Origin of the sequence: Mastigocoleus testarum BC008, assembly GCF_001456025.1 — a bacterium.
Lineage (GTDB): Bacteria > Cyanobacteriota > Cyanobacteriia > Cyanobacteriales > Nostocaceae > Mastigocoleus > Mastigocoleus testarum.
In genome coordinates this window covers 1-57,671 of record NZ_LMTZ01000111.1, presented here as the reverse complement: position 1 = coordinate 57,671, position 57,671 = coordinate 1, and the positions used below count along the sequence as shown (strand labels likewise).

38 protein-coding genes, 1 tRNA gene and 5 pseudogenes are annotated in these 57,671 nt (G+C 37.0%); 20 read left to right on the top strand and 24 right to left on the bottom strand.

Annotation, left to right across the window (positions count from 1 at the left end; translation table 11 throughout):
• Positions 1–294 precede the first annotated feature (294 nt).
• Positions 295–2,346: an NACHT domain-containing protein gene (locus tag BC008_RS27690; protein ID WP_058184073.1), complete on the bottom strand. Its 2,052-nt coding sequence runs from the start codon at positions 2,344–2,346 to the stop codon at positions 295–297.
• Positions 2,347–2,447: 101 nt separating this feature from the next.
• Positions 2,448–4,550 carry an NACHT domain-containing protein gene (locus BC008_RS52205; RefSeq protein WP_058184072.1) on the bottom strand — a complete coding sequence of 701 codons (2,103 nt, stop codon included), beginning with the start codon at positions 4,548–4,550 and terminating at the stop codon, positions 2,448–2,450.
• A gap of 502 nt (positions 4,551–5,052) precedes the next feature.
• Between BC008_RS52205 and smc the strand changes: the two genes are divergently transcribed.
• Together smc and BC008_RS27675 are read left to right on the top strand one after the other, a co-directional pair.
• A complete protein-coding gene (gene smc / locus BC008_RS27680; protein WP_027846198.1) occupies positions 5,053–8,775 on the top strand; it encodes a chromosome segregation protein SMC in 3,723 nt (1,240 codons plus the stop codon).
• A 58-nt stretch (positions 8,776–8,833) separates the two neighbouring features.
• Positions 8,834–9,856 (top strand): PRC-barrel domain-containing protein, encoded by a 1,023-nt coding sequence (locus tag BC008_RS27675; protein WP_027846197.1) that lies wholly within the window; start codon positions 8,834–8,836, stop codon positions 9,854–9,856.
• Positions 9,857–10,047: 191 nt separating this feature from the next.
• Here the strand turns inward: BC008_RS27675 and BC008_RS27670 are convergent, their stop codons facing one another.
• Positions 10,048–11,838, bottom strand: a complete 1,791-nt coding sequence (locus BC008_RS27670) for a tetratricopeptide repeat protein (RefSeq protein WP_058184071.1) — start codon at positions 11,836–11,838, stop codon at positions 10,048–10,050.
• Positions 11,839–12,261: 423 nt separating this feature from the next.
• Here BC008_RS27670 and BC008_RS27665 point away from each other — a divergent pair, with 423 nt between their 5' ends.
• The gene (locus BC008_RS27665; RefSeq protein ID WP_027846712.1) at positions 12,262–12,795 is read left to right on the top strand and encodes a DUF3172 domain-containing protein; all 534 of its coding nucleotides are present in this window, start codon (positions 12,262–12,264) and stop codon (positions 12,793–12,795) included.
• Positions 12,796–13,042: 247 nt separating this feature from the next.
• Here the strand turns inward: BC008_RS27665 and BC008_RS51570 are convergent, their stop codons facing one another.
• Together BC008_RS51570 and BC008_RS27655 are read right to left on the bottom strand one after the other, a co-directional pair.
• Positions 13,043–14,287, bottom strand: a complete 1,245-nt coding sequence (locus tag BC008_RS51570) for an AMIN domain-containing protein (protein WP_058184070.1) — start codon at positions 14,285–14,287, stop codon at positions 13,043–13,045.
• Positions 14,288–14,876: 589 nt separating this feature from the next.
• On the bottom strand, positions 14,877–19,295 hold the full coding sequence (locus tag BC008_RS27655; RefSeq protein WP_235595945.1) for a WD40 domain-containing protein: 4,419 nt from the start codon (positions 19,293–19,295) through the stop codon (positions 14,877–14,879).
• 748 nt (positions 19,296–20,043) lie between these two features.
• Between BC008_RS27655 and BC008_RS27650 the strand changes: the two genes are divergently transcribed.
• Complete coding sequence (locus BC008_RS27650) at positions 20,044–20,421, top strand: tetratricopeptide repeat protein (RefSeq protein WP_201026187.1); 378 nt, start codon at positions 20,044–20,046, stop codon at positions 20,419–20,421.
• A 190-nt stretch (positions 20,422–20,611) separates the two neighbouring features.
• On the top strand, positions 20,612–21,394 hold the full coding sequence (locus BC008_RS27645) for a GUN4 domain-containing protein (protein WP_027846400.1): 783 nt from the start codon (positions 20,612–20,614) through the stop codon (positions 21,392–21,394).
• A gap of 205 nt (positions 21,395–21,599) precedes the next feature.
• Here the strand turns inward: BC008_RS27645 and trhO are convergent, their stop codons facing one another.
• Positions 21,600–22,466 (bottom strand): oxygen-dependent tRNA uridine(34) hydroxylase TrhO, encoded by an 867-nt coding sequence (trhO, locus tag BC008_RS27640; RefSeq protein WP_027846399.1) that lies wholly within the window; start codon positions 22,464–22,466, stop codon positions 21,600–21,602.
• Between the two features lie 298 nt (positions 22,467–22,764).
• Between trhO and BC008_RS27635 the strand changes: the two genes are divergently transcribed.
• Positions 22,765–22,837, top strand: a tRNA-Ala gene (locus tag BC008_RS27635).
• A gap of 174 nt (positions 22,838–23,011) precedes the next feature.
• Here the strand turns inward: BC008_RS27635 and BC008_RS27630 are convergent.
• The 4 genes from BC008_RS27630 to BC008_RS27615 form a co-directional block, all read right to left on the bottom strand.
• On the bottom strand, positions 23,012–23,752 hold the full coding sequence (locus BC008_RS27630) for a rhomboid family intramembrane serine protease (protein WP_058184068.1): 741 nt from the start codon (positions 23,750–23,752) through the stop codon (positions 23,012–23,014).
• Between the two features lie 236 nt (positions 23,753–23,988).
• Entirely contained in the window at positions 23,989–24,699 is a 711-nt protein-coding gene (locus tag BC008_RS27625) for a rhomboid family intramembrane serine protease (protein WP_027845733.1), read from the bottom strand.
• 260 nt (positions 24,700–24,959) lie between these two features.
• Entirely contained in the window at positions 24,960–25,517 is a 558-nt protein-coding gene (locus tag BC008_RS27620; protein WP_058184067.1) for a hypothetical protein, read from the bottom strand.
• Between the two features lie 298 nt (positions 25,518–25,815).
• On the bottom strand, positions 25,816–26,880 hold the full coding sequence (locus tag BC008_RS27615) for a glycosyltransferase family 2 protein (protein ID WP_027845734.1): 1,065 nt from the start codon (positions 26,878–26,880) through the stop codon (positions 25,816–25,818).
• Positions 26,881–27,742: 862 nt separating this feature from the next.
• Between BC008_RS27615 and BC008_RS27610 the strand changes: the two genes are divergently transcribed.
• From BC008_RS27610 to BC008_RS27590, 5 genes are all read left to right on the top strand, one after another.
• The gene (locus BC008_RS27610) at positions 27,743–28,111 is read left to right on the top strand and encodes a pentapeptide repeat-containing protein (protein ID WP_027845735.1); all 369 of its coding nucleotides are present in this window, start codon (positions 27,743–27,745) and stop codon (positions 28,109–28,111) included.
• A gap of 508 nt (positions 28,112–28,619) precedes the next feature.
• Complete coding sequence (locus BC008_RS27605) at positions 28,620–29,639, top strand: sirohydrochlorin chelatase (protein ID WP_027845736.1); 1,020 nt, start codon at positions 28,620–28,622, stop codon at positions 29,637–29,639.
• Between the two features lie 136 nt (positions 29,640–29,775).
• Entirely contained in the window at positions 29,776–30,009 is a 234-nt protein-coding gene (gene sipA, locus BC008_RS27600; protein WP_027845737.1) for a regulatory protein SipA, read from the top strand.
• Positions 30,010–30,070: 61 nt separating this feature from the next.
• Positions 30,071–30,625, top strand: coding sequence for a peroxiredoxin (locus BC008_RS27595; protein ID WP_027845738.1), 555 nt, complete (start codon positions 30,071–30,073; stop codon positions 30,623–30,625).
• 166 nt (positions 30,626–30,791) lie between these two features.
• Positions 30,792–32,345, top strand: a complete 1,554-nt coding sequence (locus BC008_RS27590) for a sodium-dependent transporter (protein ID WP_201026186.1) — start codon at positions 30,792–30,794, stop codon at positions 32,343–32,345.
• 106 nt (positions 32,346–32,451) lie between these two features.
• Here the strand turns inward: BC008_RS27590 and BC008_RS27585 are convergent, their stop codons facing one another.
• Entirely contained in the window at positions 32,452–32,781 is a 330-nt protein-coding gene (locus BC008_RS27585) for a hypothetical protein (protein WP_027845740.1), read from the bottom strand.
• A 64-nt stretch (positions 32,782–32,845) separates the two neighbouring features.
• On the bottom strand, positions 32,846–34,597 hold the full coding sequence (ltrA, locus tag BC008_RS27580; protein ID WP_058184065.1) for a group II intron reverse transcriptase/maturase: 1,752 nt from the start codon (positions 34,595–34,597) through the stop codon (positions 32,846–32,848).
• Positions 34,598–35,610: 1,013 nt separating this feature from the next.
• Here ltrA and BC008_RS27575 point away from each other — a divergent pair.
• Both BC008_RS27575 and BC008_RS27570 read left to right on the top strand, forming a co-directional pair.
• The gene (locus tag BC008_RS27575; protein ID WP_036269365.1) at positions 35,611–35,871 is read left to right on the top strand and encodes a hypothetical protein; all 261 of its coding nucleotides are present in this window, start codon (positions 35,611–35,613) and stop codon (positions 35,869–35,871) included.
• 960 nt (positions 35,872–36,831) lie between these two features.
• Positions 36,832–38,485: pseudogene (locus BC008_RS27570) on the top strand (IS1634 family transposase).
• Positions 38,486–38,681: 196 nt separating this feature from the next.
• On the opposite strand, the gene BC008_RS27565 reads toward BC008_RS27570, so the two are convergent.
• The 6 genes and pseudogenes from BC008_RS27565 to BC008_RS27540 all read right to left on the bottom strand — a co-directional run bounded on the left by BC008_RS27565 (position 38,682) and on the right by BC008_RS27540 (position 46,537).
• Positions 38,682–39,746 (bottom strand): WD40 repeat domain-containing protein, encoded by a 1,065-nt coding sequence (locus BC008_RS27565; protein ID WP_058184064.1) that lies wholly within the window; start codon positions 39,744–39,746, stop codon positions 38,682–38,684.
• Between the two features lie 456 nt (positions 39,747–40,202).
• Positions 40,203–41,180: pseudogene (locus BC008_RS47660) on the bottom strand (IS701 family transposase).
• A gap of 344 nt (positions 41,181–41,524) precedes the next feature.
• Complete coding sequence (locus BC008_RS27550; protein WP_027846138.1) at positions 41,525–42,046, bottom strand: ferric reductase-like transmembrane domain-containing protein; 522 nt, start codon at positions 42,044–42,046, stop codon at positions 41,525–41,527.
• Between the two features lie 922 nt (positions 42,047–42,968).
• Positions 42,969–45,128, bottom strand: coding sequence for an aminodeoxychorismate synthase component I (gene pabB / locus BC008_RS27545; protein WP_058184063.1), 2,160 nt, complete (start codon positions 45,126–45,128; stop codon positions 42,969–42,971).
• Positions 45,129–45,482: 354 nt separating this feature from the next.
• A pseudogene (locus BC008_RS48670) lies at positions 45,483–45,587 on the bottom strand (ISAzo13-like element transposase-related protein); the annotation flags it as partial.
• A 254-nt stretch (positions 45,588–45,841) separates the two neighbouring features.
• Positions 45,842–46,537, bottom strand: a complete 696-nt coding sequence (locus BC008_RS27540) for a hypothetical protein (RefSeq protein WP_058184062.1) — start codon at positions 46,535–46,537, stop codon at positions 45,842–45,844.
• 163 nt (positions 46,538–46,700) lie between these two features.
• On the opposite strand from BC008_RS27540, the gene BC008_RS48665 reads away from it, so the two are divergent.
• Positions 46,701–46,841, top strand: coding sequence for a hypothetical protein (locus tag BC008_RS48665; RefSeq protein ID WP_153009673.1), 141 nt, complete (start codon positions 46,701–46,703; stop codon positions 46,839–46,841).
• A gap of 250 nt (positions 46,842–47,091) precedes the next feature.
• On the top strand, positions 47,092–47,214 hold the full coding sequence (locus tag BC008_RS52200) for a hypothetical protein (RefSeq protein WP_268768251.1): 123 nt from the start codon (positions 47,092–47,094) through the stop codon (positions 47,212–47,214).
• A gap of 404 nt (positions 47,215–47,618) precedes the next feature.
• Here the strand turns inward: BC008_RS52200 and BC008_RS27530 are convergent, their stop codons facing one another.
• Complete coding sequence (locus BC008_RS27530; RefSeq protein WP_058184061.1) at positions 47,619–48,026, bottom strand: hypothetical protein; 408 nt, start codon at positions 48,024–48,026, stop codon at positions 47,619–47,621.
• Between the two features lie 1,242 nt (positions 48,027–49,268).
• Here BC008_RS27530 and BC008_RS27525 point away from each other — a divergent pair.
• Positions 49,269–50,414: a hypothetical protein gene (locus tag BC008_RS27525; RefSeq protein WP_058184060.1), complete on the top strand. Its 1,146-nt coding sequence runs from the start codon at positions 49,269–49,271 to the stop codon at positions 50,412–50,414.
• A 160-nt stretch (positions 50,415–50,574) separates the two neighbouring features.
• On the opposite strand, the pseudogene BC008_RS51560 reads toward BC008_RS27525, so the two are convergent.
• From BC008_RS51560 to BC008_RS49735, 3 genes and pseudogenes are all read right to left on the bottom strand, one after another.
• Positions 50,575–50,727, bottom strand: a pseudogene (locus BC008_RS51560) (IS5/IS1182 family transposase); the annotation flags it as partial.
• Between the two features lie 90 nt (positions 50,728–50,817).
• On the bottom strand, positions 50,818–51,084 hold the full coding sequence (locus tag BC008_RS27520) for a hypothetical protein (RefSeq protein WP_153009672.1): 267 nt from the start codon (positions 51,082–51,084) through the stop codon (positions 50,818–50,820).
• Positions 51,085–51,098: 14 nt separating this feature from the next.
• Positions 51,099–51,266, bottom strand: coding sequence for a transposase (locus BC008_RS49735; protein WP_161938166.1), 168 nt, complete (start codon positions 51,264–51,266; stop codon positions 51,099–51,101).
• A gap of 98 nt (positions 51,267–51,364) precedes the next feature.
• Between BC008_RS49735 and BC008_RS52810 the strand changes: the two genes are divergently transcribed.
• From BC008_RS52810 to BC008_RS27500, 4 genes are all read left to right on the top strand, one after another.
• Complete coding sequence (locus BC008_RS52810) at positions 51,365–51,676, top strand: IS5 family transposase (protein WP_058184059.1); 312 nt, start codon at positions 51,365–51,367, stop codon at positions 51,674–51,676.
• A gap of 302 nt (positions 51,677–51,978) precedes the next feature.
• Positions 51,979–53,019: a M29 family metallopeptidase gene (locus BC008_RS27510; protein ID WP_036268516.1), complete on the top strand. Its 1,041-nt coding sequence runs from the start codon at positions 51,979–51,981 to the stop codon at positions 53,017–53,019.
• Positions 53,020–53,102: 83 nt separating this feature from the next.
• Positions 53,103–54,284 carry an aminotransferase class V-fold PLP-dependent enzyme gene (locus tag BC008_RS27505; RefSeq protein WP_036268514.1) on the top strand — a complete coding sequence of 394 codons (1,182 nt, stop codon included), beginning with the start codon at positions 53,103–53,105 and terminating at the stop codon, positions 54,282–54,284.
• A 116-nt stretch (positions 54,285–54,400) separates the two neighbouring features.
• Positions 54,401–55,210, top strand: coding sequence for a class I SAM-dependent methyltransferase (locus BC008_RS27500; protein ID WP_027846493.1), 810 nt, complete (start codon positions 54,401–54,403; stop codon positions 55,208–55,210).
• 471 nt (positions 55,211–55,681) lie between these two features.
• Here BC008_RS27500 and BC008_RS27495 read toward each other — a convergent pair whose 3' ends face one another.
• The gene (locus BC008_RS27495; RefSeq protein WP_072207774.1) at positions 55,682–56,650 is read right to left on the bottom strand and encodes a transposase; all 969 of its coding nucleotides are present in this window, start codon (positions 56,648–56,650) and stop codon (positions 55,682–55,684) included.
• A gap of 501 nt (positions 56,651–57,151) precedes the next feature.
• Positions 57,152–57,589, bottom strand: a pseudogene (locus BC008_RS27490) (DUF4277 domain-containing protein); the annotation flags it as partial.
• Between the last annotated feature and the right edge of the window lie 82 nt (positions 57,590–57,671).

The window sequence follows — 57,671 nt, the reverse complement described above, 5'->3', positions numbered from 1 at the left end:
GAACTGATTACGACAAAAAGAAGACTACTACAAAAGTAGATACAAGTATTTCAGTAATTCTTGCAAAGCGTTGTTTAACTTCATCCTCTTATTTTCTCTCACGATCACCTTCGGTTCTTATTGATTCATACGTTATAACTAAGATTATTAAATTAAGCATAATCACTTCAAAAGTAGTTGTATAAGTATATTTTTAAAGCAACTTCTGACTTGAATATTAGTTTACCTAGCTCTATTGGTGAGTCTGCAATATTTTTTAGTTTTTCTAAAACTCCAATATTTGATCTATTTTATTTATGACTCCATCTGAGCAAAATGTTTTTGGAGTAAAGTGTGAATAAACGTAAATCGACCCCCCACTTTGTTGATTAATTTGCGATCGCTAGCATAGGTGAGAAAGTATGCGTAGTTCCAGGGGATTGAGCGGTTTGTCCAGAGGATAATGCGGAGAGAAATATGTTGTACAACGGTAATTCCAGTAAGAGCTACAACAAAAATAATTACTCCTAAAAACTCTCGAATAATAATACTTGTTACGTACAAGTTTTGACCATGTATATGTACTGCTGCTATAGCCAAAAATGAAATTACAATAGGTAAAACTATAAAAATCAAAACTATAATATTTTTGGCAGATTCTTGAATACCTTGATTTGGATTTTTTCTATCCTCCAATTCTGTTCCTTTATTAAACACAAAAATTAGCCCAAAAGTTAGTATAGGAATCAGTCCAGGAATTAGTGTAATAATCAGTCCAGAAATCAGTAAAAAAATCAACCAACTTTTCAAATCAAAACTTATTTTAAAAGCTTCTTTTGCATCATTTGGGACTGGATATAGACAGATAAAACCATAAATCAGAGCAAAAACCACTCCATAAAACAACCCAACAATCAAACCGGAATTCCGGTAAAAACTCATTGCAATAACCAGTCCAGAAATTAGCCCAGGAATCAGTGAAATAATTAGCAAATACTGTATTTTTTCAAAAGTATTGTCTAAATAACTAGGCTCAATTTTCTCCAGATAAAATTCCTGGAGATTATGCTTTTCCATTTTCTTCGCTAACCATATCAACCATCGTTTAGTATTTTCAGGTTTATATCCCTTACGATTGTGGTGTTCTTCTAGCTTCCTTTCAATATAATTATCAAATAATTCTTTGCGAATCTTGAGTTGATATTCTTTCCGTTCCTTTTCAGAATTAAAACGTTTAAGTTGATTTTCTAAACCATCTGGATAAGCAGTGGGAATTAAACTTAAAAACAAAGGTATCTTTGCTAATTCACCCAAACCATGTGGATCATTTTGAAGATTTTTCCATAATTTAGGAACACCAACCAGTCGCAAATATTCTTTAATCTGTCCTTCACTCAAAGCTTGTAAATAAACTGCACCCTGCAAATTTAATATCTTTTCCCCTTGCTCATATTCTTCTCGACGACAGCAGACTACTAAGGGTAATAAATTGGAGTTTTTTTGCAAAAAATCATTAATTTTATCGATACATTTTTCCTGTCTGGTTGAACCCAATTCATCCAAACCATCTAACAAAGGTAATAATTTATTTTCAGATAACCACTGACCACTGATTTTTTCTGAAACGTTGTAGCGAAATTTTAAATCATCAATCAACCATTCCTCGATCGATTGTTTGTCATCCCTCCAGTTTGTAAGTTCAAATAATACTGGGATTGGATAATCTGGATTTTGTTGAGCGCGTTCAAGTAAGTCTCTGGCTAACTCCAGTAATAAAGTAGTTTTACCAGCACCAGGTTCACCTAAAATCAGTAACCGACCTGCAATATCTGACTTATCAAAAGCTTCGATAATTGGTTTACCTGACTCCAACTGACTTTCCCCATTATTTTTTACTAATGGTTTTCTTCCTACTTGGTGTGGTTGTATATAGGTTCCCACCCGAATAATTTCTTGATTTTGTAGTGAGTTGTTTAACCTTGATTCCACATCACGCTTCATTGCTTTTAATAATTCTCGTCTCCAATCCTTCGGAGTTTTGAGAACTTTTATCTTATTTTGATGGGTAAGATAACTTAGTTTCCATACTTGGTAAATTCTCCATCCCAATTGGGATATGTGCCAAAAAAACAATAATAAAACTATGACACCGAAAGGTCCAGCAGTAACTTGAAATGAAGAACTTTTACTGAATAAATCTTTCCAACCACTGACAAGTAAACTTAAAGTTGTAATCTCAAATGTCAGTGATAAAGTTAAAAATTTTCTACCCCGAAAATATGGGATCGCAGGTAAATGATTAATTAAGTAGCCACCTAAAGCAACGAATAAACCAGCTACAACTAGTCTCAAAATAGGGTTCAGCATGATGTGTTGGAGAAAATTCCAATCCTTATCAGAGTATGATTGCTCCCCTACAACTTCAAATCATACTCAGTAAATTCCAGACCTTACCAAATCCTATTTTTCTACTCCATCTGAGCAAAATGTTCTTGGAGCAAAGCATGAATAAATGTAAAGCGTCCACCGACTTTGTTGATTAATTTGCGATCGCTAGCGTAGGTGAGAAAGTGTGCGTAATTCCAAGGTATTGAGCGATTTTTCCAGAGGATGAGGCGAAGAGAAAAGTGTTTAATTACAGGAAGTCCGGCAAAAAATATGCCGATAGCAAGTGCTAATAAAAACCCTGGAGTGAAAACAGTTTCTAAACTTAATTTATCACCTTCCATCAGTCTTATAATTGACAAAAATGAAATTAAAATAGGTGAAACTATAAAAGTAAATTTTACAGTATTTTTTGCAGATTCTTTAATCCCTTGATTGAGGTATTTTCTATAGTTTAAATATTTCCCTTTAAATCCATAAATCAGTCCAAAAATCAGCCCATTAATCAGTCCAAAAGTCAGTCCAAAATCCAGCCCATTAATCAGCCCATTAATCAGCCCAAAAATCAGTCCAAAAATCAGTCCAACTTTAAAATTAGGTTTTAATTTTAAAGTTTCAGTAACATTAATTTCTCTTTCAAATAGAGTAATTAGCCCAAAAGTCAGTCCAAAATCCAGCCCATTAATCAGCCCAAAAATCAGTCCAAAAACCAGCCCATTAATCAGCGAATATTGTATTTTTCTAACTTCATTACTTAAATAACTCGGCTGCATTTTCTCGATATAAAATTCCTTGAGATTATGCTCCTCCATTTTCTGTGCTAACCATATTAACCATTGCTTGGTATCCTCAATTTTATATCCCTTCTCATCGTGGTGTGCTTCTAGCTTTCTTTTTATATAAGCATCAAACAAATTTTCGCGGACATTTTTTTGATATTTTTTTCGTTCATCTTCAGAATTAAAATAGTTAACTGTATTATTTAAACCATCTGGATAAGCAATAGGAATTAAACTTAAAAATAAAGGTATTTTCGCTAATTGACCTAAACCATCTGAATCGTTTTGAATGTTTTTCCACAATTTAGGAAAACCCACCCGTCGCAAATATTTTTTAATTTGTTTTTTATTTAAAGCTTGTAAATAAACTGCACCCTGCAAATTATTTAAAATCGCCCCACCTTGCTCATATTCTTCTCTACGACAGCAAATAACTAGAGGTAATAAACTGGATTGACTTTGCAAAAAATAATTAATCTTATCAATACATTGCTTTTGTCTGGTTAAACCCAACTCATCCAAACCATCCAGCAAAGGTAATAATTTATTTTCAGATAACCACTGACTACTGATTTCTGCTGAGACGTTGTAGCGAAATTTCAAATCAGCAATCAACCATTGCCCGATTCCTTGTTTGTCATCCCTCCAGTTGGTAAGTTCAAATAATACTGGAATTGGATAATCTGGATTTTGTTGAGCGCGTTTAAGTAAGTCTCTGGCTAATTCCAGTAATAAAGTAGTTTTACCAGCACCAGGTTCACCTAAAATCAGTAACCGACCTGCAATATCTGACTTATCAAAAGCTTCGATAATTGGTTTACCTGCATCTAACTCACTTCTTCCACCATTAAAAACTTGTAAAAATCGCCTTGCTTGTAACCATCGTGAATCAGATGTATTACTGCTGCTATTTGTTGTTAAAGGTTGTCTTCCTATTGCTTCTGGTTGTTCCTCCCTTCCCACCCGAATAATTTCTTGATTGTGGAGTGAGTCATTTAACCTAGTTTCCACATAATGCTTCATTGTTTTTAACAATTCTCGCCGCCAATCTTCCGGGGCTTTTAATATTTTTGTACTATTTGATGTACTATTTTGATTAGTGAGCTTACCTTGTTTCCTTGCCTGGTAAATTCTCCATCCCAGTTGAGATACATGCCAAAAAAATAACAGTGAAACTATGACACCAACAGTTTTAGCAGCGACTTGAAATGATAAAGTACTTTTACTGAAAAAATCTTTCCAGTCAGTAACAATTAAACTTAAAATTGTAACTTCAAATGTGAGCCATAAAGTTAAAACTTTATTACCTCGAAAATCTGGAATTTGGGGTAATTGATTAATTAAATAGCCGCCCAAAGCAGCTAATAACACAGTCAACACCAGTGTCACAAAAGGATTAGTCAGCATGTTGTGTTGGAGAAAATCCCAATTATCAGAGTACTAACACTCTCCTAAAACTTCAAATGATGCTCGTTACATTCCAGATTTAACCGAAGCCTCGTTTTGTCCAAACTCCCACCTGGAAATAAATCCAGCCTAATAGCTCTTAGCGCCTAGCGCAGCGTAACGGATCCGCAGGTAGCGCAGCTATAGTTATTGCGTGGCGTTAGTCATAGTACGTTCAAACGCACTACAAACCTTACCCAGTCTGATTTATCAGACTTTTGCTATGAGCCTGGGATTTTAATCCAAGGCGGATACTTGTAATTTAAAACTCACCAACCCTCAATCTAAACCCTTTTAACTCATTACCAATTACCAATTACCAATTACCCATTACCAATTACCCATTACCAATTACCAATTACCCATTACTTTCCCAATTTTCCTCTTTGTGCAACTTTAACTATTAACAATTCGACTTTAATTGGTACACTATTTACTTCAGTACCCCTATTGACCAGCGCCTATGGTTCACGTGAAGCGCGTGGAACTTACCAATTTTAAATCCTTCGGTGGCAGCACTCAAGTGCCATTGTTGGGGGGATTTACTGTGATTTCTGGACCTAACGGTTCTGGTAAATCAAATATTCTGGATGCGTTGCTATTTTGTTTGGGACTTGCTAGTTCCAAGGGGATGCGAGCAGACAGGCTTCCAGATCTAGTAAACACCAACCAAATTAAAAAAGGAAACCGTTCTACAATCGAAACTAACGTTACGGTAACGTTAGATCTTTCTGACTACACTCAAGATGAAGATGATGACGCACCAATTGAATCTCAGGTTGTAGTTGAAGAAGACCCCTCAGAGGAAGAAAATGAAGCTGAGTTAGATCCAGAAGAGTTATTAGAACTCAAAAAAAAGCAAGAACAAACCGAAGAAGAAAAACATCGCAAGGAAAAAATCCGTGCAATATCCGGTGGGGAGTGGAGTGTCACCCGGAGACTAAGGGTAACACCTCAAGGTACTTATTCTTCAAGTTATTTGATTAATGGTATTTCCTCAAATCTTACCGAGTTACATGAGGAGTTGGATCGACTGCGAATTTATCCTGAAGGATATAATGTTGTACTTCAGGGGGATGTCACCAGTATTATTTCCATGAAAGCCCGAGAGCGGCGAGAAATTATTGATGAATTAGCTGGTGTAGCGACGTTTGATCGCAAAATTAATAAGGCGAAGGATACTTTAGAGGAAGTTAAGGAAAAAGAAGATAGTTGTAGAATTATTGAAACTGAATTAACGGCACAGTGCGAACGTTTAGCTCAAGATAAAGCCAAAGCTGAAAAATATCAAAAACTGCGAGCGGAATTTCTCGAAAAGCAAAAGTGGGAAGGGGTTTTATCCTGGCGATCGCTGCAAGCACAACAGGAAAATTTAATCACTAAAATTCAAGAGGGTGATAAGAGTAATACGGAACTTACCCAGCAACTTGAGAGGGTAAATACCGAGATTGATGACAAAAATAAGGAATTAGAACAGTTAACCGCACATTTAAATGCATTGGGAGGCGAACAGCTTTTAAATGCACAGTCTACTTTGGCAAATCAGGAAGCCGAACGCAAACAGGTTCAACGTCAGCAAACGGAGTTACAATCTGCCATTGAAAACACTGCAAACCGTATTAAACGTACCCAGCAGGACATTCAAGAACAACAACATACCTTAGAAGAATTAGCCCAACAATACCAGGTGGAGACGTTGCACGCGACGTCTCTACATGAGCAAAGGGATACAGCGCGACAGGAATTAGAAGATTCTCGGGAAGCTGCAACGGAAATTGCTTCAGCTTCGGAAGCATGGGTGCAACAACAAACTAACTACAATCGTCAAATTGAGACTTTGTTGCAAAGTTTAGAACCCCAACGTACCGAACAAGCACAATTAAGGGAACGTAACAACCAACTACAGCAACAAATTCAAGAACAAACTCAATTAGTTGCAACTCTCGAACCACAATTAACAGAGAAACAAGAACAGCTTGTTCAACTAGAAACAGAATTTAATACTTCTAATGAACCGATCCAAGATTTAGCACAAAACTTGGCAGCGACGGAACAAGAGTTAGATATTCAACAGCAAACCCAAAAACGTCTGTTACAGGAACAACGGGAAAAGCAACGCCAATTGGATAAATTAGAAGCCCAAGCTCAAGCACAGCAGGAAGCCCAGGGAACCCATGCGAGTAAACTAATTCTTAAGTCGGGATTGAGTGGTGTTTGTGGCTTAGTAGCCCAATTAGGAAGGGTCGATCCCCAGTATCAGCTAGCCCTAGAAATTTGTGCAGGGGCGAGGTTGGGACATATTGTGGTGGAAGATGATATTGTTGCTTCTACAGGAATTGAATTATTAAAACAAAAACGGGCTGGTCGAGCGACCTTTTTACCATTAAATAAAATTAGAGCGCCGCGAATTTCCCAGTCAGATAAACTGAATTATGCCAATGGTTTTATTGATTATGCAGTAAATTTAATCGAATGCGATCGCCGTTACGATGATGTGTTTGCTTATGTTTTTGGTAACACTGTAGTATTTTCTACTTTAAATCAAGCACGTAATTACTTAGGACAATTTCGCATAGTTACTCTCAGCGGCGAACTACTAGAAACCAGTGGAGCAATGACCGGTGGTAGTGTCAGTCAACGTTCTACCTTAAAGTTTGGAACTGCAGATGGAACCGACAATGTAGAGACGTTGCATGCAACGTCTCTACGAGATCGACTAGAAGAAATTGAACGGGTTTTGGGACGTTGTACCGAAGCGATCGCAACTCTTTCCCAAAGAACCAAGGAACTTTCCCTAGAATTAACAGAAGCACGTCAAGGAAAAAGAGAACAAAAACTACGTTTAGAACAGTTACAAAAAGAAGTTAAAAATTTAGCATCCCGTTTAGAAGAAGCGCGATCGCAACTTACTCAAAATACTGAACGCTTATCAACAGCCCAATCTCGTCTGGAAATATTAGATCGGGAATTACCCAGCCAAGAGGAAGAATTACAACAGCTGCGCCAAGCCTTAGCTGAGTTAGAATCTTCCCAAACCCCCAACGAATGGCAACAAATCCAAGCTACAATCAAAAGTAAAGAGCAAGAACTACAACAAAAAGAAACAAACTTACGAAAAGTAGAAGAAACCTTAAAAAACTTAGAAAATCAACAACAACGTTTGCAAGAAAAAACCCAAGAAGCACAACAACGTCTCAAACAATACGAACGGGAAGAAGTAAATAAAAAAGAAAACTTAGAAAAACTTCGAGTTCAAGACACAGAATTGACCAATGCGATCGCTCAAACCAGAGCTATATTAAGCGAATTAGAAAAAAACCTGGGAGAAGAAAAACAAAAACGCGATAGTGTCGAACAAGAAGTACGCTCCCTGTTGTTACGCCAACAACAAGTAGAATGGGAACTGCAAAAACTTCAAGAATCTCAACATTCCCGGCGAGAAACTTTAGAACAAGTAAAAGCTCAATTAGAAGTAGTTAGTGCTGAATTACCTTCTCCCCTTCCAGAAGTTCCCGATAAGGTTGACTTGGAAGCTTTGAAGAAAGAATTAAAATCACTTTCCCGGCGGATGCAAGCAATGGAACCAGTAAATATGCTGGCATTAGAAGAATACGAACGCACTCAAAAACGCTTGCAAGAATTAACCGAAAAACTGGAAACACTAGAAGGAGAACGCACAGAACTACTCTTGCGGATTGAAAACTTTACTACATTACGTCAACGCGCCTTTAAAGAAGCATTTGATGCGGTGAACGAAAATTTTCAATCAATCTTCGCCGAACTTTCCGACGGTGACGGTTACCTCCAACTCGATAATCCCGAAGATCCATTTGGTAGCGGATTAAACCTAGTAGCCCATCCCAAAGGTAAACCAGTCCAACGTCTTGCTTCCATGTCCGGAGGAGAAAAATCACTAACAGCGTTAAGTTTTATTTTTGCCCTGCAAAGGTATCGCCCCTCACCGTTTTATGCTTTTGATGAAGTAGATATGTTTCTAGATGGAGCAAATGTTGAACGATTAGCTAAAATGATTAAGCAACAAGCGCAACAAGCACAATTTATAGTTGTGAGTTTGCGTCGTCCGATGATAGAATCAGCCGAACGCACAATCGGCGTGACACAAGCACGGGGGGCTTATACTCAAGTTTTGGGTATTAAGTTACAATCCTCCAGCACAACTGCTTGAGTTTTAGTTAATAATAGTGTATAGATAAACCGGATTCGAGATCGGGACTCGGTATATAATGACCTCTGAAAAAGTTATTAGGCGCTCCGATATTTTAAACACCCAGGTAATTACTGGTGATAACGGTAAGCGATTGGGAATTGTTAATCAACTTTGGGTGGATATAGATCGCAGGGAAGTTGTGGCTCTCGGCTTGCGAGATAGCCTGATTTCCGTTTCTAGCATCCCCCGCTATATGTATTTAAGTAGTATCGATCAGATCGGCGACGTTATCCTAGTTGAAAATGAAGATGTAATTGAAGATGTCGAAGTTGACATTTACAGCAACCTAATTAACTGGGAGGTCATCACAGAAACAGGTGAAGTTCTCGGTAGGGTAAGGGGTTTTAAATTCAACGGCGAAACAGGTCAAATTCATACTATTGTCATTGCTAACTTAGGATTACCACAAATTCCCGAACAACTTCTTAGCACTTATGAGCTACCAATGGAAGAAGTTGTCAGTGTAGGACCCAATAGGCTGATCGTATTCGAAAGTGCAGAAGAACGTTTAACTCAGCTCACGGTCGGTTTGTTAGAGCGTATGGGGATCGGTAAAGCTCCCTGGGAAAAAGAAGACGAAGCTTGGAACGCTCAGCCAAAAACAGTTGCACCATCCAATCAGCTTCCTTCTGGGGTACCTTTAGAACCACCCAGACAAAAAATTCGTCGTCCTGAACCTGTAGCAGAAGAAGTTTGGGATGAAGACGATTACGAAGAAGTTCCCAGACGTAGGGAAATGCAAGCTCGACCATTGGAACCCGAACCTTACGAATCAGAACCCTACGAAGCACAAACAGTAGAATACGAAGAAGAGGAAGATAACTGGAGCGAAGCCACTGGCAAAGATAGGTATCAACAAACACCTCCTCCCCGTAAACCCAAACCCAGCAGAACTCCTGATTATGCTAGCGAGTACGCTACTTACGATGACGATGTAAATAGTGATGCTTGGGGTGATGACGAACCGCCAAAACCAATTAATATTCCGAAAAAAGTTAAAGAAAAACAACCAGAATATGAAGAAGAAGGTGGATATTAGTTGTTGATATTCGTTGATATGCCTCAATAAATATTAAGTTTAAGGCTTGTTAGTAATAATTCCCGATTATGTAGAGACGTAGCATTGCTACGTCTTTGCTTTTGGTTATTAGTAAGGCTTTAGCTCCATTTTTGCTCTGTAGCATACCTTAGCGCGTGTATACAGGGATATAGCGCGACTACAAACAAATCCTAAAAATTTAAAATATCTAAAGATTCTTCTATTTCTAAATCGAGAATTTTTTCCCGCGCTTGTTTGTGTTCTGTTAATTTTCCTTGTTGTTGGTATATTTCTGCTGCTTTTTGAAAGTCTGTAATTGCAGCTTCCTTATCTTCTAACTCATAAAAAATATCGCCGCGTTTGTTATAAGTAGCAGCGTTATCGGGATTAATTTGAATTGCTTCGGTATAGTCTGCGATTGCAGCTTTCTTGTCCCCGAAATCGTAATACGCATCGCCACGTTTCACATAAATTTCAGGGTCGGGATCGAGTTCAATAATGCGGGTGTAGTCTAAAATCGCTCCCCTGTAATCTCCTAGATCGTAACGATTGTTCCCACGATTTTTGTAAGCATCTACATCTTCAGGATTAATTCCTTGAATTATTTCTTTTGCTTGGGAAATTTCCAGGTGATTTTCCGGATTATTAGGAACTTGAGTTAAATTTTCGTAACTATAATTGCGATCAGGATTAATATCGATCGCATGCACATAATCTTCAATTGCACCTTGCTTATCTCCTAAATTGTAACGAGCATCAGCTCGATTTATATAAGCATTAGCATCGAAAGGATTAAGTCTAATTACCTCACTGTAATCAGCGATCGCACCTTCATAATCGCCTAATTGATAGCGAGCATCACCCAAATAATTGTAAGCTTTAACGTAATTGGGATGATTTGTAATTACCCAAGTACAATCTTCAATTGCACCTTGGTAATTACCCAACTGATACTTTGCAAAACCACGTTTATAATAAATTTCGGTTTCATTGGGCTTGATTTGCAGAGCTTGAGTATAATTTTCCATCGCTCGCTCGTACTCAGTCTTTTCCAAAAAGCGATCGCCCAACTTGACATAAAAACTATATAATTCCGTCCCAGACCTTAATCGAGACTCAATCGATAAACCACCAGAATGACTGGATACTAATTTCCGTTGACCAATGTGATCGCCGTAAATCCGATGGTTTATAGCTTTATTTCTAAGCTCTTGATATTTTAATTCTTGATGTTCAAGCTCCTTATTTTTAAGTTCTTGATTTCTAAGTTCTTGATTTCTAGGTTCTTGATTTCTAGGTTCTTGATTTCTAAGTTCTTGACTTCTAGGTTCTTGACTTTTAACTTCTTGGCTTCTTGTTTCCGATACAGTCTCAATTCTCGCCGATTGGATCTCTTCCAGATAACACCGCAATCCACTACCATGGAATAATTGATCGATTCCAAAAGAAATTTTACCCGTTTTTAACTTAATCATCTTAGTTGGGAGAAAACCCGCCAAAATCAAGTTAAACTTTGACTGTGCCTCATTCACCTGTTCTTGAATTAGAACGCAAACTACAACAGCATTTTTTCTTACTTCTTCTACACTCAGCGACCATCTAACCTTATCAAAAGTACCAGAGCGAGATTTTACTTCAATGCCAATAGTAGGGTCAGAAAGCAAGGTAAAATCAACATTACCATCCCCTCCAAAACGCTTAGCATAATCAATTTCCGTAATTAAATCCGCTAAACGTTCTTTGACAACTTCTTCACCTAACTTTCCCTTTAAATTACTGATAAAAACATCACGGACAGTACCAGCGCGCTTGTACTTTTCCGCCATTTCCCAACAAAAATCTCGTAATATTCTTAACCTCTCTCCAGAGATTATTGTTAGTTCGCTATATTCGCCTTCTTTTTGACAATGCAACAGACAACCAGATTTTAATCTTTTGATGAAATCAGACTGTAGCGATCGCAGTACCGTAGTCCAGTCCATGTAAAATTCTGCGATTCTGGGGATGGGGGTATTGTAGGGAAATTTTTATATGTTGTAAAGCTTTTTTTACTGGATTTAATGGAAGATTTTTCTCTCTATAAATATACTAATCATTGGTTTGGGATGGATCTTAATTTGACTAATCTCACTACGAGTAGCCTCTGATTTGTTAGCCTATAGGTACAACACAAATATAGCGCTATGCGCAAGTAAAAAGTTAAAAGTAAAAAGTCAAAATTATGACCTACGCGGATCCGCTAACAAAAGCTCATAAATCATACGTTTTGCCAGATTTACCAATATCCTAAACTTGTTACGTAGTGCTGTAACACTTAAAGACAACTGTAAAGCAAATTAATTACACTAATAACAAACGTACTGCACAAACTGTGCTATCTATGTTTTACATTTAATTAAGCAACAATGAGAAGAAAATCGCCCACTAGAACAGCTACTAAGTCTCCTGCTCTTGGTACTTCTACCTTTAACTTAACCTCGATCGCTATTTTAGGAGGGGTACTTATTTTAGGTATAGGTATAGGTATTGCTTTTAGCTCAACAGCGACACTGACACCTTCCAATGTAGCTACCCGCGAATTTATTGATATTAAAGCGCCGAACCCTGAAATTTGTGTCCAATATGGAGCTAGTGCCATGGTGATGGATGCTAAGCTATTTTTAACCCTCAACCCATTCAGTGTTTATGTATCCCAGTCTAGTATGCGTCCGGGTTGTGTATTACGAACTAATAACTGGCAAGTTTTAGAACAAAAAGGACTCATAACATCCCAACAAGTAAGAGATTGTAAGAATCGTCTGAATACCTTTGCATTTACAGGTGAATTGGGTAGTAAAGATGTAAATATTAGTTGTGTTTATCAAAACAGTGGCGCACAAAACTTCTTTTTGAACGAACCAGGAGCAGTTGCACCACCAGTCGAAACAGAAAGATTTTAGATTTTAACATTGTCTATCCTGATGCTATGTCTGGCAAATGTCCCGCTAAATATGAATCGTAAGACGTAGCATCCTAAATATTTCCTATTGCTACGTCTGTACAGAAATCAGGAGTTAGAAATGTAATTATTAGTCAGAGTTAACTCAATAATCAAATAATACTGACAATTATTATTTACGTGTGATTATCATTACAAAATACGTGGGGTGTGTTAACGACAGCGTAACGCACCATTGATAAGATTTTCTAAGGCAGAGTATTTGGAAAAGGCTGACCAAATTCAATAATCTCTGGATTATTGGAAGTATTGGAAGTATTTGAGTTATTTAAATTATTTGAGTTATTTAAATTATTTGAATTATTGAAGTTGTTTGAATTATTGAAATTATTTGAATTATTGAAGTTGTTTGAGTTATTGGAATTATTTGAATTATTAAGTATGGTCGGAGTTGGAAAATCTGGTACCGTGACATTTGGCACTGTCATATTTGGTACTGCCACATTTGGTTGATTATTAAGATTTCTTCTTGCTGGCTGAGTTTGAAATCTTGGTGGTGGTAAAACAGAGTCGTTGGGAAATTTCGGAGAAAATGGACTATTGGGAGAAGTCGTTGGAACAGATATGGGGGACTGTTGCTGATTATAATTCCTGTTATTGTCAAACTGACCATTGACTCGTGGTAGGCTTCGTAAGCCAGGTTGAGGAATACTTGGATTGATAGGTGGGAGACCACTAGGAAAATTTGCTCCAGGAAGATTATCACCACTAGGTAGGTTGATTGGTGGTAGCTGTTGTCGGTTGTAATTATCGTTATTGTAAGACCTACTGTTAACTGGTCCTCCTGGTAAAGAATCTAAAGGAGGTAGGAGAATATTCTGATAATTTTGTTGTGGTAACCGATCAGTTATATCTGAAGAGAAATTGCGGCGAGGTTGTGATTCTCTAGTATAAGGTAAAGGAGGAGATTGACGACGGTTGTAATAACTATTGGGTAAGGGTAACGGATAGCGACCTTGACCTCGTCCAATAGAATTATAGTTGCTTGCAATCGAAGGACTAAATACCCAACCAAGAGAATTTCGGCGAGATATCGGCTGTAATCGCATTTGACTAGAATCGAAAAAAGTTCCCGGAGCTAAATCCATCACAATGCGAGTTACGTTTTCGTCAAACTGGGAAACCCGGATACCTCGGATATTCCCATAAAATGTCCGTTGGGTGGGAACATAACCTAACTTTGTATCCGGTAAATCCACCACAATACGGGGAGGTTGGGGAAGATAGAAATAACGTGGTTGAGAAGACCCTGAAAGCATAACTTCTAATTGTTGAGCTTCCGGATAAAATCTCCAATTTTCTAATCTTGCGATCGGTTCAGCTAAACTTCTACCAGCACTCAAAGAAAGTGCTGCGTAAAAACTGAATAAACCAAATTTTAGTACCTGCTTGCACCCAGAAACTAGTTTTTGAGTTGCGATTTGCTTGAACACGACCTTCATCTCCAGTTTTTATGGCTAATTGTTAACGAGCAAGCACTTACAAACAATTGTCTTCACTGTAATGACTGAAAAAGCTTAAATGATTTTTCTAAACGACTTGTGTCATTGGTTGAAATTTAATATAGCTCGATTGGTTTGTAAATAGCACAAGCAGCAATTTGTTGTAAATTGTGAGAAAAAATTGATTTTATTTTTATAATTGTATTTAAATAAATTTATTTATTTTTTATGTTGAGTTCATTTGAAGTTTATCTTATTTTCATGTTCGTGATTTATATATATAAACTGTTATAAACTGATATCTCGTTTTCTATTGATACTAGTCTTAGGCTTTTGGCCATAGCACATAAGTGTGGGTGAAAGCCTATTTTTCTGGGAAATAATTGTTAAAAATTAATAGATAAGTAAGATGATTTTTGTCTGCAAGTATGTTGTCTGTTAGTTGATGATTTATAACTGGTAATTGGTAATTGGTAACTGGTAATTGGTAATTTGTGGGCGCGTTGCATATCATCGATAATTTTCAAGGATATTTGCTAGTTTTAGCGTTCACAGTTGGGGTAATAAGTTTCTCAGAAGTTTACTTTTTCTCGATTGCACCTAATGCTTTGAGCGTGGTAATTTCTGCTGATGTTAAACCTTGAACATCTGTAATATTCATACCTTCATAAGGTTGTTCACTTTTCAGAGTTTTGAGACACTCACCTGTTTTGACATCCCAAAGCTTTATAGTCTCATCATCACTAGCACTGGCAAGGATTTTCCCATCTAAACTGAAGGCAATAGAACCTACCCAATTGGTGTGATCTTGCAAAGTGTGGAGACATTCACCTCTGCTCATATCCCACAGTCTTACTGTTTGGTCTGAACTGCCACTAGCAAGTATCCTCCCATCTGGACTAAAGGCAATGGAACGTACCCAATCGTTGTGCTCTTTTAGAGTGTAGAAGCATTCACCAGCGCTGATATTCCACAGCCGTACTGTTTGGTCTGCACTAGCACTGGCAAGAGTCATCTTATCTGGGCTAAAAGTAACAGAATTTACAAAATCGGTGTGTCCCTGCAAAGTGTAAAGGCATTTGCCACTGCTAATATCCCATAACCGTACTGTTTTGTCTCCACTACCGCTTGCAAGGGTCATTCCATCTGGACTAAAAGCGACGGAACGCACCCAACCGGTGTGCCCCTCAAAATTGTGGATAAATTCACCAGTGCTGGTATTCCACAGCCTCACCGTTCGGTCTTCACTGCCACTGGCAAGTATCATTCCATCTGGGCTAAAAGTAACGGAACGTAGCCAACCAGTATGCCCCTCAAAGGTGTACAGACATTCGTCACTGTTAATATCCCACAGTCTTACTGTTTGGTCTGAACTGCCACTGGCAAGGGTCATTCCATCTGGACTAAAAGCGACGGAACGTACCCAACCGGTATGCCCCTGCAAATTTTTGAGATATTCGCCACTCTTGAGATCCCACAGTCGCACTGTTTGATCTGAACTACCACTGGCAAGGGTCATGCCATTTGGACTAAAAGCGACGGAACGTAACAAATTATTTTGCCCCCTCAAGGTGTAAAGGCATTCGCCACTACTGATATCCCACAGCCGCAAAGTTTTATCTCCACTAGCACTAACAAGGGTCGTGCCATCTGGGCTAAAAGCAACGGAACGCACCCAACCGGTATGACCTTGCAAGGTGTAGAGACATTTACCAGTGCTAATATCCCACAGTCGTACTGTTTGGTCTGAACTGCCACTGGTGAGAGTCATCCCATCTGGACTAAAAGCGACTGAACGTACCAAATTGGTATGCCCCTGCAAAATGTGGATGCATTCGCCACTACTGATATCCCACAGCCGCAAAGTTTTATCTCCACTAGCACTAACAAGGATGGTTCCATCTGGACTAAAGGCGACGGAACGTACCCAACCAGTGTGACCTTGCAGGGTGTAGAGACATTTACCACTGCTAATATCCCACAGTCTTACTGTTTGGTCTGAACTACCGCTAGCGAGGGTCATCCCATCTGGACTAAAGGCGACTGAACGTACCCAACCAGTGTGTCCGCTAAAGATTTGCAGGCATTGACTACTGCTAATATCCCATAGCCGTACTGTTTGGTCTGAACTACTGCTAACGAGGGTCATCCCATCTGGACTAAAGGCGACTGAACGTACCCAACCAGTGTGACCTTGCAGGGTGTAGAGACATTTACCACTGCTAATATCCCATAATCGCACCGTTTGATCTGAACTGCCACTGGCAAGAATTGTCCCATTTGGACTAAAAGCGACAGAATCTACACAATTGGTGTGTCCTTTGCAGGTCAAAATTTCTTTACCACTGGCAGTTTCCCACAAGTTAACTACACAATCACTATCACCCGTCGCAAAAACTTTGCCGTCAGGACTAAATGCCACTGATAATACGGTACTTAAAGCTTTACTAAAGAAAGAATTTTTAATTTCTGCGCTTTCAAAATTAACATTTCGCAAATTTGCGTTACTAAAATTTGCTCCCTTAATCACCACACCGCTCAAATCTCTGCCCTGCAAAGCCTCTTTATTAACCTTAACTGCTAAAGTTGCCGCATTTCCTCCGAGATAACCCACTTCATCGGAGATTTTACCTCTTGTTGCTTTTATTATCTCAATTAAACCCTGATTGTCCCCTACCATTGGCACTAACAAATCCATCACTGCTTTTGTTAATGGTCTTTTCCCAAATGTTTCCAGCAATTTCTCCAAACACTCACTGACAAATCCCCGTAAGGGTGTAACAGAAACAATATTCCCTGTTGCATCAACATTGCGGCGAAAATAGGATGACCAAGTATAATCATTAGGCTGATGATTATTTAAATATTCTTGTGTCTGAGCTAATCCAGTAAAATCATCAGCCAATACCCCCAACTCAGATGCAAACTTATACGCTACAAAAAACTCTAACAATGAGCGGTGAGCTGGAGTATAATCCCCATGAGCATTGCGAATCAACATGGTTTGTCCCATCATATCGTAATGCCAATGGTCTAAATCCTTTTCTTCTTCAACTATTGCACCAAACAACCTCCGAATCCGAGTGGGAAATTGGCGATAATTTAGGCTCATTTTGTCATTTGAGAGCATTTCCCAGGATAATTCACACAGGAAATACAGTTTATCTGCAAGGGAAGTAAAAGTACGTTCTGCTTTGATGTCCCTTTCCATTTTTCGCCTGACTGCGTACAAATATACCCGTGATATATCTATAGGTTTTCCAGCTTCGATATCTGGTAATGCTTCTAAAATTAATTCGCTCATTACCGGACGACGCGATAAATCTAATAATTGGGGGCTCCCCATCACAAGCTCTACTGTTGTATCTTGGGCTTGATGGGATAATACTTGGCGAATTTGCGCGTTGTTGAACTTCTCCAGTTCCAATATTTCAAATTGGGGTGTTTCTCCAGTTAAATTGGCAACGGAAGCTTGCAGTTCTGCATTTAATAAAGCACGTCCTTCCTTTGCTTCTGGGAAATGTTCCGTACGACAAGTTAAGATTACTTTGGCTCCAGGAACAACAACCTTAGCTAATTCCCAAAAATTATTAATCATTTCCTGACGGTTTATCCGCGCCGCCATTTCATCAAAACCATCAAATATCAGTAACAGTTTTCCCATACGGTTGAGTTGCTCGAAAGCCGAATAACCGGGTATAGGGATTTCATGCTGACGAAAAAAAAACTCGGAAAATAGCGATTCCACACTTACTGCTTTCGCATAATCTCGTAGAGAAATAACCAAAGGTAACCGGGGAAGTTGAACACCACTTTGCTGTGCATCCCGATATCGCTGCAATGCGACCCAAGCATAATGTAAGGCAAACCAAGTTTTACCCGTACCAAACTCACCTAATATTGAAATATGTTCTTTTGCTGGGTCATCTAACCAACGGTTAATATAACCATCAATCCAACCATCTTCTTCTGTATAGTGACTAACTCCAATACAACGCTTGCTAACTGGACCTAGTTCTTCTTTACTACAAGCCAAAGGTACATACCTTTTGTCAATACCCCGTCGTTTTACCTCTGCTTCTAACCAACTTAGATAACCCCTAAAGTCAGCGTCGATCGCTACAAGTTGGTCGAAGGTATAGCATTCTAAATGGCAATTTTCTTTCTTTTGAACTTCACAGCGTGCCATCTTACTAATACGCCTGTCAGTTACCAACCAACCTTCATCAGTACGTTTTTCTTTTACTTTTGAACTTAAAAGCCTTACATCTTTAAGTCCTATTTCTCCTATTATCCCACGCACCAAAATTCGGTCATATCGGTTACGTCTTATTGGGATATTGATAATCCACTCAAAATAACTATCTTGCCAAACTTCATATCCCTCGAACTGATAACCCAAGGTTTTAAACCAACCCATCATCTGTTGAGCTAAGGGATTTGAAACCGAAGGTACTTGAAGAGTCGAAATTTGAGCTTTGGGTAGAATAGTCTTGTTTTGTGGTGGAAGTCCTAGTTTTTCTCTTACCTTATTCAGATTTACTTCTAGAGTTACATTTTTATCTTTGAGGTTAATCAGCTTGAATTTCCAGCAGGCTTTACCTGCTACTTTACCATTATGATTTCTAGGACGTTGATCTTGTAATAGTTCTAACTCTTCTAAATATCTAATAGAATTTCTTATTTGTTCAATGATATATTTTTCAATTTCTTTTTCACTTTTACCTTCAACCTTAGCTTCAGTATCGGTTATTAATTTCTGATTATTTCTTTTTAAAATACCTAATAGGGCTTTTAATGTTGTACCTGATTCTGATGTATTACCTTTTTTGTCTAAAGTAAATCCAGTGACATACAACTGGTTACTACAAATCCATTCAACTTCAATTTCTTTCTCTATGTAATAAAAATTATTTTGATTTGAGGCAAGTTTCAGTAGAGCTTCGACAAGATTTTCAGCATATTTTTTAGCCAACATTCCTTTGCTAATGTTAGTCACCCTTCTTTACTTTTACCTCCGTTAATGTTGCTCACAAACTAACTACATAAAAAAAGTTAAGTTGTCATAGAGATTATGAAGTCTGTAATTGTATTTGCTGCAGAAAAGCAGAACTCTCAAAATTTTTTATGGGCAAATTTACGTACGAGATATTAAAAATTAAGCTGCACCAGAAAGTGAAGCTGTCACATGTGCGTCATAGATATCTAAACGCAAATATTATACCTGTTTGAGGTCATTTCAGATCTTTTTTGGTTTAACAAGAAGGGAAGAGTCAACAGGGAACAGGGAGGAACGACATGTTTCTTTTTAAGAGTGAAAAAACATTGGGTCCCGCGTCCCCCAAAACATTTAATCTCTTACTTTATTCGCTTTCGTGGAATTTAAATTAAATTAAGTTTTGCGTAATAAAAGTTTACATTTTGTTGAAAATCCAGTATTAGAAGTTTTCCTAAAGGCTAAAAGTCTTGTCACATCCAAGTTGTGGTTATGATTCTGAACGCTGTTTTCCTAAGCAAACTAGTACTGATTCAGTATGTTAATAAATTTTCTCTAAAGTTTATGGAACAAGGATTTGCCAGCACCTTTAGGCAAAATGAGTAGTGACCTTACTTAAGTACTTGCATCGGAAAGTCATAAGCTTGATATTTAAATACTGACCAGGCATAAGCTTGATATTTAAATGAAAATGTTGATTTTACTGAAGGTGAAATTTTATTCACAAAAAAATAACACTGACAAAGAAGCAATGAAAAAAAAGCACAGAAAAGCAGAAATGTTTTTTCAAAGAGGTTTTAAACAATATGGTGCTGGTAATCTTGAGAGTAGCATAGCGTTTTACGACAAAGTGCTTGAAATTAGACCTGATAAACATCAAGCTTGGTACAGTCGGGGTGTTGCTCTTACTGCATTAGGAAAATTAGAACAAGCCCTGACATCTTACGATAAAGCACTTGAAATTAAACCTGACTACCACAAAGCTTGGCATAGTCGGGGTGTAGTGCTGTATAGATTGGGAAGATTAGAAGAATTAATTGCATCCTACGAAAAAGCGCTGGACATCTCTGAAAAACAAATAAATCGTAGTAAAAAGTTAATAAAAAGACTTGAAATTAAACCTGAATAAAACAAAGTTTTATTTTACAGACTGATATTCAGGAAAATTTAGGAAGGGTGATTACTACCATATAGCGATGCATAAACATCAGGGGATTTTTGGAATACAGCGTTTACACAAGTTTTAACTTTACTCATTGAAGTTCTCTGGTGTGAATGGAAATAATTTTGTAAATTCAAAGTAGCAAAGAAAATAAGTGATGATATCAGGTTTAACAGAATCTCCTAAATCTAAAGAGATTAATCTCAACTACAAAAGGTTAATTTCTTATTTGATTGAGGGGTATATAGTTGGTGCCGAATTACAAACTGCAAAAATTATGTTATCTGTCTGTGGAAAATTAGCTTTTCCTCAAGATAGTTGGTATTTGGAGGAGAAGGATTTCTTAGGATTCCCTTTACAGCACATATATATATTGAACTTTATTTGGTCTAAATATATTGGGTATAGTGGATTCGATAGACAATATTTAATTTGGAGAGAAACTGGAGATGATTCCCTTAGTGCAGGACTAGAATTTGGTTGGGTAACTGTGAAAAAAAGGTCTTTTAGTGACGATTTTAAATACTATTCAACCATTAATTATGAATCAAAGGGGATATTTTCACGCAAATTGTGCTTACCTCGGGCTTGGTTGATATTGTGTAACAAGAGACATGTTGAATATTTTGCAACACAAAACCGGCTTAATGACCTGTGGCGTGTTTATAATTCCTTCAAACGAATAGCTGGTATATTTGAGGAACTTATGAAATATGATATTGATAATAGTGACCAAGACAAAGAAGATGGTTACTGTTGGAGTTATCAATGGAGTATTTTCTCTGAACTAATGAAACGCATGGAACTGTATAAATCTAATATGAATGCTCTAATGTTTTTAAGAAAAGAAAACTTTGACTATGCTAAAGGATTGATTAAGGATGTGGAAAAACTAGACAAAAAATCAAGATTAAAATTACAAGAACCATTCCTTCCATAAAGTACTTATAGGGAACGGTTTTTATATACCTATAAAGCAAAATCTCACGACTAGGGCGTGTTTTCAAAAAGTTAGTTTTTTGGGCGCTCAATGTGGCTACACCGCATCATTACTTGTGACAGTAGCATAAGTCCTGAGTTTCTTATTTGTTGATTTTATTACCTTTATTTTGCATTGACCCTAATTTTCCTATTGATTAAATTAATCAACGTTGACGCTTTTTCTCTTGCAAACGCATTCTTTTTTCTTCAGTCAAATCATCAAAACATTGGGGACAGGAAATTCCTTCCTCGTACTTTGGTGAAGATTTCTCTGTTTCCGAAATTGGATAACCGCAACCAGCACACATCTCATAATTACCAGCTTCTAAACCGTGACGGACTGTGACTCTTTGATCGAAAACAAAACACTCGCCCGACCATAAACTTTCTTTTGCTGGTACTTCTTCTAAGTATTTGAGAATTCCACCCTTGAGGTGATACACTTCCTCGAATCCATGGGAAAGCATAAAAGATGTAGCTTTTTCGCAGCGAATTCCACCGGTACAAAATAGGGCTACTTTCTTCTGTTTGCTTGGATCGAGATTTTCGAGCACATATTCAGGAAACTCTCGGAACGATTCAGTGTGGGGATTTTGCGCGCCTTGAAAAGTCCCAATTCCAACCTCATAATCATTGCGGGTATCGATTAATGTGACTTCAGGATCGGAGATTATATCATTCCAATTTTGGGGATTAACGTAAGTTCCAACTTGTTCGCTTGGGTCAACATCTGATAAACCGATAGTGACAATTTCTTTTTTCAAACGTACTTTCATACGCTTAAAAGGTAAACTTTCAGTATAGGACTCTTTATGTTCTAGATCCTGTAAGCGTGGATCGGAACGCAAAAACGATAGTACTGAATCAATACTCTCGCGATCGCCAGCAATCGTACCATTAATACCTTCTTCTGCGAGTAAAATCGTCCCCTTCACTCCCCGATCTTGACAGTAAGATTGCAAAGATTCCTGTTTTTCAGTAAGGTCTGGTAATTTGACAAATTTATACAGTGCAGCAACTACTAAAGTCATAATTTCTTAACTTTTTAAACAGTTGAATTTCAAGTTGATTATATGTAGGGAAGATTATTTTGTGTGCTTTAAAATTCTACATTTTCCCAAACTTTATTATTGGCGGAAAACTTAAATAAGTTTAAAATATTTGCTGTAAACTGCTGTAAAATTTCAACCTGTAGGTCGAAATCGCCACATTTATCATTTACAATAATTTTAGTAAAGTTAAAATACTGAAGCTAAAATACTTAAGTATAAAGTAAATATTTTTTAACCGTCTTTTGACTTTTGACTTTTTACTTTTGAATTATATCTTGGGGGTATAGCTCAGTTGGTAGAGCGCCTGCTTTGCAAGCAGGATGTCAGCGGTTCGAGTCCGCTTATCTCCATATAAAAGTAAATAGAGACGGATTAGCTTAGTACTCACAGAGAAATAATTATCTCCTCTGGAACAGTAAATGTTAATCCACCTCCGGTGTTTATTTAGTTTGTATAACGGACTTATTTCATCTTAAGGGATAGTAATTTATGTTCAGTTAATAGGTTTAACCAATTAAAAATTTCTAATAGTCACGGTTAAATAAACCAAGCAAAGGTGCCAAAATCAATCCAAATACAAAACCACCGATGTGAGCCCAGTAAGCAACCCCACCCGTTTCTACGCCCATACCTGCAACTGCTTGTAGACTAGCAATACCAGATATTACGTTTTGGATAACGAAGAACCCTATAAGTACATATGCAGGTACCCTGATTGTAGTGATAAAAATACCCAGAAATACAAAAGTATTAACAACTGCTCGGGGAAAGCGAATTACATAAGCACCTAATACACCTGCGATCGCACCGCTTGCTCCCAAAGAAGGAATCATCGAACCTGGAGAAATAATATATTGACACAAAGCTGCCAAAGCTCCACAGGCTAAGTAAAAAATGATGTATTTGAAATGACCCAAACGGTCTTCAATATTGTTACCAAAGACCCAAAGATACACCATATTTGAAATTAGATGCCACCAACCGCCATGCAAAAATTGAGAAGTAAACAGAGTAGCCCATTCCGGTAGTCCTTGGTTAGCCGCAAGTATCACAGGACATTGAAAAGCAGATCGGGTAAATGGAACTAAAACACCAAAGCTTTCGCTTAATTGTCGCGGTACTAGTGCGTAGGCTTGAAAAAATTGGCAAAGCTGAGCATCGGGTAATGTAAATTCGTGGAGAAATACGACAATATTGATGGCAATAAACCCATAAGTAACATATGGGGTAATTCTGGTTGGATTTTCGTCTGATAGAGGAAACACAGGTGGGTTTTTCCTAATTACTAATTAACTGCAATATAGCTTGTGGAACTAGCGAATGCGAAGGATAAATCTTTCACCTGAGTTGTTTATTTTGGGGATTGGGGAAAGTGTGGGGAGTGTAGGGAATTTGGGGATTAGGTATTTAGAATAACATAATGAGGAATAACTTCTGACTTCTTACTTATTACTCATTACCCATTACCAATTACCCATTACCCATTACCAATTACCCATTACTAATATTGCTCTTCAGCTTTGTCACTGAATAAACCCAAAATTGGACCTACAATTGCTCCAAAGACAAAACCACCCGCATGAGCCCAGTAAGCAATACCACCACCCTCCATACCAATATTTGTTGGAGCTTCTAAGCTCGCAAACCCATAAAAAGCCTGTTCTAAAAACCAAAATCCCAAAAAGAAAAAAGCAGGTACCCGAAATGTCGGGAAAAATATACCTAAAGGAACCAAAGTTAAAACTTCTGCTTTGGGAAAACGAAGAATATACGCACCCATAACTCCGGCGATCGCACCGCTAGCGCCCAAAGAAGGAATTAGAGAAGTCTGGGAGAAATACCATTGGGCTAGACCAGCTAACACTCCACAAGTCAAATAAAAAATTAAATATTTTATATGACCCAATTTATCTTCAATATTATTACCAAAAATCCACAGAAACAACATGTTTCCACCTAGGTGTAATAAACCACCATGTAAAAACTGAGAAGTAAATAGAGTTGCCCATTCTGGTATGGGTTGATTCACCTGCACCCCGGCAAAACTTAAGCTCAACTCTCGCGGTACTATAGCAAACAAATGGAAAAATCCATTTAAAGCTGGTGCAGGTAAACTACTTTCATAGAGAAAAACTAAGACATTAAAAGTAATTAACCCAAAAGTTACATAGGGTGTAATACTAGTTGGATTATTATCTCGAATCGGTACCACGGGTTTTTGTTCGTATCAATATATATAACCACGATAGCGAGATTGTCTCAGTTTTACTTCTAGCTTATGGATAAACTTAATAGTATCTATTAGTATCTTAAAGTGGAAGATAAATTACATCGTTCTACTATACAGATAATTTGTAACTGGTAAATGTAAACCGTAAGGGCGTGGCATTAGCCATAAACTGTTTTTAACTGGTAACCGATAACTGTTAACTGTTAACTGGTAACTGTTGACTGTTAACTGTAAATAATTCCTTAACGGCGATCGCGTTCAAGTTCGTATATCACCTTTTCAGTTAACCAGTTAACCGAACGTCCAGGATTGGTGATATTTGCACCTGCAATTAATCTATTAGCGGTTCGGCGATCATTGTATAAAAGCTTCAGAAGTCTTTTGCGCAATGGTGGACTAGCTCGATCAATCCAAGAACCATAGTTTGATGAATTAATATTGGCGTTTAAAGACTTATTCCCTTTATTAATTCGCCAGATCAAACCAGCGCTTCCAGCACCCACTAACCCGATTGTCAGTATTCTGCTCAAATTACCAAGACTATTTGGATTTCCACTATTAGTTTGAGTTATAATCTGACTCACGTCACTATCGAAACTCTGACTGGTAAAAGATTCTGTTAATGAGTTATTGGTTTGCAGTGGATTAACACTAAGAAAAGAAACAGAAAGTAATGTAGTTGCTAAAAGTGTAGTAACGAAGTTAGATAAGTTAGAACTTCGACCAGAACTTCGACCAGAACTTCGACTGGGACTCAGACTAGAACTTGGACTAGAATTGCGATGAATAGTTTCAAGCATAAAATTAATAACTCCTTATAATTAAATAGTTACAAGTAAACTTTTATAATCAGTAATGACCGTTGAAAAACGACTGCTCAGCGAACCGTTCCATTGGTTATTCTTAGTGTGACAATCAAATATGACAAAAAAGTGTCAACCTAATCCAAAGCATAGTAATTGCATGATAGATAATGCATTTTTGCCTGTTATTGAATAAATGAAAATATTAGTGTTACTAAAAGCAAAAACCCCAGCATTAGATGCATAGGGAATTTCATGAGCAAAATTATTCTTAAAAGCGGAATTATTCGGTAGATCAAATTTTCTCGCAACTATCGTAATTATTTATCCCGACATTAAATCCATCAGATGGGAAACTGATTTTTGGGGTCTTTGGACAAGGGAAATCTAAGTATTTTTGTGTTTTCTGGGGACGAAGTAGTGAAACTATAGTTCGCCTAATACGCAAAATTATTTCAGTATTACGAAAGCCCAAATGAGAATACAATTTTCCAAGTAAACCTTCTTCAATTGGTTGAAAATCTGGTTTTAACTGATAAACCCAGTTTGCTATTTCACAAGCCTCATCTAAATGAGTACGGGCAATTGAATGGGCGATAATCCAAAGAATTTCACAAGCTGCATCAATTCTTCGAGGTGTTAATTCTCCCCTAATCAACAGTTGATTGATAATATTTTTATAAATTAATAGATGCTGTAAATCAGTCCCTAAACCTTTTAAACTTGTAGCAAATAGTAACCGTTTTTTACTATGATGGCGACGACAAAGCGTTGGTTCGTAGACTATAGCTATCTTGGGTTTTGCTAGAGCAACTTCTAACATCAAGCAACGATCATCTCTCGATGCAAACCCAGCAGATGCAAATGAAGTTCGGTGGGGAATATTTTCAATTAACTCTCTTTTGAAAATAAACGCAGAGTAATGAGAGCTATCTCCTTCACCTAATTGCTGAGCAATAAAATCATCGCAGTCAATCCAGTTTTGACTTCTAATTAATTCTTCACGTTCATTATAAATTTCGTAACCGCCAACCACTAAATCAGCTTGGGTTTTTTCAGCTATTTCGAATTGTTTATCATTCGCATCTGGATATAGCCAATCATCAGAGTCTAAAAAACGAATATATTTCCCTTTTGCGATGTGAAACGCTCTATTTACAGCCCAAGGTTTTCCCCAGTTACTAATTTGTCTTAAGGTTACGAGATCGGGTTGCTGTTGCAACCATTCCCATGTCCCATCTGTACTAGCATCATCAATAACAATGATTTCGACTTTACATTTACTCTGGCGACAAGACTCTATTGCCTTCGGAAGAGACCAGAGGCGATTATATGCACAAATAATTACACTAACATCCATATGATGCTTTAAATAATAGTACTTAAAAACCGAGCTGTATTACTTGATATCTGAATCTAAAATTTATTATTAACGTTACACATTTAATATCGGGAATACGAGTAGCAGATAAAATTTCATGAAAAAATAAAATTTATTAAAATAAATACTTATCTATTGAAGAAACTACATTTATTTTAAAAACATAAAACATCAATGGATAATTGGTAAATTTATATTACTATTAGCTTTAAATTAAAAATATATAGTAAAGCATAATACATTTATATCTACCTAAGGTCATATTTATCTGAGAACAAAAATCAACCAATCGTTGTGTATAAAATATGCATACGATCAAATTACTTATTTATTAGATTCTATCAATCTATAAAAACACGTCATAATTTATTGTAAATCAACGAGTTTAAAAAAAATATAATTTACTCGAGATTCAAAAACATAGTAGATAACTTTATTGTTACTTTAACGTAAATAGAAATAGAGCAAGTTTTTTTTTTATAAAGCACTTTATTTATAATTTAATGTTATGGTTTTCTACAATTTACAAAAAACATTGACAAAAATTGTAGAGACGTTGCATGCAACGTCTCTACTACAGGATTTATCTATTCACAAATCAAATATGATTACTATAGTCCTATAGATGGTAAATTTTATAACTGAATATCAAAGCTAAATATTGCAACAAATAATTAAACACCATAGGTCATAAAATTGTTATGCATAAGTTTGTGATTTAGACCCAATCTTGAGACGCATAAAATATTTCTTAATCTTGATGCTTACAAGAAGAAGTGAAAATAATCACAATAGAATATTTTGATAGTTGCTAAGTAAATAATTAGAGAAATAGTCGGGTATGGATATCGAAGAGTTGAAACGACGTTATGCAGCAGGAGAGAGAGATTTTTCAACAGTAAATCTGAGCAGAGCCAAATTGATCGGGCTGGATTTGGTAGGAATTAACCTATGTGCAGCAAATTTGATGGGAGCAAATTTAGCTAAAGCAAGAATGTGGGGAGCAAATTTGAGTGGTGCTAACTTAGCAAAAGCTAACTTGACCCGTGCGAATTTGAGTGGAGCCGATCTAAAAGATGCTAATTTACGGGGTGCAAAACTAAGGTACACAAAGCTATATGGGGCTGCTTTAGATAGAGCATGTTACGATAGCACCACAAAATTTACTCAAGGATTTAACCCTGAGGGTAACAACATGCATAGATTCTGAAGTTTGTACATAAAGTTCATAAAATTATTAGCCTCAGAAATCATAAACTGCAAATTAAAAGATAAACTTAAATTTCGCTATATTTTTGGGGAAATGAGTCAGATTCCGATAAGATAACAGTGTACGCATAGATACGCATAGGTATTAACAGATAAGGTAAAATCTGGCTGTAAATCTGTGCTATACCGCAATTTTATGCGGATTATAGCGATTTTTATTGCATTGAAGGCACAACATAAAATATACATGCTCGGCCTACCGGGTAACCAACGGGTTCAAGAAAATTAGTTCAAAAAAGTGACAGGAAACATTTGTCTCATTGCAACGAGAATCGCAATCAAAGTTATAAAATTAGAGTTCCATTGTTAGCTTGATTCAAATCTAATTGCAAAGATTACCTGGAGGCTAACAGATAAATAATGCTTCACCTTTGTAAGCCAGAATGCCTGTCTGTTAATTGCTCTATCTATTTCCTGCGTTTCATTGGAAAGGAGCTATCAATAATATAATGTCCGATATCCATATTCATAATTTAACTGGCTTGGAGCAATCAAATATTCAAGTTCTAAATTTCCCTTGCCTACCAATCCAACGTCCAGTACTAATGGTTGGTCATGGAACTAGAGACGAGCAAGGGAAACAAGCTTTATTAGATTTTGCTACAACGTATCAAAGTTTAGATCTTTCTCGTCCAGTTATACCTTGTTTTTTGGAACTGACTGCTCCGACAATTCAAGAAGGTATAGATGAGTGCATTAAACAAGGCTACACGGATATTTCCGTACTACCTATACTGTTATTTGCTGCCCGCCATAATAAGTTTGATGTGACCAACGAGTTAGATAGAGCTCGAGCAAAATATCCTCAGCTAAAACTTCACTATGGGAGACATTTTGGTATTACCTCAGGGATTCTTGAACTCTGGAAAGAGCGTTTAGCAGTACTCGATCTCCCCGAACATAACCCACAACAAATTGCTCGTGAAGACACTGTTTTGCTATTTGTTGGTAGAGGTTCAAGCGATCCTGACGCTAATGGTGATGTGTGTAAACTTGCACGTGTAATCTGGGAAGGTAGCGGCTATACAACTGTAGAAACTTGCTTTATCGGTATTACTCACCCCAGGCTAGAAGAGGGTTTTCTGAGAGCAAGATTTTATCAACCCAAACGGATTATTGTTTTACCATACTTCTTATTTACTGGTGCACTAGTAAAAAAAATCTTCCGTATTGCAGCACAACAACAACAAGAGTATCCAGAAATATCCATAACGTGTCTACCGGAGATGGGCTTAAACTCTCAACTTTTATCTGTACTGCGGGAACGAGAAATTGAAACCCAAGTTGGACAAGTAAACATGAACTGCGAGATTTGTAAGTTTAGATTGACAGCATTATCTTATGGCGATGGTGAACTCCATCATCATCACGGACACAACCATTCTCATTCTCATTCCCATTCCCATTCCTCGGTCGATCCCTATGCAGATGTGAACAAATATCACCAAAGAATTTGGCAAGCACCTTAAGATAATTCAAAAACACTTGATTGAAACTCCCCTGACTGAATGAAGTACAGGGGATTTTTGCTTCTAGGACAATGCTTACTCAGTTAAAATCTAGGATAAATAGGCTATCGTCTAAATCAAAATTCTCAAAAAATTCATGTCTAAAGAATTTGTAATTGGGGCTAAAGTCCGACTTGTAACCCTCCCACCTTATATTAAAACAGCAGACCCTATGCCTATGTTGCGTCCCCCTGATATCTTGGAGGTGGGAGAAGAAGGTGTAGTACTCGATCGCCGTCCTGGTGGATATTGGGGTATACGCTTCACCAAAGGAGCATTTCTAATGGATAGTCAATACATTGAAGCCATTGATACAGCAACTACTGAATAGGTAACTAATTGCAACTAATAATTGTAAACTTATTTAAAGTTGTGGATATTTAGCTGGTGTTATGGTTTCCCGTCGGAATTTTTTAAATATACTTTTTGCTTTGTGTTTTGCTGTTTTGGGATGGCTCAATTTTGCTCCTACAGCAAATGCATTGGGTGGTAAATTACCTGATGTTAATCAACTTGCACCCGAGTTTACTCTTTCTACTAACACTGGTGATGGTGAAGTTTCCCTATCTGACTATCGTGGGAAGTGGGTAGTACTTTACTTTTATCCCAAGGATTTTACTCCTGGTTGTACTATAGAAGCACGACGTTTTCAGCAAGATTTACCTAAGTATATCGAAAAAAATGCTCAGGTAATCGGCGTTAGCGCCGACGATATTGATTCCCATGCAGAATTTTGTGATTCTGAAGGTTTAAAATTTCCTTTGCTAGCTGATACTAGTGGGGCTGTAAGTAAAGATTATGGTTCTTGGATTGGTTTTGTTTCCATGCGCCATACTTTTATTATTGATCCAGAAGGCGTACTGCGTGAAACTTTTGTAAAGGTTAATCCCTCGATTCATAGTACTGAAGTTTTAGCAAGACTAGAGGAATTGCGCTCAGCAGCTTGAGAATAAAATTAGTAACTTCAGTTGTTAGTTGCAAAAATTTACTAAGCGATCCCCCTTGCTCTAGCTTGAGAAGGGGGAAATTTGTCTCAGAATTGGTAAAATTCGCTTCATAAAAAACCTCGCGGGAGCTTGGAAACAAGCGTGGCTTTAGCCCGGAGAGTGTCAATTGATAAGAATATTTACTAATTCAGGATTCTTCGGTTGTTCTGATGTTGTCAGAGTCATTCTATGTTTTCGAGGTAAATCTATGGCTCGTCAACGTTGGGCTTCTAGAACTGTTTTTTTGCTAGCAGCTGTAGGTTCAGCAGTCGGCTTAGGTAATGTGTGGCGCTTTCCTTACCTAGCTGGGAAATATGGTGGAGGTGCATTTCTTATACCTTACCTCATTGCCTTAATTATTGTTGGTACGCCAATGCTAATTCTGGAATTTGTGGTGGGACAAAAAATGCAGCAGGGTGCAATTGGCTCTTTCCGGAAACTCCATCCCTACGCGGGGGGTTTGGGTATTTTTACCATGATTTCTTCCTTGGTGATTGTTTCTTATTATGCCGTAGTTATGGCTTGGTCTGTGATTTATTTTCTAGCGTCTTTTGGGGTGCAGTGGTCGGATAATCCTAAAAATTACTTTAATAACAGTGTTCTCCAGATTAGCGATGGAGTTAATAATTTAGGAGGTATTAACTGGTCTATCCTTCTTTGTCTTACAGTCGTTTGGATTTTGATTTATTTTTGTATTTGGCAAGGAACAAAAAGTGTTGGGAAAGTAGTTCTTTATTCAGTACCTTTACCAGTTGTTTTACTGGGTTTACTGCTGTTACGTGCAATTACTTTACCTGGTTTTTTAGATGGCTGGAGAGCTTACCTTAATCCGGTTTGGAGTGCACTAGTAGATCCGGAAGTTTGGACATCTGCCTTTTCGCAGATTTTCTTTACCCTTTCACTAGGATTTGGGGTGATGATTACTTATTCTAGCTACAAGCAAGAAGATGATGATATTGCTCGAGATGCTTGGTCGACAGCAATCATAAATAGTGCAATTAGTTTATTTGCAGGCTTTGTGGTGTTTGGAATTTTGGGTTACATGGCTTCCCAAACAGATACTCCCTTAAAAGAACTAGCAGCTTCAGGTCCTGGTCTGGCGTTTGTGGTTTTCCCAGAGGCTTTGAGCTTGATGCCATTACCCTGGTTATTCAGTATTTTATTTTTTGTGATGCTTTTATCCTTAGGGATTGATAGTGCGTTCTCAATAGTCGAAGTATTGAATGGAGCTATTCTGGATCAACACAAACATCTCAAACTTTCTGTTGTTTCATTTTGGGTTTGCATCGCTGGATTTATTGCTGGAATAATTTACACAACTCGTGCTGGACTTTATTTTTTAGATATTACAGACCATTTTCTTACCAACTACAACTTAATATTGGCAGCAATTTTCCAAGTCATCCTGGCTGGATGGATATATGGAGTGGAGCCACTCCGAAGACACATTAATCAAGTTAGTGATTGGCGAGTTGGTAAATGGTGGAATATTTCCATCAAATATGTAATTCCAATAATTTTAACCTGTTTACTTGCTACCCAGCTTTCTAAAGATATCAACACGCCTTATGGAGGATATCCGGTCTGGGCTTTGGGAATTGGTTGGGCGATTGTTTTGATTCCACTTATGTTATTTCTTTTATGTCTGCTGAATGACTGGAGAAGAAATATCGAAGTTTAGTTTAGTTTGGTTTGGTTTGGTTGAATTTTGAATTTTGTCTTTGTTTACGGAATATATAGAAAAAAAAGGCAAGCTAAATATTAAATTACCTGTTTGAATTATTGTCTTATTTAACAGAACCGCTCACACTCAAACGATAGCTTGCCGATCCTTTACTCGATCTCCGACTGATTTGCATAATAATTTTCTGCTGATTTTGAACCTGTAATTTTTGAACTTTACGCTTACTTTTTGAAATGACACCTACACCAAAAGATTTTAATTTATTCCCATCAAGATCGAATAAATCGACTGTGATATAGTTCAAAGTATTCTTGTCATCCGGAGCTACATCTAAGGCGATCGCAACTTCTCCCGGTTCTGCAACAAAGCTGTAGAAGTATTCACTTTGATTATCTTTATCGTTAAACTCAGTGGGGAAGTCACCTTCCCTCACTGGTCTCCAGAACGGTGCGTAAAACTTTCGCTTTACACCGCTCCTCAGTGTACGACTACTACCATTAATTTGTAGTATCAACCTTACGTGAGTGAATTTGGTCGTGGCAATATAAATGAACTAACAACAAATTTTTGTCAGCATTGTTGCCTCCTTTAGACCTTTTTATGATATGGTGTTTTTCCATCTGGTCTGAGGGTTTAAAACTAGCTCCACAGTGAGCACATTTCCCTTTCTGTTTCTTTAGCAGTCGGGATTTTTGCGGGTCAATTGTTTGATAACTGTCCCCTATGCGTTTACTCCAATATAAAGCGTCACCATCGTAGGGAGTTCTGGTTCCTTCTACTTTTACCCATTTGACACTAGCTGGAAAGTTAGTGTGACAGAGTAATTCCAGAGAATTTTCACCACTTCTATAAACGAATGACCATTGCCTACTTCCACCGAAGTATTTATTGGCTATCCATTTTCTATTTTTATGAGGGTGACGACGTTTAGCCCATCTCCATAGTCTTGACCACATCAGGTTTTTAACTTTGGAGAATGATTTTGATGAATGCCAAGGCGATTGATAATTACACCAACCTCTGATGATAGGATTTAGCTGTTTAATTAATGCTGCTGCATTTACAGCTTTCATCTTGTCACACCATTGGTTGAGATTATCGTAATGGGTTTTGACCTTTTCCTTGGAGGGTCTAATGATGGTTTTAAAACCTAATAATTTCTTCCTGGTCGTTTTACCAGAATGATGTTTGCCAACTTTGAATTGTCTGATTTCAAAGCCTAAGAATTGAAATCCGGCTTGTTCATCATTAAATGTTTTCAGAGTATGGGCGATTCTGGTTTTACTAGTGTTTAACTCAAGTCCGATTTTTTCTAACCAATCTTTGACTAATTCCTTACATTTATTTATCGGTTCTAGTTCTTCACATAAAATAACAAAATCATCCGCATAACGAATTAATCTTGGTGATTGAAATTGCTTTCTGTATATTTTCCAGGAATCAATCCATCTACCTTTTTCATCGTTAGGAAACTTGTTTTCTATATGTTTTTCTAGTCCATGCAATGCTATATTAGCTAGTAAAGGAGAAATAGACCCACCTTGAGGTGTTCCCTCAGAAGTGGAATTATAACCCTTTCTTTCTGCCCAATTACTAAAGTCAATAACTCCAGATTTAAGCCATGCTTTAATTTGTCGTGAAGCTAAAGAAAAGGTTTTTATTTTTCTCAATAGTGCTTGATGATTAATACAGTCAAAACATTTGCTTATATCGGCATCCAAAACGTATTTTGGTTTTTTGTTGATAGAAGCGAATATTGCTGCAATTGCATCGTGACATGAGCGGCCAGGGCGGAAACCATAGCTATTTGGCTCAAATACGGCTTCCCATTCTGGCTCAAGTGCTAGTTTGAGAAGGGTCTGTTTTACTCTTTCAAGGATGGTGGGTATTCCTAGAGGTCTTCTCTGTTTCTTTCCAGGCTTAGGTATCCAAACCCTTCTGGTTGGTTGAGATTTACCATCTAGTTTCAGATTTTTGGCAAGTTTGAGACGTTCTTTGGGTTTTAGAGCTTTTACTCCATCAACACCCGCAGTTTTCTTTCCCTTGTTTTCTTGAGTTACCTTTCTTGTTGCGAGTAATTTTCCATAGTATGAGCTGACCATCATTCGCTGGAGTTTGTGGACTAGCTTTTTATCACCTTGTAAGGAAGCTCTGTAAATTCGTTTTTGCAACTTAAATACCTGGAATTCAACTGCTTTCCAATTGATTTCTTCCCACGTATTCCATTTCAACTTTGATGTAATCTCCATACCAGAACTTATTAATTGCTTTTAACGAATGTACTTCTCGTACAGCAGGTAAGCTATTGGCTTATCCTCATCCATTACAGATGGGCGTTTGCTTCTTCTTACATCCCTGAGACTGGGGTGTTTCTTTGCGGGTAACTACTCCTATACGGAGAACTTTCCCAGTCTTTGAATCGTTCCTATTTTCCGTTGATTCTGACCTTAGAGTTATCCAGTCCACCGGAAGTATTAGATGACATCGAAACATACATAATAATATATGTTTCATCCTTAACACCTTCTTGTCCTTATTTCGGACGCTGGGTATCAGCCTTATTTCCCAACTTCGCAGTTACGATGGTTTGTGGATATTCGCTTTCACTACTCATAGTCAGTTGCTTGCGGTGACACCAGTTATGTAGGCTACTAGTGGAGGCCGCTTTTAGTGCCGCTTCAAAACCAACGATTACCATTCCTTAGCCCTGGACACTATGCTTTCAACCCGATGTCGGGGTGGAAGGATTTTCACCCTCACGGAAGATAAGTTTTCTCGGTTTCAGATTATTACTAATCTTTCCCTATTGACCAAAATTTTCTTTTGGTGAGGAGAACTTCAGAAATTTATTTCTTGGTATCTCCAACGACCCGCACAATTATCCCTGCCACTATCCCTAAGTGATCCAAGTTTTTTATTTGAATATCTTCTATTTGGTGATTCATTTTTTGTGAGATTAAGGTTCATACTTGATTCTTAATTTTCTCACTTTTCAAGATTTTTATTTATGTAAAAACCTCTTTTTCTTTTTTCTGAATATAAGTTTTAAATACAAGCGCGATGTTTGGGAGAACCATCAACGTCAACCCGCAAGCTATATTCAGTATTTATACATAGACGCTCAGTAAATATTTTTAGTTTATTGATAGTCACCTTATACTACAAAGTGAAGTGCGGGATGTAGGTTAAAAATTACTCAGATGAACGTTATGCCAAATTCAAAAATCTAGAACCACAACTCAAAGCCAAGTATGCCAGAGGATTGCATTTACCTCTACTGTGGAAAGATGCTTTGGTTCCCCCCTTCCGTTTCGATCCACAAGATAAACAACAGAAAAAAGAGATTTATTTTGTTGGACTTAAAGCTAAATTCAACTCCCAACAGGATGCATTCGAGTTTAACTCACTATTAGCTCCACCCACTTTGGAACACCCAAGGCATTTTCGTTACAAGATCAACCAGGAGAAGAAAGCTTCAACTAAGAGCAAGAAAGGTAAGAAGAAAGACAAATCAAAATCTTAGGCGGGAAAATACTTCCAAGCAGGAGAATGCTCCCAAACAAGAGAATAATAATCCCAAAATTGAGAAACCATCAACAACCAATGATACTAAAATATCAGAACAATTTGATAACTCGCGTTTAGACATGCCAGTCTCAGGAAAATTAGAAGTCACAATCAAAATAAACGAATATTCTAAAATTAGTACCTGTAAATATTGAATTATAAGAAGAGAACAGAGGACATAAATTCTTTTCTAGCAAGACTTACAGCTATCTTGTCTTAGCAGTACTAGATCCAAAACATCTATTACCCAAGATTTATCCCCATAATCCACAATTACATATTTAGTAATAATTGAAAATTAATCTATTGATTTATCTATTAGCGACTAATCTTAAATAATTATTTCTCTATTTTGGATTAATTAAATTTTATTTGTATAACAACTTGATAACTGTAGTATAATATTTAAACTAGAAACACGGTTAACTAATATTATTAATTCCCTAAACTCTCAAATATTAGATAATAATTAAATTTTATATTGATTGCTTTTACTTCTTGGACGAAATATATTTTATGCATAGTAATTGCATAGTAAATACTATGTGTCATTTCATCAAGTTATTTTGATTTGACTCCGATATTTTAAGTTTTTACATAGCATTTGCATTGTATTTACTATGTCATGTATCCTGCTTATCTAATACGGGATCATCTCCCTCAAAAATGGAGTTTGATATGCAGGCAAAATTTCTAAGGGACTTCAAATTAATAAAATCTCCAACCGTATCGCCACGGTCATTGGCGCGTGCCGTACAAATATATATTGGGTGAAATCAAGAACTGCTGGCGCTTGTTCACGCAGTGAACAAGCGACGGTTGGAGATTTTATTTTTTGGATCTTCCTAAGGCGCATATTTTAATATTACATCCCATATTCCGCAGGTGCGATCGCAAAATGTTGTATTTTTAAAACATGAGTATTTCAGCATCGCAAATCAAAGTACAAAATATCGACCACTTGGGCATAGTGGCAGGGATTATTGATGAAATGGGTAAAGTTATCGCAAATTAACCAACTGCTTGGAACTCATCCCCAAGAAATAATCAGTGCAGGTCAAGTCGTCAAAGCAATGATTATCAACGGCTTAGGTTTTGTCAGTGCGCCACTATACTTATTTGAAAAGTTTTTTGAAGGCATTGCAACCGAACATTTATTTGGAGAGGGGATATACCCAGAACATTTGAATGATGACCGCTTGGGCAGAGTCTTAGACAAGCTATATGATGCAGGATTAACCGAAATCTTCATCCGAGTTGCACTGTCGGCAGCAGAACGATTTGGAGTAAAAATCAACAGTTTACACTTGGATTCTAGTTCATTTCACGTACATGGAAATTATGGAACTGATGCTGATAATAAAGCCGAGGTGGAATCAGGGTTAATTACAATTACATATGGTTATTCCAGAGATCATCGACCGGATTTGAAACAATTTATTCTCGACTTGATGTGCAGTGGAGATGGAGATATCCCCTTATATCTGAGAGTTGCAAATGGCAACGAAGTGGATTCAGCTATATTTGGAACACTTATCGCCGACTTCCGAAAACAATGGCAAATAGATGCTTTATTTGTTGCTGATGCAGCTCTTTATACTAAAAAAAATTTGCAACAGATGCAAGAGTTACGATGGGTATCTCGAATTCCTGCAACCCTAACTGCAGCAAAAGAACTATTAGAAAATATCAATATTGATGCATTTATACCAACTACAATTCCAGGATATCGTATCGCCCCATGTTGTAATAATTATGGTGGTGTGCAACAGCGATGGCTGGTGGTAGAAAGTGAAGTTCGTAAAGAATCTGACTTGAAGCAACTGGAAAAACGTCTAACAAAAAGATACACACAAGCACAATCTCAACTACGAAAATTGTGTCAACAAAAATTTGCATGCTCTGAAGATGCACTAAAAGCAGCCAAAGGACTTGAGAGTCAGTTGTCATTTCATCAACTCGCAAATATTGAAGTTATTGAACATGCCCAACATCATGGGCGTGGCAGACCCCGTAAAGATTCTCAACCAACACACTTGTATCAGATTCAAGCTGAAGTTATACCCAAAGAAACTGCAATTTTTGTTGAGCGAGAACGGGCTGGCAGGTTTATTCTCGCCACTAATGTTCTTGATGTTAACGAGCTTAGCGACGAAGATGTTTTGCGTGAATATAAAGCTCAGCAATCTACCGAACGTGGTTTTCGATTTCTCAAAGACCCATTGTTTTTTACTTCCAGTGTATTTCTAAATTCAAGCAAAAGAGTTGCAGCTTTGGCAATGGTTATGGGTTTGTCTTTGCTAGTTTACAACTTGGGTCAGAGGGTATTGCGTCAATCCTTGGAACAAACATCCCAGACAATCAAAAACCAGTTAGGTAAGCCAACTTCCACTCCTACTCTGCGTTGGGTATTTCAATGTTTTATGTCAATACATTTATTAACGATGCCTTCGGCTATGCCCTCCGGGCTTATCGCTGGCTTGAAACAGATTTCCAACCTCAGTGAAGAACGATGTTGGATTCTACAATTTTTTGGTGCTCCTTGTCGTAAATATTATCTCCTTTGCTAATTAAGCTGCGGAATGTGGGTTCTACTGCAATCACACTCAAAAAACCCATTAAGGTTTTCATGCCCTGGAAGACGCGCGGCTGCGCCACGAACGGCAGCAAGTCTGTTAACGGGAAAAGTCAGGTTTCTACTGGGTTCACCAAAAGTTGCCAAGACTCCGAAAAGCGTGTTACTCGACATCAGAGTTTGTAGCCCCCTTATTTGTATAACTTTTTATTTTTATTTAAGTAAATTTTATTTATTGAAAGTTCCATAGGCCATATTTTAATGGTTTCGTCCGCGCTACCACTAACTAAATTTTGACCATCCGCACTGAAGTTAACTGACCAAACAGGTTTAGAATGCTCTGCTAAATTATTCAGCAGTTTACCAGTGGGTAAATGCCATAGATTAATAGTTTTATCGTAGCTACCACTAGCTAAAATTTGTCCATTGGGGCTAAAGGCAACCGATTTCACTGCTCCTAAATGTCCCATTAGTGTGTGTAATACTTTGCCATTATTTAGTTGCCATAGCTTGATAGTCTTATCATAACTGCCACTGGCTAAAATCTGCCCGTCAGGGCTAAAGCTAACCGACCTTACTGATCCCGATTGTTTTCCCAGTATGTTCAGTATTTTACCTTCAGCAACCTGCCAAACTTTGATCATGCCATTCTCACTACCAGTAGCTATAGTCTGACTGTCTGGGCTAAAAGCGACGGATCTCACCCAGTCTATATTTGGCAATATATAGAGTAACTCACCCGTACGAAAATCCCATAATCTGATAGTTTTGTCAAGACTGCCACTGGCCAGTAATCTACCATCGGGACTAATAGCAATTGCTTTTATATAATCTGTATGACCTTTAAAGATATTAATAAGAACACCAGTTTTCAGATTCCATAACTTAATCTGGTTATCCCAACTACTACTGGCAAGAATATCACCATTAGGACTGATTGCAAGGGATTCAATTGCATCATGGTGTCCTTTAAAACTATGTAGTAACTTACCTGTATGTAAATCCCAAATTTTGATAATTCCATCATAGCTACCACTAGCTAAAGTTTTGCTATTTGGGCTTACGGAAATCCCATAAATCCAGGCGGAATGTCCTTTCAGAGTGTTAGAAGATCTAATATTTAACCAATACTTAGAAGCAGATGTAAGTATCTCCAATTGTGGAATCAATCTAAAACTGTCAAGACTAGCAATAATGAATATTGTTGCTATTATTAATACTGCTGAAAATTTCCAGTAAATTAACTTTGAAATCATAGAGAAAAGACCTATTTATAGAGATATTTAATCATAAATCACGTGAGTTCGAGTTAAAAATATTAAGGCAATACTAAATCAATACTACATGTTATTTTACGGATAATATTATTGTCATTTTGGCAATTTTATAATGCAATTTTTTGTCTTAAATACTTATTATTCTATTAATTTATTATTTTCGGTTGAGTTATAACTTTGCTGAAATTTTTAAACGTAGTAATAAGCTTATCAATAATACAATTTCTATAATTCATTCTTAGAAATCTGAAAGTAGTGTTGTTCGCTATAACTTTCCATATTCACTGCGAGAAGTTGATAATCTCTTCAAGGGGTAGTAACTATCTTTTAAATAATGGCAGGACTTACGCAACTGTCATAAGCAATGGTGCGCCGGGCGCGCACCGAGCGCCTAAAAAATTAAATTATAGATATAGCAACATTAGGGCGTTTCAGTTACTCAATTAGATAATTTGAAAGTAAATTATGCTTTATTTTGTAAATAGTTTGACCTGTTTTATAGGCTAAACTTTTTAGCCTAACCCAAACCAACATAGCACAAGCAATATGATTTCTTTGAAGACGGGCTTTACGACATTAGTATGATTCAATACCAGTTAATTGCTTTATTTATCGGTGGAATTTCTCTATTTTCCAATGAATATTGCACACAATAAGGTACAASATCCGTAGAAATTTGGGATAAGTCATTAGTCGCGACATAATTCGTTTTGTCGGTAGAGACAGATACCCGGAAAAGTTTCACTTTATTATCAGCAGGTAACCCTTTAATTTTTATTATTTCACCACATTCTAATTCTTCATTACTCTATTCTAAAAATTCTATATTTTTATATTTTTCTTTACCAAAACTATCATCTACCAAACGATTAGTTTTTAAAGGACAATAATAAATCTTATCTAGACTATCTATATAAAGCATTAAACTTTTGACTGCATACCACGTATCCATTAAAATCATGTTAAAAGGCAGATTTTTTGATATACAAGGCCTAAAAGCATATTTTTAACATGGTCAATTTTAATTAACTCATCATTTTTGGTATTAAAAATACGGTAGTTTATTACCCAAAATTGTAACGTTTTAGGATTAACAAATATGTAACTTACTATTTCAATTCCCCTGATAATACCATGTTCATTACCACTATATTGTCTTCTAACTATTTCTATTTCGAAGGAAAATCTTTTATCTACAACCGTATCATCAAATATAATATAAGCATCTTCATCAATTACTATTAAATTCTTGACATTATCCCAAAGTAAACGAGGAGTTAACTTTTCATTTTTCAAATAGTAATTGATTTTATCATGACTAATATTTTCTAAATGTTCTGCGAGGTTAGCAATAGTATAATTAATTTGGCTGTTAAGTAAATATTGGCAATAATCTAGTTTTGTAAACTTCATCGCCCTCACATTTTCTGATACACCCTCCGCAAATTGTCTCATCAAATCTTGAATAACAAGATGCATCATTAATTATTGTTATTAATTCGAGTCAAACCAATAAAACACATTTTTGTCTAATTAGTACATGTATATTATTTAGTCACGATCGCATTGTGACAGTTGCGTAAGTCCTGAATGGGAAGTATAAATAATCCATCATGGCAAAATTTTTGGTGAAGTCATATCATATTTCTAAAATTAAAATTTTATCCCAAAACTAAGACTCAAAAATAGATACCTTGAAAAGGTTACCATTTGAATTTTTAGTATTTAATGATAATTTATTGGTAAATTTGCTTAGGTTATTTTACTTTTTGTTTTTTTTGTTTGTTTTTATATTCAATCCAGATTCGGATGAAAAATAAAAATATTGTTCCTGCAATAGCTACAATTCCAATAGGTGTTAAATATGTCCACTTACCTGACATTTTATCCAAAATATGCCAAATTAAAATAAATATTGCTAAGTAAGTGAGTCTATGCAATTTTTTCCAGTTTTTTTTCAGTCTCCTGACACTCCAATTGTTAGAAGTTATAGCTAAAAGTGTAAAAATTATGAGGGTAACAATTCCTTGTAAATAAATCCAATATGTTTTCGTATCAAAAACATCAAAATTTCTTTTTTGTATCATTAAAAATCCATGACCTAAAGCAAAAAAGAAAGTTAATATACCAATAAAGCGACGATATTTACATAAAAATTGATGAATTTCAATCTTTTGTATTCTAGGAAAAATAATCTTCAGAATTGTAGGAAGAAGTGTGGTTATGTATGTAAATAATGCCAAGAATCCTAGAGTATTAGCTAATGATAATGTATTCATTTACGTTACATTTAATTTTTAACATGAATTTTCATGATGAAAAACAGCCCCTAAATAAGGTAGCTATGAGGACGAATCAGCCATGAAGCTGAGCTGTCAATTTCCCATCCAGGTAATCGGTTCGTTTTAGAACGGTTCGAGAGCCTTGAGTAAGATCGGCAAATGCCGTTTCTTCTTCATAGTGACCTTGATGATATCTTCACAGATACGAATCTGCCCAGAATTACAGATAAACTTCTCAAACAGAGAGGTTAGGTTGAGGTAAGAACAGCCCTCTAAATCCAATGCCAGCAGACGATAGAGATTATGAGTAAGAATGGACATTGTTAGGTCAAAGTCAACATTGATTGATCAACATCGAGGAAGAAAGCCGGTTGAGATGGAAAAATTGAATAGTATCGTAAATTTCCTGCTTGACCAACCAACGCCGAGCATACTTACGAAAATCTGATTGATGGGGAGCCTAGAGCTTGCCCCTTTAGTTAGAAGTTAGAGGACAGAAGGGAGCATGAGGAAGGAACAGAAAACAAGTACACGACTTAGGTGTTTGGTGATGCAAATTTTTTTTTCATCGGGACTGCCTTTCCTAATAAAATGACGATAGGGTGTAGCCAAACTAGTCAGCCACCTCAGCGGCTAAGCAACCATCTATGTAGAAGGCTCGAAGTACTTCATACTGTTTCTAAACTGTGAATTAAGGGATTGTAAAGAAATCTTTCGCTATATTTTAAGTCTATTTCTCCAATGTGCTGCACTTAAACGCATAATTCATTTGAGCAAGCCAGACAGCTACAAAGTGGAAGACTAATTTACCGAATCTGACAAGGAAAGGTGTATCTTTTTCTCATTCATGCAACAAAGCCGTTTCTGTTGATACTGTTTCTTCCATTAAAGAGAGTAATGTTTTGGCCATTGAGCGCTTTCAAGCAGCACTTGTCCCAAACTCAGTAACCTTATCCTTTTGGATCTTTGAACCTAAAATTTGATATTGATTTGAGTCAATTTTACCATGAACTGTGAGTAAAATAGCATGTATTAAAGCCTGTGCTTTGATAAGAGTTTCATCAAATTCTATCTGGGGATCGGATAGAGCAACAATTGCTCCTCCTACACCAATAGATATATTACCAGGAGTAACTACTGCAGTGCGTATGGTAATATTGAGGTCTGTTGTACCATTTAACCCTAAAAATCCAATTGCTCCTGAGTAAATACCACGTGCTTCTTGCTCGAGCCTATCAATAATCTCCATAGTTCTTAGTTTAGGAGCTCCAGTCATTGAGCCACCAGGAAATGCCATTCGAATACAATCAATGGCTCTCATATCTGGACGTAAACGACCACGAATAGTACTTACCAATTGGTGCACTGTCGCATAAGTTTCTACGTCCATTAATTTTGGAACATGTACGCTACCTATTTCACATACTAATCCTAAATCATTACGTAAAAGATCTACAATCATTAAGTTTTCAGCACGATCTTTTTCTTCACTACGTAGACTTTCACAAATATCAGCATCTGCTTCTAAAGTCTTCCCACGTGCTCTAGTTCCTTTAATCGGTTTTGATTCTACCCAGCGTTCACCGTTTATTTTCAAAAAACGCTCTGGGGAGGAACTGAGAATAGTAAAAGTATCAAATCGTAGAAATGCCGAATAAGGTGCTGGATTTATTAAGCGTAAGTTTCTATAAAGTGTTAATGGATCAGGGCTAACATTTGTAGAAATTTTATTAGTTAGACAGACTTCGTATGTTTCCCCTTCAGTGATTTCACGCATGGAATCTTGGATGTTATCGATGTATTCCTGGTAGGATCTACTTAAATTAAAAGTTACTGGTTGTTGACTATAAATTGATGTATTTGGAGGTAAGGGAGGTAAAATACGAAGTTGTTCCTCTATAGTCTTGAACCAGGCTTCTACCTCTCCATTTTGTTCTTTTCTAGCAAAGCAAAGTAAGTAAGTAGTTTGTTCTTGGTGATCGAACACAATGATACGATCAGACAAGAGAAAAGTCGCATCAGGAAGCTGCGAAATATGCTTCAAAGTTGCATTACATTCCACCTTAAGTTCGTAACCAAAGTAACCAACGAATCCACAGTTGAAGTCAAATGGTAGTTCATCGGACTTACAATATAGATTATCAGTCTCACGCTTTAGATAATCGAAAATACTTTCCTTACGAAACGTCAATTTGCCTGACTGAGTAATGGCCAATTTTCCAGAGTGGGCATAGTATTGAACCAGTAGACTATTGGGACCATTACTATCTCCCATGAAAGAAAAGCGAGAAAGACCTTGCTCTACTTGACTGCTATCAAGCCAAAAAGCGATCGATTTTTCCCCAAATAAATGCACAAACACCTGCTCTGTATCTAGATAAATATCAAGTTTTTTACTGTAAACTTCATATTCATTATTCTGCTGCGGGTAATACGAACTACCTTTGGGAATAATGGAAAAATTATCATCATTTACTTTTACTACTGATCTTTTTTGAGAGTACTTCTTAGTTATATTTCTAAAATTCTGTAGCAAGTAATAACCATACTTAGTGCAGATAGATTCTGGGTGAAATTGTACACCCCAAAGCGGGCGGTCTTTATGGCGTAGCGCCATCACTATTTTGTCCTTAGTCCAACCAACTTTCTCCAAACACTCAGGTAATACTTCTGAAACAATTAAGGAGTGATAACGTACAACTGAGAAACCTTGAGGAATACCTTCAAAGAGATCAGTCTCATTATGGTAGATTTCACTCAATCGTCCGTGCATTACTTGTGAAGCATGTATAACATCTCCACCAAATACATAACCCAACCCCTGGTGACCAAGGCAAACACCAAGCAAGGGTACTTCTATATCCTGAATAACCTGTCTACAGATACCGAAGTCTTTTTCTTTCTTTGGATTTCCAGGACCAGGAGAAATTACTACATTATCAAATTCTAGTTTTTTCAACTCAGACCAATTAGCTTTATCATTACGGATAACGATAGGGAGTTCTTCATTTACTTCTGCGAGCATCTGGTAGAGATTGAAAGTATAAGAATCGTAGTTATCAATAAGCAGTGTCTTCATAGATTTTCTTCTTAGAGGGTGTTTATAGATCAATACGGTTCAGTTAAGGCTCTAATTCGTGTAAGTTAGGTACTGTCTCTGTTAGTGTCACGTGTTCACCGCAATAATCCCAGGGTTGTAAAAAAACTGTATCAAAATTTCGTTCTAAAAAGCCAGGGTAGTGCGTCAAAGAAGTGTGTGGGGATATGATAGTAAAGAAAAAATAATCATCACTATCTATGGAATGCCCTTTATACAGTCATCACAAGACACATAAGCATGGAAAAAAAGGAAGTGGATTGATTATAGTCACTAGAGTTAGAAAGCATAGCAACAAATTTATTGCTCAATTAGGATACCCGCAAAAATAACTTCCTAATTTAGTGTGATGTAATAATTCCATTCACCATGAGAGTTGTCTTTGTGTAAATTAAGTTGTTTCATTTTTCGGTCAGAGACTTTGATACCAGTTTTGTAAATGTTGGCATAATCGCCAGAATAAATTTTCCCGCGATATGGGAGCAGACAGAAACAACTGTAAGATTAGTCTTTACCTATTTCAACTGGATTTGGGTTCATAGTCGCAAGGGAAATACTGCTGTCATGAGAGCCGGGTTAGCTACTGCTCCTTGGAATTGGGATGATCTGATTACCTATCCCACACTTTGCTGATGCACAACCGAAAATTATTGGGAAGTTATTTTTTACAAAAGTTTTCGATCTACTAAAAGTCTTTATATTAGAAGTTTTTTCTGCTTATCCAGTAACTCTAGCACAGCATATAAACCATCGAACATCACTGTAAAAGCTTTGTAGGCACGGTCAATCAATTCAAAGATATTCCTTTCTTCGCTTTGAGTAAGTTGGATATTGTCGAAGGAACTTTCAATATTCTCATTAAGGGATTCATGGCTTTCTTCAACTCTAAGGTGGTAGTAAGAGAAGTATTTAAGAACGCTGGAATAACCAACGCGTTCGGTTAAATCTGCAGTAGCTTGGAAGAAGGAATTTGCTGTGGTCTCGATAGTCATTAAAAGGGCGATCCGCTCGTAATCGTTGTAAGCCCGGAAGACTTCGGAGACGAGCGCGTAAGAAGCGTCGCGTGTGGAGTTATGGTTACGATTGTACACATCATATATAACATTAAGCTTCGGCTCCTCAACATTCATTTCATTTATATCGTCCAAGAACCATATATCGTGACCCCCATCCTCAATCCGGTGAAGTTGGGCAATCTCACGGAGCTTTGGGTTTGTGAAGCGTACTTCGTTTAATCGAAGGATATCTTGGAAGGTCATGGTCCAAAAAGCTATACATTGAGCAATTGAGGTAAGTTGTTCCAAAGAATCACTCTTGGCAATTTTTTCAAAGAACGGATGCTGAACAAACTGAGCTTGCTTTGGTGCAATGTAATCTTCAATTACTTTCATAGTGGGTTCCTTTATTGATAAATTTGCTGCTTAATCTTAAAGGTGCAAATATTTTGGAAATACGAAAACAATTTCGCGCTTCGTCTACAACCTCTTCTACGTGTAAAATACAGCATATTGCAGGTAAGTGAGGTGCACTAGTTCTGGTGTGTCAACGGGTAAAATGAAAGCTTACTCCATAGACTTACGAGAAAAAATAGTACAAGCTTATGAGCAAGGTGATACCTCCGTTAGAAAAGTCGCTTCCAGGTTCGGTGTAGCCAAAAGTTTTGTACAAAAACTGCTCTTGATGAAGAAGAATTAAGGTCACAACGAAGGAAGAGGGAAGAAGGAAGAAGGTTTTATGTTTGGAAGAAGCTTGTACTCCTCCCTTAGCGTAGCGTGACGTTAGTCATAACCTTCTGGGTCCTGGAAGGACGGGGCTTGCATCCTTTCCTGTCGGAAGGAAGGAAGATTTTTTTGGAAAACGCGCTTATTGACATCTTCCCTCTTTCGTCTTCCTTCTTCCTTCCGACGAAGTCGGTCATGTAAAACCCAAACCACAAGGTGGGTCAATGAAGGGTGAGTTAGATGGATGTGAAGTTCAAATAGCTGCAATGGTTGAAAAATACCCAGATGCAACCTTACTCGAATACTGTGAATATTGGAGTATTAATTACAACTACCAAAAAGTATAAATACTATGTGTCGTACCTTGCAAAAATTAACACTAATATTAAAAAAAGACGTTACGCACCAGTCTTCGTGGCGCTAGCCGTGCGTCTTCCAAGGGAAGACGCAAAGAGTCCAAAAACTTAGAAGTGAGTATTGGCAGCAAGTCAAACAGATAGATCCAAGAAACTTGACCAAAAGCATTGGCTGTAACCCCTATTTTTCCCTCAACTTACAAAAGTTTTTAATATGTTAAGTCTAAATGGTCTATTAACTAAGATCAATGAATAATCTTTTCAAAATAATTAACTTTTTTTCTGTATAAAAAATGCCTTATCACGGATCAGTATTGATTACTCCTAAACCCACCTGACTTTTCACGGGATGTGGAAAAGCCAGATTGGTTCGTGATCCTAAATCGCGAACTAAGTTACTTCTTATATTTGGAAGTTTCTTCGAGTAAATCTTTTAATCCCTGCTTAATTGTTTCGAGCGAGCGATCTAAAGCTTCGATTTTAGCCCGACGATTTATTTGCTCTAAGGCTTCTAAGTAAAGCTTGCTACCAGCTTTCCCCAAGTGCTTGTACTTAGAAAGCTTACCATCAGTCTTTGTTGTAAACATCGTTTCAGTAGCCTGTAATTTATAGTACGAGTAGTAATCCTTTCTTCCTTTAGCAAGATAACGAGCAATCCAATATCCGGGCGGAGCAACACAGCCGGAGTCAAATATATCTTGTCTTTCTTGTTCGAGGCGTTCTTTAACAGATGCAATCGAATCTATACGTTGATGTAAATCCTCTTGACGCTTCTGTGCTTTATGTTTAAGCTTACTTGCCATAAAATAATGAATATTTTTTTTTGTAAAGCACTATTTTTTATTAATTATTCTGATATTTCTGTTTAACTACCCATACACTCCATAAATTTAATCAATAGGTCTCCAATATTAAAATGGTATATGTTAAAACATTTTATGTCAGGGTAAACATAATGATTGATAAGGAGAGACTATTATCAACAATATTGAAAATCAAGTGTAATACTGCTGAGATTTAAAGCTTAATATAGTCATAATTCTTGCTTTATACAACATTTGTCTTAATTTTTCTTGAGCTTACTCTGCATCTTATACTACTTGTTGCTTAAACCAAAAAATAGAATATTTCTTGCCAATTCATATCTAAAAAACCGTGTAATTGTATCCAAAAAATTAGTTTTTATTTATCTATCTATTTTTAGAGATGTAACTATCTATACCTATTAAAGTGGCACTAAAAAATACATAACACTTACTATATTTATATCTTGTAGTCAACTATTAAAATAGATAAAAAATATAATTATTTTAAATATACAAACTGCAATATCTGTTTCAAGGGAAAAAAAAATAAGCTAGTATTTGAACAGGTAACATCTTAGTTGATGTTTTTTAAGTGTTTAGTTAATGCATTTAGTGCAGTGTAACCATGAAGAATCGCAAAAAGAACGGTCAATATACTGGCTCTTTGCTTGGTTAATCAAGCAAGCAAACTTAACTAAACTTGTCTCTCATTACAAAGGAAGTGTAACCATGAAGAATCGCAAAAAGAACGGTCAATATACTGGCTCTTTGCTTGGTTAATCAAGCAAGCTTAAGGGACTTGCATTACCAAAGTAAATTTATCATTCTGAGTATAGCGTGAAAAGAGTATAAAGCCTCATTTGACTTTTTATTTTCATTCATTCTTCTCATGATACCAAAAACTTCATGCAGCCCTAGTCGGTTTAACTGCAATACGGTTCAGTTAAGGCTAAATATTAACATTTTTGTAGGTTGGGTTGAGGAACAAAACCCAACATTTATCAGGTTTTTTGGGTTGTGCTGTCGTTTAACCCAACCTACAAAAATGTTTAACTGAACCGTATTGGGTTTAACTGGAACAAATTATTCCAGCATATCAACATATATATATGTTGATATGCTGGAATTCACTCAAATTACCGCCAAATTACCGCTTTATTTGCGAATTGCAAGATTTTAATCTCTTTATCACTGTCAATTCTTACAAATTTGTAATTATTGAATTATCAAAATGACATTATGAATACAATACCTATCTATCCCAGTCGTTTTCGTCAATTTGGAGAAGTAGAAGGCAGCACTTTTTATTTAGTCACTAATTCCAGTTTGTTGAATTTGTTCAGCATAATACCAGATAAAAGCTATAAGGATTTCAAAAAATTAACTTATGATCCGGGTGATAGCTTCCTGAAAATATTACGAGAACAAATTAGTGAATATGCTCATATTCTTGTTATCGCACCAGAATGCTTGTTTGAATCTGTACATCCGAATAATTTAGCTGGAAATCGTAAGCTTTTGATATTTCCTTGTAATTCTGCTCCGACTTCAATTGAAGCTATTGAACACTTTCTAAGATGTGGTGAAAAGACAGATCCTAAAGAGCAGGAAAAAACTGCCAATCAGTTTTTTGAGCGGGGTGAATCTGCTAACGTCTTAAAGCTGATTGATGAAGAATATCAGACGATAGCTAAATTCCACCATTTACATGATACTTATACGTGGCATGAACAATTAGGTGTGATGAATTGGGGTGAGCAACAGATTTTCCCATCAGGAGAAATCGCTTGTTTTCTGGTTGGTTTAAATGATGCAGTAAACGATACAGAAAGAAAATTAGATAGGCTTTCTAACTCAAAATTTGATTTAAATGGGGAAATACCTTTAAAGGGTTATCCAGTAGTTCACTCCGGACCTCCCTCTTTCTTACGCTCAGACCAAGAACGAATTTATCAAAAACTTTCTACCTTCAATGAGCATGCTGTTATTGCAACTGTAAAAGAAGGTATAGTTGTTGATATAAAAGCTACCCATTCATCCGCGAAGCCAGCATTAGAGATGCTGGAAAGTATGTTTACAGTTGATTCTAGATTCAGGCAAATATTCGAGATTGGATTTGCTATAAACAAACATCTTGAAATATTCACACAAAACTCTGCCATGAATGAGGTTTATGGTGGTGATAATGGTTGTGTTCATTTTGGTCTTGGAATGTTGCCTCACACCCAATATCATCTGGATCTTATATGCCCAAACATCAAAGTGCTTGGTAAAAATGATGAAGTCATCCTAGGAAGTCATTTAAATGGTAGCAAGAGAGAGAACGAAAAACAAACAAGGAAGATTGTTTCTCAAAGGGTTGCACAATGTCCATGTCTTGGATAAGAGGATTCCTAAGGAAGGAATTTGTTCTCACTTATTGGAAGGATTAAGAAATTACAATAAGTCATATTTCGCAGCAAGAAGAAGAACTGAGTTTCTTGAGAATGACGGCTTTATTGCATGAATGAGAAAAAAACACACCTTTCCTTGGAAAAGTTAGTAATTAGTCTTCCACCTTGTAGCTTTCTGGCTTGCCCAAATGAACCATGCGGTTAAGGGCAGCACATTGCAGAAATAATTCAACAGCTTGCTTCTCAAAAAAGCGTCGTCTTAACTTACCCCCAAAAATGGTTTTGAGACGGAATATCCTGGTTTCCCTGCAGAATGCTACGCAAACAGGTGAAGAAGACAGAGGGCAGAGGGCAGAAGGCAGAAGGGAGCAATATGGTAGGGGCTAGACCTGCGGTCACGCTGCGCTAACCGACCCACTACCAATTGCAAGCCACCAAAATGGAAATTTTGGTGGGGGTCTTAAACCCTTGCTCCCTGCGGTCGCCAGAAGCTCTACGGCAGAGGCTTCAGCCGACGCCGCAGGCTCTAGACCTTCTGCCTTCTGCCTACGAACTTCTGCCTTTCCTGATAAAGAACGTCTATGATAAGCACTCTCCTGTTTCCATTGCTTAGATCCAACTTCACCCACCCTTCCTATAGTTTCATCCTGTGGATGGGGCAATACTTTCTTTACAGTTAGTATGTTACAGCAATCTTAGCGTTACTACGAGGTGGAATCACTGCTTTAGCTTCCCGTTGTATGATTGTGTCGTAACAATTAAATGTGTCATAACCCTCATCACCAGATACTTGTTCAATATACGACTCAACCTGCTCTAATAATTCGGGTAGGCTTTGTTGCATAAATGAATCCTAAAAGGAGAAAATAATGTAATTGTGAGTCTGAGTTTGGGAATATTCTGTGTGCCATATCCAAGTCCAATAAGAAATCTCAATACCGAGTGGGAAATTGGTCGCAGTATGATGCAGCCCTGAAACAACGGGGTAGTCTAACATTTTGGATGGCGGAGGGCATGATTGAGCAGTGGTTCAATAAGGAGAAAACTGTACGAAAAGGTGCCTCAAAGAAGTACAGTGATCTAGCAATAGAACTAATGGCAATGCTACAGTCCTTATTTAAACTTGCAGAACGGCAAACAGAAGGCTTTGTCAACTCAATTTTTACTCTCATGGGAATTGATATCCCAGTGCCAGACCATTCAACAAAGATATATGGAGTTCGCGCAAGCGCATGCCCTCCGGGCTTTAGGTGAATGGGAAGTACGTCAACATGGGGTTGGTAAACGACATTGAGAGGGGAAATTAAATTTCCACTCATTTATGCAACAAAGCCCTTTATTGCGGTAATTTTGAGGTTTTAGTATTTTACGCCCAGAGGTGCAATATCTGAGAATTATAGTACCTCGATTTCCTATAATATTTTGGTATAAACGGTAATCTTCCAAAAATGAATGCTTTCCTAAAAGGCTTATGAATCTGTTTGGAAATCTGGTTTTTTTTAGGTCTAAATAAGAATCTTAGAAGATATCAAATAAGAAATTAGGAGGATTGAAAAATGTCAAAGATTACAATACATCCTGAGCGTTTGCGTCAATTTGGTAATGGAAAAGGAAATGTATTTTATGTTGTAACCAATTCCAGGTTATTAGATAAGATAAAAATTGAGTATGAAAATCACTACAAAGATTACAAAATAATTTCATATGATAAAGGAGATAATTTTTCAAGAATACTGAGCGAGTTAATTCCTGAACCAGCTCACATTCTTGTGATTACCCCAGATTGTTATTTTCGTTCACCTGAGCCAGAGCATCTTGGACAACACAGAAAGCTCTGTATTATGGCTTGCAATTCCACCCCTACATCAGTAGAATCAATAGAACATTTCCTAGAATGTGGTGAAAAAACTGATCCCTACGAGCAAGAGAAAATTTCTGAGCAATTTTTTGCGAAAGGAGAAGCTGCTAGTCATCTTAAGTTTGTAGATGAGAAATGTAAAACTGTTACCATATTTAGGCATTTAGATGATGGCATACAGTGGCATGAACAAATAGGAGAACTGCAATGGGGAGAACAACAATTATTCCCATCAGGAGAAATTAGCGTTCTGCCAGTAGATATTTTTACCTTGAATTTAAATGTTAAACTTGATATTAATGGAAAGTTAGCATTAAAAGGAATTCCCGTATTACATTCAGGTACACCTTCATTTCTTCCGGATGACCAGGAACGAATTTTTCAAGCACTGTATGCTATGCGAAATCACGCTGTAATTGCAAGTGTACACGAGGGCGTTATTACTAATATAGAAGCATCTGATCCATCTGCTCAATCTGCTGTAGATATGCTGCAAGCTATGTTTGATGTAGATTCCAGGTACAGGATAATTATCGAAATTGGTTTTGGAGTTAATCGCCATTTGAAACTATTTCCTGGAAACTCTGCTATGAATGAGGTATATGCTAACAATATTAATGGAACAGTCCATTTTGGGCTTGGATTGATTCCACACACTCAGTATCATCTGGATATTATTTGTCCATCTATAAAAGTACTTTCTGATAAAGACGAATTGGTATTTGGAGGAATGAAGTAGTTTGTACTTATTCAAAGTTAATTTGTCTTTGCTCTTTTGAAAAAAATAAAAGCTTCATGTTCTGTTTCGGTTAGTTATAAGTTATGCATCCTACTATAGAAAATTCAAGTTTGTGCAAGAAATCACTATTTCAGTTGGATGATGCTCACTATCTCAATTGTGCCTATATGTCTCCACTATCAAAGAGTGTTGAAGAGGCAGGAATTATTGGTATGCAACGGAAAAGAATTCCTAACGCTCTAAAATCTACAGATTTTTTTGAAGATAGCGAAAAAATACGTAATCTTTTTGCCAGAATAATTAATATTTCAAATTCTCATCAGATAGCGATCATACCCTCTGTTTCTTATGGAATGGCAATAATTGCAAAAAACACAAATTTTAGACGCGGTCAAAATATTGTCATCACGTCTGATCAGATGCCCTCTAATGTTTATACTTGGCATAAAGTATGCCAGAAATACGGTTTAGAATTGAGGGTAGTTAAACCTGATAGAACTTTTAACAACTACGGTAACCTATGGAACGAAAAAATTTTAGAATCTATAGACAGAAATACTGCTCTTGTAACACTGGGACATGTTCACTGGATGGATGGAACACTTTTTAAGCTTAAAGAAATCGGTCAACTTGCTCGCAAGTATGGAGCGGCTTTCATCGTAGATGGTACCCAATCTGTTGGAGCGCTTCCTCTAAACGTATCCGAGATCCAACCGGATGCTCTTATCTGCGCAGCTTATAAGTGGCTTATGGGTCCTTATTCTATTGGCGTTGCTTACTTTGGCTCTCGTTACCTAGCTGGGATACCACTCGAAGAAAACTGGCTGAATCGAGTTGATAGCAATTGTTTCCCCGACCTAGTTAACTATAAGTATGAATATCGTCCCAAGGCAATTCGGTACGATGTCGGTGAAGTAAGCAACTTCATTTTGCTTCCTATGCTTGTCAGAGCACTTGAGCAGCTACTCGAGTGGGATATTAAAAATATTCAAACTTATTGCTGCAATTTAATGAACGATAAATTAATTAACCAAATGGGTGAGCTTGGATTCTTAGTGCCTGAAAAAGATAATAGAGCAGATCATATAATTGGTGTTGATATACCAAAGTATGTGGAAATAAAAAAGTTACAAAGTATTTTGAATAGAAACAAAGTTTTAATTTCTGTACGTGGTCAGTCTATACGAATTTCACCAAACATATATAATGACGAAGACGACATGAATGCACTAATTGATGCATTACATCAATTTCGCCGCAATTAGGAACGAAAACTTAGCTCGATTGGCATCGGTTTCGGCTATCAATAGAGCCACTTTTCATCGATACATCCTTAAGTCAACTTTAGCATTTAAATGTATTACTAAATTGGAGGTGTAGTTTGTCGACAGGGTATGTTCATGGTTACTCAACCGAGGAGCAACAACGTTTAGTTAAACAGGCTAAATATTGGCAAGATAAATTGATACTAAAAGATTTACACTTTCCTGCTGGTGAACATTTACTAGAGATCGGTTGCGGAGTGGGAGCAGTACTAGGTGTACTTGGGAAAGCTTTCCCAAATATAAATCTGGCTGGAGTTGACTTAAATCCCACCCAAATCGAGCATGCTCGCAAATATTTGAGTAATATTGGTCTACATAATGCTGACCTTCGTGTAGGTGATGCGAAACAACTTCCTTGGCCAGATGCGAATTTTGATCACGTCTACATTATGTGGGTACTGGAACACGTTTCAGATCCAAAAGCGGTTTTGCGCGAAGCTTATCGTGTTCTAAAACCCGGTGGCACAATCACCCTAACTGAAACTGACTATATGAATTTCCTTATTTGGCCTGATACAATCGATTACAGATACCTACAAAAGTCATTGTACGAACTCTTCGAACACACTGATGGTCAACCGCATATAGGGAGAATATTAGGACCGCTCTTACTCTCGGCTGGGTTCGGCAAAGTTACTAACACTCCATTGGGAATACATTACTTTCGTAGCTCGGAGAATGAAGATCTACGTGATTTTGTTGAGTGGCTTTACTGTGTTATAGAATCGACAATTAATCATATGATACAAAAATTAGGAAAGAATCCAGAGCGATTACGGTCTGGTTTGGAGTTCTTTCGAAGTATTCCAGATCAACCAGAGAGTGCTGCAACGGCTGTTATCTACCGTGCTTCGGCAAAACGTTAGATAGGTCGGGTAGGTCAGGGATATTGCTATCCCTTTCCCCCCTAAGAACGGCTTGGACGCGTGGCTTTAGCCACGAACGTGACTGTGACTTCTCAGTGTAGATATTTCTCTAAATCCTGTAATGGTTGGAGGATTTTTTCTAATTTTGATTGGAATGAACCTATCCCACTAATAAAAATCTTTGAATCCAAATATGAATAGTGGCAAGGTCAATAAATGCATCAAAATATACTGCTTGACGTTCCCAGCGAACAACTAGACGACGATATTTACGTTGATACCAAGCAAAACAACGTTCTTGCTGGTATCTAGGAACAGAAACTTAGATCTTGCACCTGGAAATATAGATGTCAAAACCACAACTACGTGCAAGAGAAATTAAGCGTTCAATATCAAGTAAAAGAAGAGACACTACTACTTTTGGGAAGATGGATTCTAAGGCTGTTTGTGCAGCCTCACCCCAATCAGGTGCTAAGGATATGAGTGAGTCGATAAATAAGTCCAATGGGCAATAAAATAAGCAGTTAAAGACAGAATGAGCCAGCGATACATTCCAAGCAAAGTATTTTGACCAAAGCGGTGCAGGCCAAAACGGTGTTTTGCAGTCTTAAACCAGCCTTCTATTTGCCACCTGCGCTTTCCCCACCACTTAATGGTGTTAGCTTTTAAGGGTCTGGTAGATATGACAATTCTTTTCTCTAACCTGCCATTATCGCGTTTAAGATAATACCAAGAGACAGTCACGGGAAAATCTAAACCGACCAAGCGAACTTGTTGTCCCTGTTTATGTAAATGTCTCAAAGACCTCCCATCAACTAGTGTACGGCTGATAGCTACGCCTATAATTGCATGATATTTAAGCTTACGTATACCATGTATAAACTCTGCGCTGCCAAAACCAGTATCAGCCAGAATCACTACCTTAAAGTGTTTAGTCAGCAATTTTGGTAAGTGCTTGATTAATTTCAATCCTAGTTGGACTGGTGACGGAGTACCTTTACCTCTCCATACTCGGAAACTCCATGGTATTCGCCATCTTCCGACGACCAAATATAGCACTACTATATGTAACCCCCGTTTTCCGTTATAAACTGAGATTAAATCCTCAAATTTCTTAAATTTTCCGCATTTTTCTAGTGTTGTGAGGTCAACAATTACCTGTAAGAATGGTCTACGTCCTTTACCAGACTCAAATAAAGTCCTTAAAACAACCTCTAATATTTGGTTCCTAATAATACGAATCATTCCCCGTGTTGACCAATGATTAATATTTAAAAACCTGCTTAAAGCGCTTGCTGACTTGGTTTTAGAGTGTTCTGGCAATGGATGTCCTTGTGCTTCTAAGAACAATCCCAACATTGCTTCTAGGTTATCTTTTTGATACTTGGTAGGCATCAAATCTTTGAGGTTGTAAACTAACTCTTGGGCGGTGGCAAGCATAGTTCTTGCTTTAACTAACGAAAAATTTCACGCCCTTTTTCCCATTTTTTGCTGTTTTTTGCCATATATCCGCAATTTTTTGTCATAAAGGATAATGATAATCGCTATTTTATGGAGAGAGCAGTCGCTCACAGCGACTGCTCTCTCCACCCAATTCCATGATTATCATTTTCATAAAAAATACGGGAAATTAATCCAAAATAAGTAGAGTAAAAGGCATAAAAAACAAGAAAAAGCATTTAATTATCAGGAATAAGAGTGAATTTGTTAGCAAATAGATTTTTTATCTTAAATTTGCCAATTTTTCCTTTTATTTGCTACCACTTCTATAATTCAGTTTTAGGAAGATTTCTATACTCCTGCTTACTAAAGTATTAATACTTTATTTAAAAGCAATATTTATAACTCTCTGACACTGAGGAGAATTGATTTGTTTACTGTAGCAGTTTGACCAGTTTAATTTATATATTTACGGTTTACCCCGCTTGGTGCAAGATCTAAGTCACGAGAATATCCTTGTGTAATTAAAATCGGATTTTCTTGTCTTATTCTTAATTCTTGCTCTCCATTTTTTTGGCTATTATATTCTCCGTATAAATGTAAAGAAGTGGAGTCTAAATAGGAATATTTTGTTCCTATCTCATATTTCTTCACTACTTCTAAAGCTATTATTAAAAATAATTTGCTTAACCCATATTTGTAGAGCTTATCCATTACTCTACCTATCTTATCATCATTTAAATCTTCTGCTTTTATCCCTGCTGCTATTAAATTTTCTGTCGCTTTATCTTTAAAAAAATCAGGGAATAAATATAATGGTCTTGAGACAAAACCCAGTCCATTTAAAATGATTGCTTTTACTACTTCTCCTGTATTTACTTTTTCTCTCTTATCTATTAAGAATATCTCGTTAATTTTTTCCACTATTCCTATATCATCGTTAAACTCAGTGGGGAAGTCACCTTCCCTCACTGGTCTCCAGAACGGTGCGTAAAACTTTCGCTTTACACCGCTCCTCAGT

What these genes read in the sequence shown, in the direction of transcription:
- BC008_RS27610 (WP_027845735.1), top strand. Translation starts at nt 27,743, where the DNA reads ATGGATATCGAAGAGTTGAAACGACGTTATGCAGCAGGAGAGAGAGAT.
- BC008_RS52200 (WP_268768251.1), top strand. Translation starts at nt 47,092, where the DNA reads ATGAAGGGTGAGTTAGATGGATGTGAAGTTCAAATAGCTGCAATGGTT.
- BC008_RS27565 (WP_058184064.1), bottom strand. Translation starts at nt 39,746, where the DNA reads ATGATTTCAAAGTTAATTTACTGGAAATTTTCAGCAGTATTAATAATA.
- BC008_RS27605 (WP_027845736.1), top strand. Translation starts at nt 28,620, where the DNA reads ATGTCCGATATCCATATTCATAATTTAACTGGCTTGGAGCAATCAAAT.
- ltrA (WP_058184065.1), bottom strand. Translation starts at nt 34,597, where the DNA reads ATGGAGATTACATCAAAGTTGAAATGGAATACGTGGGAAGAAATCAAT.
- BC008_RS27595 (WP_027845738.1), top strand. Translation starts at nt 30,071, where the DNA reads ATGGTTTCCCGTCGGAATTTTTTAAATATACTTTTTGCTTTGTGTTTT.
- BC008_RS27505 (WP_036268514.1), top strand. Translation starts at nt 53,103, where the DNA reads ATGCATCCTACTATAGAAAATTCAAGTTTGTGCAAGAAATCACTATTT.
- BC008_RS27540 (WP_058184062.1), bottom strand. Translation starts at nt 46,537, where the DNA reads ATGAAAGTAATTGAAGATTACATTGCACCAAAGCAAGCTCAGTTTGTT.
- BC008_RS48665 (WP_153009673.1), top strand. Translation starts at nt 46,701, where the DNA reads ATGAAAGCTTACTCCATAGACTTACGAGAAAAAATAGTACAAGCTTAT.
- BC008_RS27525 (WP_058184060.1), top strand. Translation starts at nt 49,269, where the DNA reads ATGAATACAATACCTATCTATCCCAGTCGTTTTCGTCAATTTGGAGAA.
- BC008_RS52205 (WP_058184072.1), bottom strand. Translation starts at nt 4,550, where the DNA reads ATGCTGACTAATCCTTTTGTGACACTGGTGTTGACTGTGTTATTAGCT.
- sipA (WP_027845737.1), top strand. Translation starts at nt 29,776, where the DNA reads ATGTCTAAAGAATTTGTAATTGGGGCTAAAGTCCGACTTGTAACCCTC.
- trhO (WP_027846399.1), bottom strand. Translation starts at nt 22,466, where the DNA reads ATGACTTTAGTAGTTGCTGCACTGTATAAATTTGTCAAATTACCAGAC.
- BC008_RS27670 (WP_058184071.1), bottom strand. Translation starts at nt 11,838, where the DNA reads ATGGACTGGACTACGGTACTGCGATCGCTACAGTCTGATTTCATCAAA.
- BC008_RS27650 (WP_201026187.1), top strand. Translation starts at nt 20,044, where the DNA reads ATGAAAAAAAAGCACAGAAAAGCAGAAATGTTTTTTCAAAGAGGTTTT.
- BC008_RS27690 (WP_058184073.1), bottom strand. Translation starts at nt 2,346, where the DNA reads ATGCTGAACCCTATTTTGAGACTAGTTGTAGCTGGTTTATTCGTTGCT.
- pabB (WP_058184063.1), bottom strand. Translation starts at nt 45,128, where the DNA reads ATGAAGACACTGCTTATTGATAACTACGATTCTTATACTTTCAATCTC.
- BC008_RS27645 (WP_027846400.1), top strand. Translation starts at nt 20,612, where the DNA reads ATGATATCAGGTTTAACAGAATCTCCTAAATCTAAAGAGATTAATCTC.
- BC008_RS27550 (WP_027846138.1), bottom strand. Translation starts at nt 42,046, where the DNA reads ATGAATACATTATCATTAGCTAATACTCTAGGATTCTTGGCATTATTT.
- BC008_RS27530 (WP_058184061.1), bottom strand. Translation starts at nt 48,026, where the DNA reads ATGGCAAGTAAGCTTAAACATAAAGCACAGAAGCGTCAAGAGGATTTA.
- BC008_RS27665 (WP_027846712.1), top strand. Translation starts at nt 12,262, where the DNA reads ATGAGAAGAAAATCGCCCACTAGAACAGCTACTAAGTCTCCTGCTCTT.
- BC008_RS27620 (WP_058184067.1), bottom strand. Translation starts at nt 25,517, where the DNA reads ATGCTTGAAACTATTCATCGCAATTCTAGTCCAAGTTCTAGTCTGAGT.
- BC008_RS27495 (WP_072207774.1), bottom strand. Translation starts at nt 56,650, where the DNA reads ATGCTTGCCACCGCCCAAGAGTTAGTTTACAACCTCAAAGATTTGATG.
- BC008_RS27510 (WP_036268516.1), top strand. Translation starts at nt 51,979, where the DNA reads ATGTCAAAGATTACAATACATCCTGAGCGTTTGCGTCAATTTGGTAAT.
- BC008_RS49735 (WP_161938166.1), bottom strand. Translation starts at nt 51,266, where the DNA reads ATGCAACAAAGCCTACCCGAATTATTAGAGCAGGTTGAGTCGTATATT.
- smc (WP_027846198.1), top strand. Translation starts at nt 5,053, where the DNA reads ATGGTTCACGTGAAGCGCGTGGAACTTACCAATTTTAAATCCTTCGGT.
- BC008_RS27675 (WP_027846197.1), top strand. Translation starts at nt 8,834, where the DNA reads ATGACCTCTGAAAAAGTTATTAGGCGCTCCGATATTTTAAACACCCAG.
- BC008_RS27615 (WP_027845734.1), bottom strand. Translation starts at nt 26,880, where the DNA reads ATGGATGTTAGTGTAATTATTTGTGCATATAATCGCCTCTGGTCTCTT.